Consider the following 57,671-nt stretch of genomic DNA (forward strand, 5'->3'; position numbering starts at 1 on the left):
GGTTAATCGATGGCAATTAGGGCGTCAAAACAGCTTGCATCACGCCAACTTGACTGGACATTAAGCACCGCAGCACTCTTCGAACACTTTGCCAATGACCCATGGGCAATCCTATTAGATTCGGCGAACGCGTCGCATCAGGACGCCAGATTCGACATCATTTGCGCCAATCCCATCGCAACATTAGTGACTCAGGGTGAGCGTAGCGATATAAACCTCATCGGTACGAGCTTGAGCTTACCCGAGGCGATGGACCCAAACCGTGATCCCTTCGAGTTACTCAACACTTTATTAACCCATTGGTATTCAAAATCTTTTGATTGTGATTTGCCCTTTAGTGGTGGCGCAATGGGCAGTTTTAGCTACGATTTAGGCCGTCGTATCGAATCTCTGCCAACAAGCGCTCAGCAAGATATTCAACTGCCAGAGATGAACATCGGCTTTTACGACTGGGCGTTAGTTTATGATTACCAAGCCCAGTGTTGGCATTTATTACACTATTTAGGTGAAGCAGCACTCGACATTGAATTGAATAAAATTCAAGCGAAAATGGCGCATAAGCCAAATACCGCCAGATTCATGCTCACAAGCCCATGGGCAGCACAAATCGATAAAGCCCAATACACGGCCAAATTTGAGGTAGTACAAGCCTATTTGCACAGCGGCGATTGCTATCAAATAAATTTAACCCAAAGATTTGAAGCTGGCTATCAAGGCGACGAATGGTCGGCTTACTGCCAACTGCGCAATGCCAATAAAGCCCCCTTCTCGGCCTTTATGCGGTTACCGCAAAACGCGATTTTATCGATTTCACCTGAGCGCTTTATTCAGCTTCGCGGTGATGATATTCAGACTAAACCCATCAAAGGCACGCTGCCGCGTCACGCAGATCCCGCGCTCGACGCCAAAGCTGCGAGCACCCTTGCCAGCTCGCCAAAGGATCGCGCCGAAAACGTCATGATTGTCGATTTGCTGCGTAATGATATCGGCAAAGTAGCGGCGGCAGGCTCGGTACGTGTACCTCATCTGTTTGAGATTGAAAGCTTTCCTGCGGTGCATCACCTTGTCAGTACAGTGACGGCTAAGCTTGATGCTAAGTACAGCGCCAGCGATTTGCTGCGCGCGGCGTTCCCCGGGGGCTCAATTACCGGCGCACCGAAAATTCGCGCCATGGAAATTATTGAAGAGCTCGAACCTTCACGGCGCAGTCTGTACTGTGGCTCTATGGGCTATATCAGCCAAGATGGCCAAATGGATACCAGTATCACCATTCGCACTATTGTGGCCGAACAGGGCAAACTCTATTGCTGGGCGGGCGGCGGCATAGTGGCGGATTCAGAAGTGGATGCCGAGTACCAAGAAACCTTTGATAAGATCAGCCGTATTTTACCTTTGCTTGGCGCAGAGCCGCAAAAGCCGTAAGCTTTAATACTAAACAGTAACGAGAACGTCGATGGATCAAGCGGAATTTAGACTCAGATTTAATCTGCACCCTTTAGCGCTGCAAGATCCGGCGGCCTTCCCACACCTTGGACTGCGCAAAGCTGCGGTGTTGATCCCACTGCAGGATATCAACGGTGAACTGAATCTGATTTTAACCCAAAGACCCATGCACCTTCGCGCCCATCCGGGCCAGATCAGTTTCCCCGGCGGTAAAATTGAGCCCTACGATGTCGATGCAATTGCGGCTGCGTTAAGGGAAGCTGAAGAAGAAATTGGATTATCGCGGTATAACGTCGATGTGGTGGGCACATTTCCGGCCCACAATACTTTTACGGGATTTGAAATCACGCCCGTGGTCGGCATTATCAAGCAGGCATTTGATTGGAAACTCGATCCCGGTGAGGTAGCCGATTGCTTTACTGTGCCATTAAGCTTTTTTATTGAGCCGAGCAATCGCCACCAAAAACGCTTTTTACGCCAAGGGCGCTACTACAGCGTGCATTTTATTCCCTACCAACAACGCTTTATCTGGGGCGCGACCGCCGCCATTATCGACCATTTATGCCGCCAGTTAAGCATTCCTGCGGATATCCTCTGACTTAATTTGCCATCGCTAAACCGTTAAAAAGCCAAACGGTGAAATTAGCCAAACTGTTGAATTAGCCAAAGAATGGATAGCTTAAACCACTAAGTGGATATACAAACCGGCGACAATCGAGGTTAACAGCAACATCGGAATGTTAAACCAATATCCCATACGACTGTGGTGGGCGACATAATAGTTAAACGCTAAACTGACCAAACTAATGCCGCCACAGGCCCAAATCAAATACTGCAATAACTGGGTTTCATGTGGATCCCAATGAACTCTGAATGTCGCGCCACGGCTTAAATAATCGCCGACTTCGCGATCGGGTCTCGCGTCACCGAACACTAATAGCGCATAGACGGCGATTGCCCAGCCTAAAATGGATAAGGCCGCAAGGATAATTTGAAATATTCTAGTCTTGCTCATACCGCCTCCCGCCATTTAACTCACTATATCGCCCAATATCGATATTATTAACCTCAGGATACCTTTTTCAGCTTGAGAAAAGCCACCAGCAAGGTAATATAAACCTCCAAAATTTTCATATAAAACGTTTCGTTGGAGAATTAAGCAACAATGAGCATCGCATCTGTCGCATCTGTATTTAAAGGTGAGCACGCCGTCGGTTCTAAAGTCACAGTTCGTGGCTGGGTCAGAACCCGTCGTGACTCTAAAGCCGGCATCTCTTTTTTAGCTGTTTATGACGGCTCTTGCTTTAATCCTATCCAAGGTGTCGTGCCCAATAGCTTAAATAATTACGACAACGAAGTGTTAAAGCTGACTGCGGGTTGTTCTGTTGTGATGACAGGCGACGTGGTGGAATCTCCAGGCGCAGGTCAAGCATTTGAGCTGCAAGTGACTGAACTTGAAGTTGCTGGCTGGGTTGATGATCCAGACACTTACCCAATGGCCGCTAAACGTCACTCAATTGAACATTTACGTGAATTAGCGCACTTACGCCCACGCACTAACATTATTGGTGCCGTTGCCCGCGTGCGTAACTGTTTATCCCAAGCGATTCACCGCTTCTACCACGAAGAAGGCTTTATTTGGGTATCGACCCCACTTATCACCGCATCAGATTGCGAAGGCGCCGGTGAAATGTTCCGCGTATCTACCTTAGATATGGAAAACCTGCCACGTACTGATGCAGGAAAAGTCGATTACGATAAAGATTTCTTCGGTAAAGAAGCTTTCCTAACCGTATCTGGCCAGTTGAACGCTGAAACCTACGCCTGTGCACTATCAAAAGTGTATACCTTTGGCCCGACTTTCCGTGCTGAAAACTCAAACACTAGCCGCCACTTAGCGGAATTCTGGATGGTTGAGCCTGAAGTGGCCTTCGCTAACTTAAACGACATCGCTGGCCTTGCCGAAGCTATGTTGAAATACGCATTCAATGCCGTATTGACTGAGCGTATGGACGATTTAACCTTCTTCGCCCAGCACGTTGATAAGACAGTGATCGACCGTCTGCAATCTTTCGTTTCAAGCGATTTTGCACAAGTGGATTACACAGATGCGGTTGAAATTCTGCAAAACTGTGGCAGAACCTTCGAGTTCCCAGTGTCTTGGGGTATCGACTTATCTTCTGAGCATGAGCGTTACTTAGCCGAAGAACACTTCAAAGCCCCTGTGGTAGTGAAGAACTATCCGAAAGATATCAAAGCCTTCTACATGCGCTTAAACGATGACGGTAAAACCGTTGCCGCGATGGACGTGTTAGCCCCAGGTATCGGTGAAATCATCGGTGGTTCTCAACGTGAAGAGCGTTTAGACGTGCTGGATATGCGTTTAGCTGAAATGGATCTAAACCAAGAAGATTACTGGTGGTACCGTGATATGCGCCGTTATGGCACAGTGCCACACGCAGGTTTTGGTCTAGGGTTTGAGCGTTTAGTGTCTTACGTGACGGGCGTTAACAACATTCGTGATGTTATCCCGTTCCCACGTGCACCGCGCACTGCGAACTTCTAATATCCTTTTGATTGGGCTTGTGACTCTTTGGGGAGTAACAAGCTCAACATTAGAATATAAGCTAAGGCGTCGCTACTGCGCCTTAGCAAAACGAAAAGGAGCTGAATATTCAGCTCCTTTTTTGTTTCTGCGCTTTTGCTAGCATGCTGAGCTAATACACTGGACTAATACTCTGAGCTAATACCATGAGTTAGCACCATAAATTATCATCACGACCCAACACTAATGCCTAACACTATTACCTAATATCATAAGGCGAAACAGCCACTCATTCGCTTGATACTAATCCACTTGTTACTTATCCGCTTGATGCAGCGCCTGCCTGATATATTCCGCCACGTGTTTAGCAGCAATATCATCAGTTGAGGTTAACTTAATATGGCGGCGAAATTTGCCACTGCCTTCGAGTACCTTGTGTGGATCGCTAAAGTTTGCGCCCAGACTTAACTCCAATGACACATGCTGTTTATAGGCAAACACCCCACCAAAAGCGCTCTTCGCGCTAAAGAGTATTCCGCCGTATTTCACAGTTTCAGAGATGTCGAGCGAGGATACGGCGGCAGTGGCGTTAACGGTTTGGCGCACGCCCTGCACGATTTCAAGCAAGCTCGGGCTCATAAAACCAATGTCTTCTAAGAGTTTTTCAAGTTGTCCATTCATCATCGCCTCCTGCGTAATAGCATTTTCCATAGCGGCCTTTTCATAATGACCTCTATCATACAATAACGATTCTCTGTCGATTGTATCCTGTGCAGTGAACTGAATAAAACCCCGTCAGGCACTCATAAACAAAATCAATCGCTTAAACGTTAGCTCAGCATGCCAACTACCAAGTGAAGTCGCAAGGCCGTGCTGCCATTACAATCAATAAAAAGGCCAAGCATCAATATGCTTGGCCTTTGGCTGGAGATATCTAACTAACCTTAAATAACACTAAGCAACACTGAGCATAAGCAACATCAAGTAACACGAGCCTGAGTCACGCTAAGCCACACGAGGTCTCACTCTGTTTAAGATTAGAAGCCTTTCACACCTGCCATATCGGGGAGATGGTGAGCAATCCCCTTGTGGCAATCGATACAGGTCTTTTCGCCGCTCGCCAGTGACGTTGAGTGCATCTGCGCCGCTCTGGGTGATTGGCGGGTAAAGTCCATATACGTAAAGTTATGGCAGTTACGGCACTCGAGCGAGTCATTGGCCTTTAATCGCGCCCACTCATGCTCAGCCAGTTCGCGCCGTTTACTTTCAAACTTGTCACGGGTGTTAATCGTACCGAAAACCTTACCCCACACTTCCTTAGATGCCTGCATTTTACGGGCGATTTTATCGGTCCAGTTATGCGGCACATGGCAGTCAGGGCACGTTGCCCGCACACCGCTGCGGTTAGTGAAGTGGATTGTCGTCTGTAACTCTTGATAGACGTTGTTTTCCATTTCATGGCAACTGATACAGAAGGCTTCCTTGTTGGTCGCTTCAAGGGCCGTGTTAAAGCCGCCCCAGAAAATCACTCCAGCCACAAAGCCACCTAAGGTCAAAAAACCTAAACTGTAATGCACACTCGGACGATTGAGTACCTGCCAGATTTTTTTCAGTTTATCTAACATGCTAACTCCTAGTGTTTTTTCTGCTCAGTGTTGGCTTTGATCAGATGTTCCATGTCCACAAAGTCATTTTCGACCAGTAGCTTGGCATCTAACTGCGGCACATGACACTGAGTGCAAAAATAGCGGCGCGGCGATAATGTGGCTAAGAAGTTATTATCCCTGTCCATAAAATGTGTGACGCTGACCATAGGTGCTTGGGATTCCCCAATGCGGTTGCGGGCATGACAGGCCATACATTTGTTCACTTTAAGATCGAGCTGATAACCGTCGATCTTGTGCGGTATCACAGGCGGCTGCATGGGGTAGCTGCGCACTTCCTTAACATCGGTATTACGCACGTTTTGCATCGCCGGAGGCGTCGGTTCCACATCAATTGGCGCTTGTCTCAGGGTCGCTATTTTTTCGTCGGGAATACTGGCGGCAGAGACTGCCGTCATCATCAATGAACCGAATGCCAGTAAACCGATCGCTGAAACTAATTGTAGAGTTTTCATCGTGTTCTCCTTAAACCTTAACGATCTTCACCGCACATTTTTTAAAGTCAGTTTGTTTTGACAAGGGATCTGTCGCATCTAAGGTGACTTTATTAATGAGCTGGCTAGCATCGAACCAAGGCACAAACACTAAGCCCACTGGCGGTTTGTTGCGGCCACGGGTTTCAACTCGGGTCTTAATTTCACCACGGCGTGACACCACACGAATTTCATCGCCACGGCGCAGACCGCGCTTCTTGGCATCTTCTGGATGCATAAAGCACACGGCATCAGGGAAAGCGCGATAAAGCTCAGGTACACGTTGGGTCATAGAACCTGAGTGCCAATGTTCCAGCACTCGGCCCGTCGATAACCAGATATCGTATTCTTCGTCTGGCGACTCAGCGGCAGGCTCATAGGGCAGCGCAAAGATCACCGCACGGCCATCGGGATGACCGTAGAACTCAAAGCCTGTGCCCGTTGTCACATAAGGATCGCTCCCCTCACGGAAGCGCCACTTGGTTTCCTTGCCATCGACCACAGGCCAACGCAGACCATGGGCCTCGTGATAGGCATCAAACGGCGCTAAATCATGACCATGACCACGGCCAAAGGAGGCGTACTCTTCAAACAGACCTTTTTGCACATAGAAGCCAAAATGTTTCGCTTCATCGTTCAGATACTTAGGATCGGCATCCGCCAACGGAAACTTATCGACATGGCCATTTTGATACAGGACTTCGAAAAGCGTTTTACCTTTGAACTCAGGGTTCGCCGCTAATACATCCTTGGGCCACACTTCATCTGTGGTGAAACGTTTCGCAAATTCCATCAACTGCCACAGATCCGAATGCGATTCACCGGGCGCTTGCACCATTTGATGCCAGAACTGAGTACGGCGCTCGGCGTTACCGTAAGCGCCCTCTTTTTCAACCCACATCGCAGTGGGCAAAATCAGATCGGCAGCTTGGGTGGTGACTGTAGGATAAGCATCGGACACCACGATAAAGTTTTCAGGATTACGATAACCCGGCAACCCTTCTTCGTTGATGTTCGGACCCGCCTGCATATTGTTATTCACTTGTACCCAATAGCAGTTCAAGTCACCGTCTTTAAGGCGGCGGTTTTGCTCAACGGCGTGATAACCTGGTTTGGGCGGAATGATACCGCTTGGAATTTTCCACGTTTCTTCGGCACGTTTTCTGTGCTCGGGATTGGTCACCACCATGTCGGCGGGTAGACGATGGGAGAAAGTCCCGACTTCACGTGCCGTGCCACAGGCCGATGGCTGACCGGTCAGTGAAAATGGGCTGTTACCTGGGGTTGAAATCTTACCTGTTAACAAATGGATGTTGTAAATCAGGTTATTACACCAGACACCACGGGTATGTTGGTTAAATCCCATGGTCCAGAACGACGTCACTTTGACATTCGGATCGGCATATAGCTTAGCCAATTCGATGAGTTTATCTTCTGGCACCCCAGACAGTTTACTGACTTTCTCGACTGTGTATTCGGCGACAAAGGCTTTGAAGGCTTCAAAATCAATTGCCGTTGAATCCCCTGCGGTTTTCACATTTTTAGCTTTTTGCTCAAGGGGATGAGTCGGACGTAAACCGTAACCGATATCAGTCGTGCCTTGGCGGAAATTCACGTGTTTTTTAACGAAATCCCAGTTCACTTTATCGTTTTGAATAATGTAGTTGGCAATAAAGTTCAACATGGCCAAATCCGTTTGCGGCGTGAACACTATCGGAATATCCGCCAGATCGAAGGAGCGATTCTGGAAAGTCGATAACACGGCCACTTTGACATGGGGTTCACTCAAGCGTCTGTCTGTCACTCGACTCCACAGGATCGGGTGCATCTCGGCCATGTTCGAGCCCCAAAGCACGAATGCATCGGCGGCTTCCATATCGTCATAGCAGCCCATTGGCTCGTCGATACCGAAGGTGCGCATAAATCCGACCACGGCAGACGCCATACAATGGCGCGCATTGGGATCGATATTGTTTGAACCAAAGCCCGCCTTCATCAACTTAACGGCAGCGTAACCTTCCCACACAGTCCATTGGCCCGAGCCAAACATGCCCACGGCCGTTGGCCCTTTGGCTTTAATGGTTTCTTTCCACTTTTGTGCCATGATGTCGAAGGCGCTGTCCCAGCTAATTGGCGAAAACTCACCGTGCTTGTCGTACTTGCCATCCGTCATCCGCAGCATGGGCGTGGTTAAGCGATCGCTGCCATACATAATCTTCGACAGAAAATAGCCTTTGATACAGTTAAGACCACGGTTCACTTCACTGTTGGCATCACCATGGGTGGCGACCACTTTGCCGTCGCGGGTAGCGACAATCACAGAGCAGCCAGTACCACAGAAGCGGCACGGCGCCTTGTTCCACTCTAATTTGGTTTGTTCTGAGCTGGTAATAAGGTTGCTTGCGCCTGCGGGCAAAGCTAAACCTGCGGCCCCTGCGGCAGCAATCACCGCATTAGCCTTAATAAAGTCACGTCTGTTCATATTCATTCTTCACCCTCTTCAAGCACTTCACTCTGGTGGTAAACCATAGTGGCGGATAACACGCCCGGAATGGCATTGATCGCTTCTATACTGTCCATCAAGGCGCGCTGAGTCTCACCTTCAATGACCACGACCAACTTCACTTCGTTGTTGACGGAAAGTTCGGCATTTTCAATGGTCATGATCTCTTGTCTAACGTCTGCCATTTTCTGCGGTAAGACCTGCACCACTAAACTGGTGATATGGAGTTCTTTGCTCATCCGACATTCCACTCTTTATTTAATATTCTGATAATAAAGCGATTAACCCACTCCCGGTGGTCCAGTCAAAATCTGACTAAACCAGATCGCAAAGCCCAAGCCACTGACCAGCAGCACAGACAATAACGGCGCGAGAAACACGGTTAAAAAGATAAAGATTTTCAGTTCTAGGGATTTTTCTTTTGCGGTGCTAGCACTCATGCATCCTCCAAGAGGTGTGTTCCTGCCACGTTGCGCGTTGGGACAAGCGTCCGCGGCAAGTTTTATGTATATCTATTGCATCTTTGGATCACGAAGCGATCATACCTTTTAGTTGTTAACAAAATGTATACCTCCAAATTGGTAAAGCGGATGATGCTTGATCCAGATCATCAATTTTCTGCGAGTATTAGTCAGATCTCTGTTTTCAAATGCTTTTGAAGATTACAACTTTGCCTTTTGAATAGATTTAATGATTAGGAAGTGGCTTAAACAGAAAAATTACCGCGAGAACATCCCGAAAAAGTCGCCAAAAAACACTGGGTATTCATAAAGGAGTAGATGGTAGGAAGGTTTGAAAGTACGAGAGTTAACTACTTGATCTCAAAAGTAAGAAAATCGCTATAAAAGCATGACTGACATCAAGCCAAGATAGCCACTAAGACCTTAAATAAGCGCCGCACAGCAGTTTTATCGATGAATAACTGAGTATTGTCGGAGGTGGGTGTTTTACCGCAGAAGATAACGAGATAACGTGGGCATGGGTGGAGATGAGGCTAAAGCTAAAGCATGGTGCTTAGTGCATGGCGCAATTCGCGGCGCATCACTGACGTGTATATCGTTCAAATAGTAGGAATTTAGGGAAATAAAAAACCGAGTAAAGGGTTAGTTTTACTCAGTTTTTCGCGAAGGTATTTTTACGCGCTCGTCTGCTCGATTATGGCTCGTTTTAGAGTAACTCAGCCCTTTGAACCAACCTAGGTACTCAACCGAACACTTAAATCAAACCATTAGACCTGTTGGATATGATTCAAAATGCGTTTTTCCGATATCGGATAAGCCGTGCCTAACACCTGCGCAAAACAGGAGACGCGATATTCTTCAATCATCCAGCGCGCTTCAATTAACGCGGGCGGTGTCGGCATAGAACGTGGCACTTTCGCCAGTTGGGCGTTCAATGCTTCCTGCACCTTGTTAATACTCTGCATATGCAAACGGTCGCGAGTTGGATCGACGGGCAACTTCTCGACACGGATTTCAATCGCTTTTAAATAACGCGCCACATCGGCTAAACGATTCCAACCGCAGGATTCAACAAACCCTTTAAACACTAGTTTGTCTAATTGGCTTTGAATATCACTCATAGCAAAAGCGATATCTAAGCTAATTTTGCCCTTGAGACGCTTTTTAATGCTCTGATATAAGGTCAAAATCTGCTCAACCTTCAGGGCAATTTGCTCTGCGGTCGGGTTGAGTTCTTGGCGAACCCAATCCTTTGCCTGCTCAAATTGGGCTTGATTACGCACATCGAGGGCTTTTTCATCCAACAATTGCTGTACAGCGGCGGCAATTATGTCATCAATTAAGATCTGAACTTGACCAAAAGGATTGAAATACATCGCCAATTTCGCCTTATTCGGCAAAGCTTGCTGTAAATGTTTTACCGGTGATGGAATGTTTAACAGCAACAAGCGTCGCAGACCTTGGCGATGAGCATCTAAGGCTTCAAATTCATCATCAAATAATTTGATCGCAACACTGTCTTTTTTATCGATCAGCGCCGGAAACGCCCGTACTTGGTAATTGCCTTTTTGCTGCTGATATTGCTGCGGCAAATCACCAAAGGACCACTCAGTTAACGCTTCTTGCTCTATACCTTTATCCGCCACCTGACGAATGGCCTTCGCCACCACGCCCTGCAACTCGGCTTTTAAGGTATCGAGCACCCGACCTTCGGCGACTAAGTTGTTTTTATCGTCTTCGATTTTAAAGTTCATCTGCAAATGCGCGGGGATCTGCGTTAAATCAAAATCTTCCGGTGATATACGCGTGCCACTCATGCGCAGCAATTGCTTGCACATGGCTTCAAGCAAACTGGCACTAAAAGGCACCATGGCCTGCACACAAGCACGGGCATAGTCAGGCGCGGGCACAAAGTTACGTCGTAAACTCTTAGGCAAAGATTTGATCAGCGCGATGCACTTTTCTTCCCTCAGCCCAGCCACTAACCAATCAAAATCGCTATCGTCGATTTGATTGAGCAGCGCCACCGGAATGTGCACCGACACGCCGTCATCCGCCGCAGCGGGTTCAAAGTGATAACTCAGCTGCAGGCGCAAATTGCCCTTGTGCCACGTATCGGGGAAATCCAAGGTCGAAATATGGTCGGCATTGCGCTGCATTAACAACGCTTTGCTGAAATCCAATAAATCCGGTTGCTCGCGCTTGGCTTTTTTCCACCAGCCAAAAAACAGCTGGGCGTTGTAAATCCCTTCAGGGATCCGCGGTTCGTAAAAATCCACCAACACTTGCTCGTCCACCAAAATATCGCGGCGACGGGATTTATGCTCAAGTGATTCAATGTCTTCGAGCAGCTTTTGGTTAGCGACAAAAAACGCTTCTTGGGTTTGCAACTGCCCTTCTGCCAAGGCGCTGCGGATAAAAATCTCACGCGCTTCAACGGGATCGATGGGGCCATATTGCACTTTGCGGCGGTGTACAACCGTCAAACCATAAAGCACTTGATTCTCAAGGGCGATAACGCTGCCAGGTTTTGCCTCAAAATGGGGCTCTACATAGCTTTTCTTGATCAAATGCGCCGCTAAGGGCTCTAGCCATTCGGGTTCGATTTTAGCGCAGCAGCGAGCGAATAAGCGCGAAGTTTCGGTAAGCTCAGCGGCCATGATCCACTTAGGGCCTTTTTTGGCCAATGGCGAACCGGGAAACACAAAGAATTTACGATTACGCGCACCTAAATACTCGTTATTGTTATCTTTAAAACCAACATGGCTCAACAAACCCGACAACAGCGCACGGTGCAAGGTATCGTAACTTGGCGGCGTATCGTTTAAGCGCCACTTTAAATCGTGCACGGCTTGTTTAAGCTGGGCGTATAAATCCTGCCACTCGCGAACGCGCAAGTAGGCCAAATACTCATCGCGGCACTTTTTACGGAACTGACTCGCTGATAACTCTTTTTGCTGATCTTTTAAGTGCTGCCACAGATTTATCCAACTAACGAAATCGGAACTGGGATCGGCAAAACGGCGATGGGCTTCATCACTGGCTTGCTTCTTCTCCATCGGACGCTCGCGGGGATCTTGAATCGATAAGCCCGCAGCAATCACCAGCACTTCGTTCAAACAACCTAACTGCTGACTCTCGACCACCATACGCGCCAAACGCGGATCCACAGGAATTTGCGCCAAATTACGCCCAAGTGGCGTCAATACTAGCTTGCCGTGTTTGCTCTCAACCGCTTGTAATTCTTCTAGCAGCAAGAAACCGTCGCGGATATGGCGTGGATCGGGTGGCTCGATAAACGGGAAGCCGCCGATATCACCCAAACCGATGGCGAGCATCTGCAAAATGACCGAGGCCAAGTTAGTGCGCAAAATTTCAGGATCGGTAAACGCCGGACGATTATTAAAATCCGCCTCATCGTACAAACGAATACAAATACCCGGTCCCACACGACCACAACGGCCTTGGCGCTGATTAGCGCTCGCCTGCGAGATAGGTTCAATCGGTAAACGTTGCACCTTAGTGCGATAACTATAACGGCTGATACGCGCTGTACCTGGGTCGATAACGTAGCGAATACCCGGCACAGTCAGCGAAGTTTCCGCTACGTTCGTCGCTAGTACAATCCGCCGACCTCTGTGACTACTGAAAACTTTGGATTGCTCGCCATAGGACAAACGCGCGTACAGCGGCAAAATTTCGGTATCGCGGTAATTACGCCGACTCAATTGCTCGGCCGTATCGCGAATTTCTCGCTCGCCATTCATAAAGATCAGAATGTCGCCCAGCCCTTCGGCCACCAGCTCATCGACGGCGGCAAAAATGCCTTCGATTTGATCTAAATCTGCATCTCTATCTTGCACTAAGGGTCGATAACGGGTTTCAACCGGAAAGGTACGGCCCGACACTTCGATAATAGGCGCATTGTTGAAATGCTTAGAAAAACGCTCAACGTCTATGGTCGCCGACGTGATGATGACTTTGAGATCGGGGCGTCTTTTAAGGATCTGTTTAAGGTAGCCCAGAATAAAATCGATATTCAGGCTGCGCTCGTGGGCCTCATCTATGATGATAGTATCGTATTGGTCGAGATTGCGATCTGAGGTCAATTCCGCCAGTAAAATACCGTCGGTCATCAACTTGATATACGAGTCACTCTTAAGCGCATCGGCAAACCGTACTTTAAAGCCGACCACTTCACCGAGCGGGCTTTGTAATTCTTCGGCGACTCGGCTCGCCACGCTGCGGGCAGCCAAACGTCTTGGCTGGGTGTGGCCTATCATGCCACGGCAACCTAAGCCGAGTTCTAAACAAATTTTGGGAAGCTGTGTGGTTTTACCCGAGCCCGTTTCGCCGGCAATGATCACCACTTGATTGCCCGCAATCGCGCGTGCAATGTCATCGCGCATCAAGGAAACGGGAAGGTTTTCAGGATATTGGATTTTAGGGCGAGCGTTACGGCGCTGCTCAACCTTCTCAAACGCCGCCTGCGCTTGCTCACTCAGCTGGGCTAAGACTTGGGTCTTTTTATCTGAGTCGGCTTCTTTATTGAGTTTAAATAAACGACGACGGATCCTAGACGCATCAGCCTGATAACAAAGATTAAGAAAGGCGTTCGATAGCGGATGTTTGTCTGAGTTCAAATCCAAATTCCATTGCTAGCATCAAAAACGGCGATCCTAGCAAGGAAAGTGGCGCAATGGTATTGCTAATTTACTCTGCACTCAGGATAAAGGGTGTCAGATTATGTCCAGAGCGGCTCAGATTAAACCGGTGACAGATAACATTGTTGCATATAGATATTCATCGCTTTTAGCACATTAGTACGATTTATCGTGCCTATCACTTTACCGTGTTCAACCACAGGATAAACCTTAGGTTTAGGCCCGAGCATTTGTTCGGCAAGTTGCAAAATACTGTCATCAGGCCCGACAAACAGCACTTCAGTGCGCATACAGTCCTTCACCACTGATGTCATATCGCAGTGATAGCTACTCTTGATCATCACAGCCAAACAATCCTGCTGGGATAAAAAGCCCACCAAATCGCCCGCATCATCAACCACTGCAGCACCCATTTTATTATTATCTAACAGCTTTTCGACCGCGGTCGCCAGCGACATATTCGCGCGCAGTAACACGGGCTGACGATCCATATGGTCACGAATCTTAATTAAGTCCATAGTCTTCCCCTCGAATTAACCCTACGTTTGAAGTCTAGTCAAAATATCGGCAAGGATGTGCGATTTATATCGATTGCGCTTATCTAGTGTGTAAACCGAATGTCAAAAAGTGCTGACAGAATAGAAAGAAACAACAAACGGATACACAGCACGATGAGATAATAAATGTCTCGTTAAGTGTTAGACGAAGCTGCTGACTCGGCAAACTTGGCGGCGTCTTGTACGGCTTGCAAGTCCTCTTCGATATCAAGCACCTTTTGTGAACGCTTCAGTGCCAGCCGCCCGTGGTACTCGGCCGCCGCGCGTATTTCCCCGTCACCACTGGATGCTAACGATTCAAGCGCTTTTTGTAGCCGTACAGCGACTTCCACCACTCCCGCGCCGTCTCTGGCTATGGCGGTAAACGCATCATCAAACATGTCCTGTACACAAACGTGAGGGACTTCAATGCGATCGCACTCTGGCGCGGGTTTGCCATCAACTGCTGCGGGTTCACCCCATAGCGTAAACAGCCGTACCAGTGTGCCTACGATGCAAATGGCCGTACCTGGGTCATTGACCGCGGGTGATAAGGCGCGGCCAGCGATTTCCGACAGTACCACCAAACCAAATCGCGGATCGTCGTCAAAAAGACGGGTATCACCAATCTGGAATGACTCGGCAACACAGGTGCAATCAATCTCAGTCTGCTCCGCACCATCGGCGCTAATGTATGCCAATGGTCGATTGGGCGTGGCGAACGTGCCCGGCAAGGCTGCAATCACGACTCGCACCTCGTTTTTCTCTGCCCAGCGCTGCATCGCGGCAATATTAATGTACTGAACATAACCGACGTTAGCCGCGTACACGGCTCGTCCACGCGCTTGGGGACGTACTGAAACGCCGCCAAGATGTGGGGTATTGCGTCGCCGTGTCAGGGCATCGGCCGCCGCCTTTTCAACTTTCTCAATTGTGGTTGCCATGCGGCCAAGACGGGCAATGCGATCCACCCAGCGTACAAAGGTAAAGATCACCATGCCAAAAATAAACGTGGTCAGCAGGAAGAGAATAAACAGACCTGCCGTTTGAAAGTAATCATTTTTAACCGCAGTGAGTGCCACAATACTGAAGATAAATGCCCCAACAAAGGTCGATAGCGCATTCTGAGAGGCATCATCGGCGACAACTAAAATAAATGAACGTGGTGTTGCCGTGTTAGCCGCAGAAGCATAGGCCGAGACCATAGAACCCACGGAAAAAGTGGCGATAACCAGCATGCTGGAAGCCATAACGGATAACAGCGCCTCGATGGAGGCCGATGACACCTTAGGTGCAATCTCAACAAGCTCAGTGCCATCAGCCAATTTCGCGACGAAGGCGACTGCAATCGATAATAGGCAAACAAGCAGTGGTTTAACCCAAAGTCGATGGCGAAACCGATTGAGGAAAACCCTGACGCGGTCGGTTAACACGGTAGAAATCATGTAAATATCCTTTACGCTGAGTGCAATCTCATGCAGACGCGATGAGTTCGCTGGACACAAACGACAGCTTTGACGGTGAGTTAAGTGCGGCTTTGTGTGTGACTATTGTACCCCTAATGAAATCAAACAACGGGCGACACCCCACATACCATTAACTATTCGTAATAGCCCAAACTTATCAGCTTCTTATTCACTCTTAAAGCAAAAAACCGCTAGCAAAAAGCGAGTGCCACTTTCGCAGCACTCGCTTTTTAAGGTTTATAAGTGATGTTTCTAGACAATCTTGTAAGCAATGTCCGTCTCGAACCAACTGCTTTTACAATTCAAGTTATTGGTCTTGCCAAATCAGCACTTGGGCGGGTTCACCATTGCTACGGGTAGCGCGGTACATGCCTTCAGTGTTAAATGGCGTGGCGATATTACCGCGCTGATCGACGGCAATCACACCGCCCGAACCGCCTGCGGTGATAAGGCGTTGATTGATCACTTCATCGGCGGCTTGAATAATGGATTTCTGCTGGTATTTCACTTTGGCACAAATGTCCCCCGCCACTTGGTAACGGATAAAGAACTCACCATGGCCGGTTGCCGATACGGCGCACACCCCGTTTTCAGCATAGGTGCCCGCACCTATCACCGGGGAATCTCCAATGCGGCCAAAGCGTTTTGCCGTCATGCCGCCAGTTGAGGTACCAGCAGCTAAGTTGCCATTTTTGTCTAAGGCGACGGCGCCTACGGTACCAAATTTGTAATCGAGATCTTTCATCTCAACACTCGCGACTTGCTCTGATTTAGCCGCAGCTTGCAGTTTTTGTCGTGCATCGAGTAATTGCTGATAACGCTCGTCAGTATCAAAATAACTGTTTGGCACTAAGCTAAAGCCTTGAGTCAGGGCAAATTCTTCTGCACCCGCGCCCGAGAGCATCACATGCTCAGACTTATTCATCACAGCTAAAGCGAGATCAATGGGATTAGCGATATGGCGCACTCCAGCAACTGCGCCGGCATTCATGGTTTTGCCATCCATAATGGACGCATCTAACTCATGTCCGCCGTCGTAGGTGTACACCGCACCTATGCCAGCATTGAACAGTGGGCTATTTTCGAGAATATTAATGGCAGTTTGCACCGCGACTAAACTGTCACCGCCCTCTTCTAACACTTTTGAGCCTTTATCAACCGCTTCCTTTAACTTATCTTTGTAGGCTTGGCGTTGTTCAGGGGTGAGATTAGCCTTAGAAATCGTGCCAGCGCCGCCGTGGATCGCAATGGCGAACGGTTTGTCATTGGCAAAGGTGTTGTGTGACATAAAAAGTAAACCCGAGATAATTAAACTAAAGGTGGCTAATTTTGTTTTCATTCTTTACATCCCCTTAAAAAGTAGCGTCCTTTGTACCCATTTCATCGTGTAATTTCAATCATCTCCTTGCCTGTTGGTTTTATTCTGGCGACAATGATGCCACATCACAGGGACTATAAAGTGCAGCCATTTTTGCAAATCACCTCACATTACTTTCGTTTTTGCTTATTTCTGAGTCTGATTTCAGTCACATCCGTCGCTGCGGCGGCAGATGAATTTATTAAGTTATCTGTCACAGGCGTGAATGAAGCTCTGCAACGTAACATAGTTGCGCACTTAGGCACCTTACCCGAATCCGAGGTGCAGCGCCGTGCCTTTCTGTTTAATGTCGATGACAATGTCAGCACAGCCTTAGAATCCATGGGTTACTATCATGGCGAAGTGGAAGAAAAACTGACGGAACATGACAAGGGACCGTGGGAACTAAAACTGGTGATCACTGCCGGCGAGCCAACCATAGTGCAGTGGGTCGATATTAACTTCAGTGGCGAAATGCTCGATGATCGCGCTTTCGATCAATGGCTGGCAAAGGTCAACCTTAAGCCTGGCGATGCGCTCAACCACGGTGTGTATAGCGACGTAAAATCGCAACTGGTCACCTTAGCTCTGGCCCGAGGTTACTTCGATGGCGAATTTACGGAATCACAGATTAAAGTTAACCGCGACATCAATACCGCACAGGTAAGTTTGCATTTTGACTCTGGCAAACGTTATAAATTTGGCCAAGTCAGCTTCGAAGGCCATACTTTAGAACCTGAAATTTTAGAAAAACTTATTCCCTTTAAAGAAGGCGCTTCCTACTCGACTCGCCGTGTGGGTGCGCTGAATCGCCAGTTATTAGACACGGGCTATTTCGCCAATATCAAAGTGATCCCGCAAATCGACGGTGTCGAAGAAAGTCATATTCCGGTGCTGGTGGAATTAACTCCTAAGGCAAGCCACGCCATTGAGCTCGGTTTTGGTGGTGATATTGGCAAGACGGATCAAGCTTTCGACCCAAGAGTGCGCGTGACTTGGCGGACGCCACAAATCAATAAATACGGTCACTCACAGGAGACCAGCCTCGAATGGTCACCGGATAGACCAAAATTATTAACCACTTATACTATCCCCTTGACGCATCCCTTAGATGATCAATTAAAAATCCGCGTCGGTTTGCTACGGGACAAATACGGTGTGACCCAAGTGTATGACGCCGAGAATCGCGATTTTAGTAACACAGGTCAGCTTGAGTCGACTAAATATCTTCTTGGGCTATTACGCCAACAAAGACTAGAAAATCAATGGTTAATGAGTTATTCACTTGAGGCTATTCGCGAAGAATATACCCAGTCTGACGTCGATTATATGCCGTCGTTTTATTTGGCTGGGCTTAACTTTTCGCGGACAACGCGCGGTGATAATTCACTCGATCCTAAGTCCGGTTTTAGGCAGATTTACAGCATAGATTATGCCGATCCCTATTTAGGCTCAGAAACCCGTTTGGCGCGCCTACAGGCAAAATTTAAATGGATTGATACCTTCTTCGACAACCACAGAATTGTCGCGCGTATCGATTTAGCCGCCAACTTAGCCAACGAAAATGATCTGGCCTCTATTCCGCCTTCACTGCGCTATTTTGCCGGTGGCGATCAGAGTGTGCGGGGTTATGGTTATCAAGAATTGGGCCCCTATTTAGATTATGTCGCAGATGATGGCAAGACCAATCGCGAGGTCATAGGTGGCCGCTATTTAATGGTCGGCAGTTTAGAATATCAATATTATGTGACCCCCACTTGGCGGGTCGGTACCTTTATCGATGCGGGTAACGCCTTCGATAATAATCAATTTGAACCTGTTGTCTCAGTCGGTGGCGGTATCCATTGGATCTCCCCCATTGGCCCAATCAAACTGGATTTAGGGGTTGGATTGAAAGAAACCGATACCATTGAAAGATCATGGCGAATTCACCTGACCATGGGGACAGATCTATGAGCCAGCCCCCAGAGAATAATAAGCCACCCGAACAAGACACCGTAGACAGCCCCATTACGGAAGTCACTGAAGCCATTGCGAGTTCTGTCACCCAATCGGTGTCATTCATTCAAAAACTGTGGCGACAGTTCAAACTCTGGACTCGGATTATCATCTATGTGCCATTAGGGCTTTTAGTGTTAATCGCCCTATTACTCGGCACTGAGTTTGGCTCGCGCATCACAGTAGGCTTAGCCGATCAGTTTGTGCCCGATCTTGATCTCACTTATACCTCAGGCTCCATTAATAAAGACTTAGCCCTGTCCCATGCGTCTTGGTCTATGGCTGGCATCAAGGTACAACTTGAGGATCTGCATTTACTGTGGCAACCCGCCTGTTTACTACAAAAACGTTTATGTGTTAATGGCTTATCTGCGGCCAAAGTCGATGTGACTATTGATACCTTAGCCCTGTCTGCCGACACAAACGAAACCCCGATAGTGCCGCTCGATGAAGAGCCCAGCGAGCTGCAATTACCCTTTGATATTGAGTTAGATTCCGCGGAACTCAACGCTGTGAATATCCAAGTTGATGAGATGCAATTTACAGCCAATCGCCTTAACGCAGAGGCAAAGTGGTTTGCCGAAGGCTTGTCGATTAAGCAGCTTTCCAGTGAAGGATTGTTCGTGCTGATCCCCACATCAACCGATGCCGCACAAACGAACCAAGCAGCGACAACGACGGCTTCTAACGCAGACATAGCCGCGAGTACTACACCCGACACAGCGGCCAGCACAACAGCCAATGTAACGCCTGAACCATCGGCCAACTCGCCGGCAAAAGACAAGCCAGCAAAAGACAGTAGTGCTGAATGGGCTCTAGCGCACTTACCACAAGTGTTTATGCCTTTTCCTGTGACGGTTAATGCCCTCACGCTTGATAACACCACGCTGCAAATCGGCGATCGTAAAGATGTCTTTAGCCATGCCGAGCTGCAAGGTCGTTTCCGCGAATATCAATTGACCTTAGATCATCTCGCCATCAGCCATACAGATGGCAGCGCGGATATCACAGGCAGTTTAACGCTCGATAACGATTATCCACTCGATTTAGAAGCCAACCTCACCCTTAACCAATTAGCCGAATTACCTGAGCTGACTCACCAAGTATTAGATGTAAAGCTGAGCCAAAGCTTAGGACAATTGCAGGTGAACGCTGTCGCCAAGGGCGATGCCGACTTCACGCTAGATGGGCAGATAACACTTCGCGATCCAAGCCTGCCCTACAAGGTAAAACTTGAACAGACACGGCTGCAGTGGCCGCTAAAAAGCCCTGAATATTCGGTCAGTGATGTGGCACTGGAAAGTTATGGCGATCTCAATCGTCAAGAGGCGAGCCTTAAAGGTGAACTGACGACGCCGTTCCATAAAGTACTCACCATAGACACTAGCCTTCAGCATCAAGATGCGAAGTTAACCATTAATAATCTTGATGCAACGGGCGCGATTGGTCAGGTCAAGCTCACTGGCGAACTCGATTATCAAAAAGCCATTCGCTGGAACGCCAATCTCTGGCTCAATGACGTAAAACTGCAGGAAGTACAACTGCCACAAACGGATACGACGCAAAAAGCAACCGGTCTACCGGACAGTTTGATTTCAGGAAAATTACGCACTCAAGGCTCATTTGCTGATCCTCGCTGGCAAGTCTCCCTGAACGACACTGAGCTCACGGGCACCCTGCAAGGTTATCCCTTCGATATCACAGGGGATATCAGTGTGAATGATTCCCTGTATGTCAGTTCTAAGGGGCTGAACGCCAAAGTACTGGGCTCGACTCTGGCACTCAAAGGCGAAGCCAACGCCAACTGGGATCTACAAGGTGAGCTGCAAGTGCCCGACTTCGGTCTGTGGTTGCCTAAGGCCAGCGGCCAATTGCAGGCGCAAATTAATGTCACAGGGGATGAGAAGCACCCTCAAGTTGAACTCACCGCCCAACTCGCTGAACTGTTTTATCAAAACATTAAACTGCGGGAATCCAACTTAAAGGCCTATTACAAGCCGCTAGATCAACATGAATTTGCTATCTCGCTGAAATCGAGAGCCTTACAGATTGCGGATCAGAATGTAGATACAGTGACACTCGGGGCGAAAGGCACGATTGACGCTCAAAAGCTGACCCTGAATGCCACGGGCGATCTTGGCCTCGATACCACAGTGAGTAGCCAATACGATGTGAAAAAATCGCGACTACGGCTCGATGTCGAACGTCTAAATCTCAATACCCCCGTTGGCCTATGGCAGCTCGATAACGCCATTAATCTCGCTTGGGATCAAAACAAAAATCAGGGCAGCATCACGCCGTTTTGCCTCATGAACCCGAACAGCCGCATCTGCCTAAACAGCGAGACGACAATCGGCAAAAAAGGCAGCGCGCAGGTGAGCTATTCGGGTAATCCGGGGCAATTACTCGTACCGATATTGCCAACGAATATGCGATGGGATGGCCCCGCCTCGCTGTTAGCTAATTTTGCTTGGGCTGCGGGTCGTAAACCCACAGCCGATGTGGACTTTGATTTTGCCCCCGGCAGTATCATGCTCAAGCGGGATAAGAATCGTGAAGTCACCATTAATTACCAACATCTGTCATTGCTGGCGACCTTAGATGCTAAACGGCTTGCAACAGTATTAAATTTTGAATCTGAAGGCGTGGCCAGTTGGCAGAGTGAGATCAACGTTAATGTCACCCCAGACCGCACGCTCTCAGGTTTTGCCAATATCAAGCAAATCAACTTACAACCACTGGGAGAATTTTTCCCGCAGCTAAATACGGTACAAGGCTTGCTGACCAGTCAGCTTAACTTTGCGGGCAGTCTAGAGGCGCCAGAAGTATCGGGAAGCATGGCCTTAACGGAGGGCTCCTTAGCCCTGACGGCAAACCCGACGCTAATCGACAAAATTGATATGTCAATGTCGTTCGCGGGTCAACAAGCCGAGCTCAAGGGTCGTTGGATGATGGGCAATGGCTTGGGTCGAGTGACTGGCCAGCTGCAATGGCCACAAGGTCAATTTAGCGGTGAATTAGCCCTTGAAGGTGACAAACTCGCCGTGATCCAACCGCCACTGGCTATCCTTGATGTTTCACCCGACATCAATTTAACCTTCAACAGTAAACAATTAACGGTGAAGGGCAAAATAGCCGTTCCTTCTGGCAACATTAAAATTGTGCCATTAGCGGAAGGTGGTATCGCCACATCTGATGACGTGGTATTTGACGACTCCATTGCCGCCACGCAACCTAAAACCAGCCCCTATGCAATCGTGGCCGATCTGAATATCAGTGTGGGCAACGAACTCAGGATTGATGGTATGGGCCTCACTGGTAGGCTCCAAGGAACCTTAAAACTGCAACAGCAAGCGTTCCGTCCGCCTTTGCTCTTCGGTAATATTAGAGTTAATCAGGGTAGTTACCGGTTTATGGGTCAAACCCTGAGGATCCGTACTGGTGAAGTGCAGTTTGTGGGGCCAACGTCAGTGCCTAACCTGAATATTGAGGCAATACGCGAGATTAAGAGTGAAGACTTAGTCGCGGGTGTACGCGTCACTGGCACTCCCGCCCGCCCTGTGGTGACCCTGTTCTCTAATCCCGCCAAAGAGCAGGCCGAGATCTTGTCTTACATTATCAAAGGCAGTGGTTTTAACAGTGCCAACAATGAGCAAAATAACTCATTGATGATGGGCGCAGCCTTAGGTTTAAGCTCGCAGGTGGGCGGCGGCGCCATTAACAACATAGGGAATACCGCGACCGGATTGATTGAAGAGTTTGGTTTCTCTAACGTACAACTCGACACCAACGATGAGGGCCGTGTGGCGATCAGTGGCTTTATCGGCGAGAACTTGATGGTGAAATACGGGGTGGGCGTGTTTAACCCTGGCTATGAGATGACAGTCAGATATTACCTGCTCTCGCAGCTTTATCTTGAAACAGTCTCAGGTACCTTAGGCCAATCCCTTGATATCTATTACAACTTCAATATCAAGTAGCAAAGTCAGACTCAGACTCAAATTCAGGTGGAGTGTCGATACACTCTGCCTGTCTATGATAAGTATTACGCCGCAATAAAATGAGTCACGCCGATCCATCAGATGAAAATCTGTCGCGTGAAAATCAGCCACAAAAAAAGCGCCCTTAGGCGCTTTTTTGCTTCAGCTACGACAATTAAGCGTAAACGAAGTCAACATGTTCAATAAGTGGTTTGAACACGTGGCGTTGCATAGCTTGTGCACGTACACCCACTTCTTTGCCATCAACAACGATAGTCAAAGTTGAAGTGTAGAAATCAGCGTTAGCTTGAATGTTGATGATATCTTTGTGATCAAAAACAATAGAAACTGGCTCTTTGCCTTGGCCATAAATAACAGCAGGTACTTTACCAGCATGGCGTAGGCGGCGGCTCGAACCTTTCCCTATTTCAGTGCGGGTTTGTGCTTGGATAGTGTAAGACATGTGTTTCTCACTTAAATTTAGAGTAAAAAGTTGCCGGCATTTTCGACCAATGACGGCTCATATAAAGCGCGCGAATACTAACATAGATACCCAAGGCGCACAAGAATCCCGCAACCCATCAATTTGTCCGCCGCTGCGTTAGTAAAACAGGTAGCAATTTATCAAATTGAAGAACTTGTATCTTGGCTGTTACCGCTGGGAAAAGGCTTTGATCTCAAACAAAAAACACGCGATCTAGATCACACTGGGAAATTGAGAAGCCTGATAAGCTCGGGCAAATTTCGATAACTGCTGTGTCAAAAAATGCGTCATGCGCTATACCAGTTACAACAAGAAAACAGACTTTCATGCCAACTGGCCCGTGAACTCGTCTCACTTATCGAAACCGTTCCTTACCAGCAAAATACCCTCGAATTAAAATTTTTAGAATTGCTTGCCTGTACCCAACAGAAAAACCGCAGCTTGATTTTACTCATGCAAGTCATTGAGTCGGTCGACATTGAGTTACAAAGGCAAAGGCAGTATCAATTCTCACAACATTTGAGTTTATTGATCTGTGATTGGCAACAGCATAGAGAAATGAACAAGCTCAACCAGCAATTTATCCCGCTGCTGAGGCATTACCTGACAGAATCTCAAGCCCTAGAGCAAGGATTCTATCAGCGAGTTCAGCAACAAATTATTCACGCTACCAGTGTCGTACCGGCCCACAATCGACATGCACAAAGCCAGAGTTAGGATAATAGCCCACTCCACCCAGTTTTAGAGATAAAGCCGCTTCTCTGAGGGTTTTAAGCTTAATGCTTGGGATCGCGATATCCATTGCCATGCCGCGCATGTGATAACTCTTTTTTGCGACGCCGCCACTGTTGCTCGCAAGCATGGCATTGGTTTTGGGTGAACGGTAACCAGAAATCACATGGATTTCATCGTCGACATTCAAAGTCGTTTTAAGGGAATAGAGCAAATCGAATAAACGTTTATCCATGGGCGCCGCCACATTCTGACGATGGTCCCGCAGTAAATGATTAAAATCGTTTAATACCTTGCTTTGATAATGACCATCAACCCAGTAACTGCCGTCATCGCGCTCACCGGTATGGCGATTAAACAGACTTAACTCGCGGATCCCTTTGGTTGAACGACTGGCTGCTGCTTTTGAGGGAATAAGAGAACATAATGCCACACCACTCAGGCCTAACAATAACTGCCTACGGGCAGGACATATCAAAGTCACATGATCACCTTTTGTATGCTTTTTGGTCACTAATCAAGCAAATTATACTGAATAAGCCCTAAGATCAAGTTTTGCCCACCCCATTCTGCCCACGATTTTAAAATGCCCTACGAGTTCAATTTGTTATCTTACTCAGCTTTATGGTGCCAAAATCTTAATTGAGATCTAAAACCGTGGCAGGCACGGCATTCGTCAACTCAGCTTCTAAATGGTAAATGTCGCTACGGTATTGCTCTTGCCCACTGTCATCCAGCCATGCAGTCCAATACACCAGATGCACAGGCAGCTTTTGAGAAAGTGAAAACCACTGTGGCTCCGTTACATCTGGGGCTAATTTGTCCCATAAACGCTTATCTTTAACTAAATGTTCTTTAAACCACTGGGCTAATTCAGTGACTTTTTCAATCCGAATACAGCCTGATGATAATGCCCTATCGTCCTTATTAAAGAGACTTGGCTCAGAAGTGCCATGTAAATAGATACTGAAACTGTTATCAAAGTGAAACTTATATTTGCCTAATGCATTCTTCGCCCCTGGGCGTTGCACTAGCTGATAGGGAAACGAAGTGCTGGCTAAGTCCTGCCATTCTTCTGGCATGTGTTGCACCCGTTGGCCGTTATAGTCGTACACATCAAATTGGCGTTCATTAAGATAATGACCATTTCGCCGAATCTGCGGCAGGATATCTCGGCGTAGAATGCTGCTCGGCACTCGCCAACTGGGATTGAGGACCACGCTGGAAATCTGGCTATCCAGCAGCGGGGTTTGCCGAGAAGATTTGCCCACAATCACTTTGGAATTGAGCACTGTGGTGCCATTATCGACTAAGAACATCTCAAAGGCGGGCACGTTAATCAGCAAGTAGCTTGGCTCCAACTTACGTTCAAACACTCGTTGCCGAATAGTATTTTTAGCCAATAAGACTGCCCTCGCCTTTGGCGATTGATTCAGCCAATACAAGGTCTGCTTACCAATCACCCCGTCCTGTTTTAACCCATGCCTTTGTTGGAAACGCTTAACACCAACCACCAATTCTTCGCTATAGACAAAGTTAGTCATTGGCTCAATGGCTAAGTCACCCAAGCGCCACAAACGTTTAGCTATGGTATCAAGGAGTGGATGACTCATTCCGACCGTTAACTTTTCATCCAGCACTAAGGTTTCCCAAGGTTCAGTGGCATCCAATTGCACTAAATGGGTGACTTGTTTTAGCACCCTTTGATATTGGGCATCCGTTGGAATAACGGTTGATACTGTGTCTACAGGTGCGCCGTTATTACACTGCGCAAAGGTCTTGATATAACGCCAGTAGCCCGCCACATCAGCTTGAACCCGCGCCACATCGGCCGCCGATAAGGTATTTTGTGATAGTGTTAATTCGCGATAATACAGACCAAAAATAGGATTAACGCCCGCAAGATCCATCAGCAACACCTGCGGCACTAATGCCGTAAGTGGCAAGACTGCATCGGGCTCATCGACTTTACTCTCAGTGCTTGGTTGCACACTGTTTAGCTGCAGCATGTCTTGCTGTGCCCCAATGCTGGGATTCGATGAAATGGCTTGAGTATCATCGGTAGCCATTGCCACTGACGTGATAGGAAAACAGACAATAACGCTCAGCACTAACAGTCCCAAACAGCGACTCATGGGCATACGTTTAATTTGCGATGCGCGTACAAACGGTGAGAAATACTGGATGATCTTGTGCAATACCATAAATACTCCCTTCGCTATTTAAGGTCACTTGAAAGCCAGCGATCATGTCAGTCAATAATACTGTAATACCAATCGTATTAAATATCTGTTCATTCAGCGGGAGTTCAACGCGCTTTAGACAAGGCGAAGGCTTAAAGGCATAGTGGTGCTCTGTCGAAAGCCTTAAACGCAGTATAAAGCGCGTTGCGATACCGTTAACATCAGCCGCCCTTCGGGAGTCTCACAGGCATCCCACTCCGGTGTTGCATTGACTTAAAAGGGAATAACCATTTCTGCATCAATGCGCCTTGGATTGAGATGCCTGTGAGGCTCTGAACTGATTAGATATTTAATGTGATTGGTATCATACGACTATTTCATGGGGTTCAGTTAATTACTAGGGGCAAACTGCAGATTATGAAAAGAAAAATGCCACTGAGGTCGTCAGTGGCATTTTCATTACTACCAAACCCATTTACGAGCAAACGCTGCGCTAGTGTTGGTTCGCTGTGCGTTAGATATTCGTTAGCAAAAAGACACCAGATCTTCTTCAACAAACTGCTCTGGTAATTTCTGCAGGCTACGTAACATCAAAGGATTCGCTAACACCATCGCCATTTCTTGGCGATTCAGTACTGCTAATGCACTCTGTTGGCAGCGAGCTTCATGCACTTTCACATGCACTATGGCTTCCATCGCTTCAATCGGAGTCCCCGCAGCGCGCAATGGCTGTTTATCCACCATAGCCAAATGCAGTTCCATCAACGCAGGATCTTTAAGTACCTGTGCCAATGTCCAAGGCTCAGCGATGTGTTTTTGGTAAGCGGCACGGGCTTCATGTGCTTGCAGGCAAATCTGCGCAGGATTTCGCTCTTCAGGCGTAGCAAGAATACCCGCACGTTTAAACACTTCGCCGATTTTGACAGAACCCGTCCATGCTGAAATAGGCACTGCAATCCACAGGCCAATCAAGGCAGGACTCATCCAAGCTAACAAGGTCAGAGAATCCAAAATAGCTGCATAACCTAACATCACACCTGCCAGCATATGCCAACGGTGACGATAGATTAACGTCATCCAAGGCATACTGCCGTCATCACGACGTTGCGGCGACCAACCACTGTCGCGGCCCATCAGAATTGACATCACCGCACCGCAATGGATGAACATCATGATAGGTGCGATCAGCGCTGAGAGTATGACCTCAAAGATCACACTGAATGTCGCTTTAATCCGGCCGCCAACACTGCGAGCAAACTCGCCGTCTTTAAGCAGCAACAAGACACCAAATACTTTAGGGCCAAATAAAACACCCATAGTAATGTAGAACAATCTCAATGCCCTATCCGAGTCCATGATGGGCCAAGTGGGGAACAGTGAAAATTGATCGGTGAAATATTCAGGTCGAATAAAGTGTGCCTGCAGGGCCAACATCAAACCGGTCAAAATCAACATCAACCAGAAAGGTGATGATAAGTAGGCCATGATACCCGTCAGTAAATGCAAACGGCTCACCCAGTGCAGACCTTTGGTCGGCAAAATACGTGAATGCTGCAAGTTACCTTGGCACCAGCGGCGATCACGCACGGCTAAGTCGATAATTGACGGTGGACATTCTTCGTATGAACCGGGTAAGTCATAGGCAATAACCACACTCCAGCCGGCACGGCGAATCAACGCCGCTTCAACAAAGTCATGGCTCATTATATGGCCACCAAAAGGCGGCTTACCCTTAAGGTTGGGTAATCCGGCCGCGGTCATAAAGGCTTCGGTACGGATAATGGCGTTATGGCCCCAGAAGTTACCTTCTTTTTGTACCCACCAGCCTAAACCGGTACCTATTACGGGGCCATAAATGCGCGCCGCAAATTGCTGTAAACGCGCCATTAAAGTGGTGCCGTTGATCAGCGACGGAATCGTTTGGATTAAGCCCGCATCAGGGTCGGCCTGCATACGCTGGGCCAAACCTGTGATGGTTGATGACTCCATTAAGCTGTCGGCATCAAGCACTAACAAGTGATCATAACGCGAACCCCAACGGCGGCAGAAATCCGCCACGTTACCCGCTTTACGGGCGACGTTTTTACGACGACGACGGTAATACACCCGCGAATGCTTATGGGTTTCTTGACGTAACACCAAAAACGCCTGCTCTTCGAGCAAGGCGATATCGGGATCGGTGGTATCACTTAAGATAAACCAATCAAAAGCATGACCATGACCCGTTTGCGACAAGGTTTCTGCCATCACTGAGACCGCCGAGAATACCCTGTCTGGGGATTCGTTATAGGTCGGCATTAAGATCGCAGTGCGCGTATGCAGCTCAGTCACTTGCAGATCTTTTGCCCGCGGTTTGCGCAGCAAAATTAAAAAACCCGCAATACCACTACAGAACGCTAAGGCGATCCAACAAAAGTTAACCGCAAATAACGCCAACACGAGATATTCCAGTGGCGTAATTCCGCCAATACTAAATACCGCGCCCATTTCATAAATAGCGAATAAAGACAGTAATAAAGCACCGCCAACCACTAAGAAGCGGCGCGAAGCACGCGAACGAACTCCATTCGCCACTGTGCTACGGCGAGGGAATCCCTCTGGCATCTTACTTAAATTTTGGGGTTCCATAGCGCCAGGCCGTTCATTTGGCATAGCACTACCACCCACGAGGACTTCCGTCTCGAGTACCGAGTTTTCGGATACAGTCATATCATGTTGCTCCGTCATGAACCTTACAGCGTCCAGCGATAGAGCCAGGTTTCAACCTGACGAGGAGTTGGGAACTTGAGTTCAGCGCGCAGTTCGATAAGTTCTTTATCTTCTGGCTCTAATTCAAAAGCTAAGCGATAGCCATTTTTGGCTGCATTACGGGCAATCACCACATTGGTGACCACACCACCAGACGCTTCTACTTTAGCAACTGGCATTTCATCTGTCATCGGACCTTCAATTTGATAGTCGACCACAAATAAACGTCTTGGTGTTGCTTTAGCAATATCGGCACGGCCACTGGCAGAGCGAGACACATGTACAGCACCGACTTTAGCCGCGGGTTCATCACCCCAGCTCATGCGATAGGCAAAATGGAACTCACTGCCCGCAGGAATAGGCTGACGAGGTTTCCAGTAGCTAACGATGTTGTCATGAATTTCAGACTCAGTCGGAATCTCAGTCAACACCACAGAACCTTGGCCCCAGTTGCCCACAGGCTCAATCCAGAGACTTGGGCGACGTTCATAATGTGCTTCTAAATCTTGGTAAGACGCATAATCACGCTCACGTTGGATCAAACCAAAACCCTGTGGCGAGTTGTCAGAAAACGCACTGACTTGTAATTGACGTGGGTTAGCCAATGGGCGCCATAAATGCTCACCACGGCCGTTTAACATCAATAAACCGTCAGAATCATGCACTTCAGGTCTAAAGTCATCGGTATCATGACGACCATTGAGTGAATGCAGGAACATGCTCGTGCTGGGTGCTAAACCGACTTTGCTCAGCTCAACCCTTGGAAACAGCGTCGCTTCAACATCAATTAAAGTGTTATCACCAGGACGGACAGAGAAAGTATAAGCACCCGCCACACTTGGGCTATCTAGCAAGGCATGCACAACAATCAAGTTGCTGTCATTGTATGGACGTTCAACCCAGAAGGCGCGAAATATTGGGAATTCTTCCCCTTCGGCATCGGCGGTTTTTAACGCTAAACCACGTGAAGATAAACCATAGGCGTTACCTTTACCTAAAGCGCGGAAATAACTCGCACCTTGGAACACCATAAGTTCGTCAAACACACCGTTAGTATTCAGTTGGTTATGGATGCGAAAACCTGAGTATCCAATGTCGTCATTGGGTAACGCTTGGGTAATCACTTCACCCGCGGTGAAATACTTAGGCTCGTAGGCTAAGTGCGTTGCGTTCTGGCCTTCCACAATCGCAATCTCGATCAGATCTTGGAAATAGAAGCCACGGTGGAACATTTGCATTTGAAAAGGCACGCCCTGATCACGCCAAATAGACGCAGTCGGGTTAAAACGAATGTCACGGTATTCATCGTATGACAATTTAGCCAGGCCGGCCGGTAACGGGTCTTTAAGGGCCACATACGGTTTCGCTGCCAAACGTTTTGCAATCTTCACCACAGTATCGCTATCGAAAGCGCCTGTTTTAGTGAATCTCACTTGATTTTTTGTAGCGGGCTGAGAAATCACTTTCGGCGGAGTTACCACAGGAACTGTCTCGGCGGGTTTTGTCTCTTCAGCGTACGCGACACCAGACAGGGCGACAACAGCGCCTAGCGTCAGTGAACAAATGAGTGACGAATAAGGTTTGGACGATGGGCAACGCAACAAGCTAACCATAGATAGGTAACCTAAAAAATAAACTAAGAAATCAATGTTTTTTATGTATACAGTGAATTTTTTTCACCCTCGCTTTGGGACGAAAAAAAACAGTTGCTTACATATCGCGAAAGATATCAGAAGGAGAAAAAAACTCATAAATAAAGATGCAGTTAACCCCTTCTACACAATACTATTTGAGAATAAGTTTATACCTAAAAGGAATATAAAAATAACATTATCATGCATATTTCTGCTTTCACAGTTACAAAAGCAGGTTAAGTGATCCAAATGCTACATTTTTGAAAGTAAAATGAGACTTTTTAAAGTCTCAACTTAGTGTGGATGATCTTAGATGAAAAAACACAATTAGCGAACCAATCTGTTGGTAAACTTAGGGATTTTTTTTAAAATAGCAGACAAACGCACAATTACACTCACCCAAATGTATCAAAACCACTGAGGTGATGTCACTTAAACTGCGGATCTATTTTAAGATGTTAACTTCTGAACTATTGCGGCAAAAAAAGAGTCACAGATAATCCGCCCTGCTCCCTAGGCGCTATCACTAAACGGCCTTGGTGCAATTCAATGATGTGATGGCAGATAGACAAACCTAAACCCGCACCTATGCCTTCATTTTCATTCACACGATAAAAACGCTCTGTGGCATTAGCAATCTGCTCTTCTGTCATGCCTTGGCCACGATCCGCAATACAGATACTAATCTCATCACCCAGTGAATGGGCCGACACTGAGATTTCTGATTCCTGCGGGCTGTATTTGCAGGCATTTTCGATAATATTTTTTAGCACCAGCAGCAGATAGAACCGATCGCAAGTCACGGTCAGCTGGGGCGCGATATCGATATTCCATTCATAATCGGTGATTTGTGGCATCAGTTGATTAAGCGCATCTTCAACCATGGGCAAGATAGCGTGGGATGACACATTGAGCTCATTTATCGAATCCACCCTCGCTAACACGAGTAACTGTTCAACGGTATGACTCATGTGAACCACGCCGGCATCAATCGCAGCTAGATGAAATTTCTGCTGTGGATCATCGTCAATCAGGCTCTCTAAACCGTGTTGATGTAATTTAATCACAGATAATGGTGTTTTCAGTTCATGGGCGGCATCGGCGCTAAAACGGCGCTCACGGGCAATGAATCTAGCTATGCTATTGATATATAAGTTTAATGCGCGTCGAACGGGTACGAGTTCTTTCGGTAGTGACATAGTCAGCGGCGTGAGATCGTTCGGCGCCCGCCCAATCAGCTCCCTTTCGAAGGTTTTTAACGGCCGGAACAATAGATAAAACAATAGGCTAACGATAAGTAGTGTCAAAGGCACCACAATCAAGGGCACGATAACCGCGTTGTGCATGATTTGTGATACGAGCTCTTGGCGCACTTCATCCTGCTGAGCGGTGACAATCCAAACATGATTTTTAACCGAGAAAAAACTGAACACATGCCAGAGTTCACCTTCAAACACTTTCTTGTGATAACCCTGCACGAATCGGGTGATAGGCTGATGGCCAATATTGTCCGACAGCACTAAGGCTTCGCCCGCCTCACTCCAAATTTGAAACGCCAATTTATGCTCATAGGCGAGTTTCAGGGCATCGGCTTTTTCGGCAAAGGAACTGATCTGGCTATCGGGAACGTGGAGCACTTGCGGTCTCGCGGTACTCTGGGGCGTCGCACCTGGCTCAGTGTGATAAAACAGCTCCAGCATTTTCGCGGTTTGCAGCATTTGCGCATCGAAGAGTTCTTCAATTTGATGCTTAGAATCCCGAGTACTCAACCAGCTAGAGACAGCAACGGACACTGAAATACCTGACAAAATCAATAATGTCAGTACCAAACGCAGTGAATACACATCCAACCCCTTTAATCGAATCACTTCAGTTTCCTAACGTTTACCCTCAGCGAATGACTGAGGTATCAATACCCACAAACGTGAGTATTGTCACTTAATTCAGTGAATTAGTTTATTTCAATCAAGGTATAGCCAATTCCACGCACGGTTTTAATCAGCTCATTGGCGAGCTTTTTACGCAAATGATGAATGTGTACTTCAATCGAGTTGCTGCCGACTTCATCCCAGCCATAGGTTAACTGTTCCAGTTGGCTGCGCGTCAATACGCGCCCTGCTGATTGTGCGAGTTCAAGCAATAATTGGAATTCACGCCGCGAAAGCAGCACATTTTGATCGCGAAAGGTCACTTCGCGGGTATTTAAATCAATACACAAAGCACCAATAATCAAACTGTTGTGATCGAGTCCGTACTGGCGTCTGACAATGGCGCGAATACGCGCGGCGAGCTCTCGCACATCGAAGGGTTTACCGAGATAATCATCGGCGCCCATGTCTAAGCATTCGAGCTTAGTGTCAAAATCAGTATTGGCGGTCAGGACTATTGTAGGAATTGACACTCCCTGCTGACGCCAAGCTTTAAGTAACTCTTTACCGTTACCGTCGGGTAAACCCAGATCGAGCACTATGGCACTGAAGCTTTCATTTTTAACACCCTGTAATGCTTGCTGATAACTATTAAGGTGATCAACCTGCATGCCCAGCTTTGCCAAACTTAAGCAAATCCCTTGGGCTAATAACTCATTGTCTTCAACTAACATAATACGCATTCAATGTCCTTAACAGAGCCTTTTAAAAGAACCCTTAACGGAAAATACTAAACTTAACATCTTGTTGCTGTAAAAATGCTTCCGCATCCTGGCCCTGTAGCATGGCCATAGTCGCCAGCATTCCCGCGGTCACGCAATTTGGCCCTAACACAGTCACGGAGCGCGGCGCTTGGACGACGGGATAGCCAGTACGCGGATCGACAATATGGCCGTAACGCTTTCCATCGACTTCAAAAAATCGCCGTGTATCGCCGCTGGTCGCTAATGCGCCCTGGCTAATAGCCAGTACACTGGCCGCGTGATCGAGATGGCGAGGATCTTCAATGCCCACCTGCCATGGGTTCACTTTGGACACAGGACAGGCGATATCGCCGCCAAAATTCACTAACACTGGAATATCTGGATAACATTCAGCCAACTCATAGGCGACTCTATCGACTGCATATTCCTTAGCAATGCCGCCAAAATCCAATTTCATTCCCGATGGCATCTCAATATGGCGCGAATCAAACTCGATACGCTCAAAACCCACTAAGGCTTTCGCGGCAAGTATGTGGGCATGTTCGGGCAATTGGGCTTTGGGATCAAAGCGCCACAGCTCCATTAACGGCCCTGCAGAGATATCAAATAATCCATCACTAAGCTGAAAACATTGTTTGGCAAAAGCCAATAACTGCCAGGTTTCTTCATCAATAAGCTGCTTATGACCATAGGCATGGTTTAATTGCCACAGACAATTCTGCGCAATAAAGCGACTGTACTTATGTTCAATACGCAGCGCCTCAGTGACGGCCATATCCAACATATCGTCGGCAATATCGAGTTGATCGCATGCGATGAGTATTTCACAAGGACTCGCCATGGCCCTAAATTCGCCCACATAACCCCAATCACGGCGTTGCAGCGAATAAAGTGCGGTTTTTAGGGATGATGTCGACATCATAAATCACCTCTTTACATGGCACCCCACTGGCATTCAGCTTAAATAAGCTCAGGGGTAAATTGAGTATGGGTAGCTAAGCTACCCATACAGTTTAACGCCTTGCTATCTGAGTCAGTAGCATTATTTCGTATTAAAAAGAATAACTAAACTGTGCTGTTATTGCCTTTTGCGTCGGGAACAGATCAAAGTTTTGCAGCTCTCCTGGGATCGTAGTGCCGTTATTTTTCGGATCCTGTTGGTAATACTCTAAGCGATACGACATCTCATGACCGCCCGATAATCGATGACCAAATTTAATCCCTATCGTATAAGCCGACATATCACCGATACGATAATCGGCACTGGCAAACTCGGGCAGTGGCGCATCTGCCATCAAGAAAGGTTGATAGAAGTTAGCCGCCGTTTGTTGGTAATAACGTAGATGCAATTGACCGTAAAAATTGCCCGTAAAGTAATAACGGTAATGGGTTTCTAAGGTGTGCGATGTGAGATCCCAATCATCAGTATTATAACGATAGGAAAAATCCACTACGCCCGCATCCAACGCGCCTTTAGTCATCACGTAAAAGCTATGCTTCAAGCGAGCATCGGGGCGGCTTTCATACAAGAGATCCTGAGTGATGCCATTATTATCCACCACACTGAGCACTTTGTAGGGATCGGTTAAATAGCCATTGACACTCGATAAGCCGTAATTGGCCTGCAACAACCAGCGCTGACTGAGCACTTGGGTGATGCCTAACATCATATCGGCCGTTTGCTTATTATCACTGCCACTTTGACGAGTCGCATCAAATGCGGTGCGGTAGGCGGCTTCACTGGCGAAGTTATCGCGAACCGCCATGGAGGATAAATCCACCGGACGTCCACCGACAGGATCGACCACATCGAAGCTGTAAGCTGTGCCTAAAAACAGTGTGGTGTTGTCTTTGTTAAAACCGCGCTCAATACTGGCATTGAGCCCCATTGACATATAATCGAATTCTTTTGAACCATAGACACCAGCGTTGACTTTCCAGTCAGGATTGAGCGCTTGAGCCCAATTAACGCTGCCTTGAACGCGGGTATCGTGGAACGTGTCATCGAGCGGTGTATCGCCCGCTGCCACACTGTATTGGCCATTGCCCGAAGGACGAGTAAAGGTTTGGCTGGTACTTTGAGCCACAGCGCCCGAAGCCGAGGCACCGGTTAAGCTATCGACCACCAGTTTGAGATCCAGCATGCTATCATCGCCAAAGGCTTTTTGTGCTGTACCTATGGCTTCAACGGCCTGTACTCTATCCTGCTCACCGTAATACATTAAAGCGGCATCGACCTTCCAGTCGTCAGCTTTTTTAGATAATTCAGTCGCGTGGCCACTTGTGGCAAACAATCCACAACTGGCTAAGGCTAACGCACCCGCAATCTGTTTCGATTGTCTTGCATTTATTTGATTCTTTTTTTGGGTCATAGCTGACAACACCTGTAGGTCACTTTCATCTATTCAATACCGCGGGATTTCGCCCCAGATTTTATTACATCTGCTCATCACATCTATTCGTTACATCTAAGGGCAACTAACACCAACGGATAGTTTAGTTACAGCCACATCCACCACCGGCAAAGGCACGACCGCCGCTACTGCCTTCTTTACTAAAATAAATATGGTCATCGAGCGCCAGATCGAGCTTTTCACTGTCGAGCGCCATATCAGCACGTGCCAACTGGCCTTTCTCCCACGGCTGCACCCCTAAATTTGAACAACCACTCAAACCTATAATGAGTGTGACTGCGACTAATGCGGGTTTAAGCATAAATTACTCCTTCAGTAAACTAACGAGCTCTTGCTCGTATTCAGCGGTTTTATCGGCATAAAAACCAACATGATGCTGCACTAACTGACCTTGGCGATTGAACATGAAACTGCTCGGCATACCCAGTAAATCGAAGCTGCGCGCGACATCACCTTCTGGATTGAAACGCACTGAAAAATTGGCGGGGACTTGTTTTAAGAATTCTTGGGCTAACTTGTTATCTGTATCTAGGTTGATTGCCACGACGGCCAAACCTTGATCTTGATACTTTTTTTGGATCTCATTCATCCACGGAAAGGATTTACGGCAAGGCCCACACCAAGAGGCCCAAAAATCGACATAGACGACTTTACCTTTAAACTCACTCAGGGAAACAGCTTGGTTTTGCGCGTTAAACACTTGATGATCCAACGACGGCGCGGCTTGTACGCCAGCGGCCATTAAACTAAGTAACAACAATATTTTCTTCATAGAATATTCCGCGTTAACGATTACCTTTGAATCTATTAACTGAATCTTAAGGTTTTCTTAAACAAGCTGATATAAGTCCAATTAAGCCGTATGCGCAGACTCCCCCACTTAAGGTCGGCATTTTCAACAGCGCAACCTTCAATAACATGAGCGCCGATTAAGTGACCGATTTCATCCAAAATGGCAAATATGAGACATTTTGTCCCATTAGAAAAAGTGAAATTAGATCTGCGTCATGTTAATTAAATGTCAAATTCAGTTCTATCACATCTCTTGAAAATTCTTGATATACATCAAGAATCTTTACACTCCAACGGCCTAAACTGACCCTGTCAATTATGTAAACCCTTACCAATTTACATTTAAATAACAAAAAGGTTGACCCATGGACACACATGCAGCCCTATATGAACAGGGAAAGGCGCGCTTAGATGCGTTACGCCAATTCGCTCCCCGTCAACAACAATCGCTGATTGAGAAAATGCAACAGCACGGCATTAGCCGCCGTGATTTTATGAAGTGGAGTGCCATGGTGACGAGTATGCTCGCATTACCGCTCCCCTTTAGTAACTTAGTAGCCGAAGCTGCCGAATTAGCCGACCGTGTACCCTTAATCTGGTTACACATGGCCGAATGTACTGGCTGCTCAGAATCCTTAATTCGTACTGATACCCCCAATCTAGATTCGCTGATTTTTGATCATATCTCCTTGGAATATCACGAAACCTTAATGGCTGCTGCAGGTTGGCAAGCCGAAGAAAACCTCGAAAATGCACTCGAAACCTACAAGGGCCGCTATTTACTGGCCGTTGAAGGGGCGATTCCAACCGCCAATAACGGCAGTTTCCTCACTGTAGGCTGTAAAGGCCACACAGGGTTAGAAATCATCAAACATGCTGCAGAAGGCGCCGCCGCGATTATCTCTGTCGGCACTTGTGCGGCATTTGGTGGCGTGCAAGCCGCCTATCCAAACCCAACGGGGGCGAAAGGCGTGCACGAAGTGGTCAGTAAACCCGTCATTAACTTAGGCGGTTGCCCACCGAGCGAAAAGAACATAGTCGGCACTTTGATGTACTTCATCATGTTCGGCAAATTACCTGCACTGGATATGTTTAACAGACCTAAATGGGCTTACGGCGCACGGGTACACGATAACTGTGAACGTCGCGGCCGCTTTGATGCCGGTGAATTCGTTGAAGAATTTGGCGATCACGGCGCGAAAGAAGGCTACTGCCTGTATAAAGTCGGTTGTAAAGGTCCTTACACCTACAACAACTGCCCTACCGAGCGCTTTAACCATCACACCAGCTGGCCAGTACTTGCTGGACACGGTTGTATGGGCTGCTCAGAACCTAACTTCTGGGATGACATGGCCGACTTTGAAAAACCCCTTGGCCGTCAACTCCTCCATGGATTGGATGCGACCGCAGATACTATTGGTGCGGTGATTTTAGGCGCGACTGTGGTGGGCATTGGAGCCCATGCCGTTGCCAGTATTTTTGCCAAACCGCTGGAGGAATAACCCATGAGCAAGCGCGTTGTTATCGACCCTATCACACGTATCGAGGGTCACTTACGTATCGAAGTTGAAGTTGATGAAAATAACGTCATCAGCAAGGCTTGGTCATCCTCCACACTCTGGCGCGGTATTGAAGTCATTCTCAAGGGCCGTACACCTATGGATGTTGGCCTTATTGTGCAACGTATCTGCGGTGTCTGTACCTATTCCCACTACCGCTGCGGCACTGAAGCGGTTGAGAACGCTCTGGGAATTCAAATTCCGTTGAACGCGAGATACTTACGTTCATTGATGCAAACCTCTTTATACATGCATGACCATATTGTGCATTTCTATCATCTACACGGTCTTGATTGGGTGGATGTGGTGTCTGCACTGAACGCCGATCCGGCCAAAGCTGCACAAGTTGCGCTGCAATACACAGACAAACCCATAGCCGCGGGTGAAGGCGATTTAAGAGCCGTGCAAGAAAGAGTCAAAGGCTTTGTCGAAACCGGTAAATTAGGCCCCTTTGCCAACGCTTATTGGGGCAATGGCACCTATAAATTTACTCCAGAGCAGAACCTTATCGCGCTATCTCACTACCTTAAAGCGCTTGAAGTACAACGTGTTGCGGCGGAAATGCTGGCCATCTTTGGCGGTAAATCTCCACATCCACAATCCGTTGTTGTCGGTGGTGTGACGTCGGTGCGTGACATGTTAAGCCCTGCTCGCCTGCAGGAATGGAAGCAAAAACATGCGACCGTGACTGACTTTATCCTGCGTGCTTATCAAGCGGATATCGTGATGGCGGCCGAAGCCTTTGGTACTGAGCCAAGCGTCCTTAGCGGCGTGAATGTGAAAAACTTCATGGCGACCGATGACTTTGTGTTAGCCAATGGCGAATACATGTTCAATCAAGGCGTGATCATGAATGGCGACCTTGCCGGTGTCAGCGATGTAAACCCAGATCTGATTGCTGAAGACGTTAGCCATGCTTGGTATAGCGCCGATGCGCCGCAGCATCCCTATGACGGTACTACCATCCCCAATTATACCGGTTTTGTTGAACGCGATACCGTCTACGGCAAGCTGCCAACACTGGATGGCGATGGCAAATACTCTTGGGTGAAATCCCCCCGTTATCAAGGTGAACCCGTCGAAGTGGGCCCATTAGCCTGCCTATTGGTGAGCTATGCCCGTGGTAACAAAGTGGTTGTGGATTCAGTCAATGCCTTGCTCGCTCGCACTGGCTTACCCGTTGCCGCCCTATTTACCACTTTAGGTCGCACCGCAGCCCGTATGTTACAGACAGTTATCGTCGCCCAAGAAGGATTAAAAACCTTCGATGCGCTGCTGACGAATATCCAGTCTGATGAATCAACTTATGTGAAACCCAATATCGACCCGAGCAAAGAGTACATAGGTCACGCCATGATTGAGGCGCCACGCGGCATGTTAAGCCATTGGATCCGCATCAAAAATGGAGTGATAGAGAACTATCAAGCCGTAGTACCGACGACCTGGAACGCAGGACCTGTGGATGCCAACGGTAAAATGGGTCCCTATGAAGCCTCTTTAATTGGCTTGAAACTGGAAGATCCTACTAAACCCCTTGAGGTGATACGTATTATTCACTCATTTGACCCTTGCATGGCGTGTTCTGTACACGTGATGGATTTTAAAGGTCAGGCATTGAGCGAGTTCCGTGTCAGTCCCAATGGTCAATAATCGAGGGAGGGAACGCAAAATGAACCATTCTGCAACCCGCATTCGGACACTGGTTTTTAGTCCGGCAATACGGATTTTCCACTGGCTCAGGGCACTATCAATTTTAGTGCTAGTGATCACCGGATTCTATATTGCTTGGCCGTTTCTTGTGGCGCCTGAAAGTACGGATGTGCTCGTACAAGGCTGGATCCGCTTCGCGCATCTGATCTGCGGTTTTGTATTGACCGCGATCACCTTAGTCCGCTTCTACCTGTATTTTTTCAGTCGAAGCGACATTGAGCGGCGCTCATTTCGCGATGTGATGAGTGTAAAAAGCTGGATCACTCAGCTGAAATCTTACTTATGGATGGGTCACTTACATAAAGCGGGTGTATATGGACCGCTGCAATTTGTGACTTATGTAGCAATCTCACTGGTCGCTCTCGTGATATGTATAACGGGTCTGGTGTTGTACGCCAATGTGTATCACCAAGGTTTAGGTGGGATGCTTTGGGGCAGCGCCGCTTGGATTACGGCACAAATGGGTGGGCTGGCACAAGTTAGGATTTTCCATCACTACCTCACTTGGGCATTTGTTATCTTTGTGGTTATCCACATCTATATGGCGGTTTGGTCAGGGATACGCTTCAAACATAACTCAGTTGACTCGATTGTCTCTGGCTATGACTACCCAAAGCCAGACTCACACCACTAGGAGTCCAATGAAGATATTGCTACTCGGTATTGGCAATGTCCTGTACGCCGATGAAGGCATCGGCGTACATTTTGTCAATTATATAGCTGATAATTATCAGTTTACCCATGAGTCTCACCAGCTAACGCTGCTCGATGGCGGCACCTTGGCTCAGGGACTTATCCCTATTATTTGCCAATACGATTATTTAATCGTGGTCGATACTGTCAATGCCAATGGCGTAGAAGCAGGCGAAGTCTACTTCTTCGATTTTGATAAGGCTCCGAAGGAAATCGACTGGCAAGGCAGCGCCCATGAAGTCGAAATGCTGCAAACCCTCAATATGATGGAAATGGTTGGCGACAGACCTAAGACCTTTGTGCTGGGCGTCACCCCAACCGTACTTGAACCTATGGTGCTGGGCTTGACCCCTAAAGTCGCCGCCGCAGTGCCGTTGATGGAATCAAGCTTGTTATCCCACTTAGCCTCCCTTGGGTTCACTGCGACGCGTATTGCCGATCACAGTATCGACTCGCTGATCCCTGACTCTTATAAACGCGGCGTTACTACTGGTGAAAGTATATAGAAAATGAAAAACATCAGATTTGATTTTACCTGTTCACGTCAGGTGCCTTTGTACGCGCATTTATGTAATCAATACCTAAATTACGATGCGCTGAACATCAGCATAGGCTGTGATGGCCAACAGGACTTTGGTCAGCACAGTTACTTTATAGAAGCCCAGGGCGAGCAAACTCAACTCGAGCAACTGGCCGATGCCATTGCCGCGGACTTTTTGATTTCCGCTTGGTTGATTGACTCCGGCATTAAGGTCATCGACGAGCCCCAAGGCGGCAAAACCTTACTGCCCTACTCACAGTCTGGATCAAGTCCTGCCATCGCGCCTTTTTGCCAGCAATGTTATCCGCTGATTGGCGATAATCAGTCGGCGAAGTTTGGCGCGCTAGATTTAGCCTGCCCTTGCTGCAAGGGCGAAACACAATTAACACCAGCGCAAAAAGCCTTAACCTTGTCAGATATAAAAGCCATGGCACAGGGGCTGCTGACACAAGGCCCACTGACATTAGCGGCCGCCGATGAACTGCAACTTAGTCTGACACCGTTTGCTCAGCCCTTAGGCGAGCGGCCACAACTGTTAATTTGTAATCCCAATACGCTAAACGCCCATTTCTGCCTGAACGATTCACAGGTGCTCGCGCTTTCGAGTATTGAAAAGCCGCTTATCTGCGCCAGACCCACGCAAGAGCACGACAAACTCAGTGCGCCGCTGTACGACATTTGTTTTGCCTACAGCCGAGTGATTTTAGTACTCGCCGAAGTGTTGCGGCAAAAAGGGATCGATTGGGTTTATATCCAAGGTAAGCATAATAGGCCGAAACTCGCGTGGGTCGATGGTGCTTGGGCGCAAATTGCCAGCAAAGATTTAGGCTCAACGCAGACTCAAACCAAGCACTTTATCGCTCCAGAACCCTTAAGGGAAAAAGTCAGTCTTCACGGTTATCAAGCCCAATGGCAAGCGGCGAAACGGTCACGTTCCCATCAAGGCGAACTGAATGTAGCGGTATTAGCTCAATCGAGTGAAGCGACTCATGCTGCTAACACCTTTGCCGCTAACGCAGAAGCAGCTCACACTGAAGTTGAACATGCTGGCACGCCACACGCTAGCGATACCGAAAATCATACCATCGCGGACGCAGCGTTATTCTGTGCCTTACTTAACGGTAAATTTACCAGCCACAGACAAGCAAAAAATGCCGCGGTCATTTACTTAAGCCATACCCACGCCAGTCAAATTGTCACCTGCGATAATAAGGGCGACACCGAACTCTTCTTTGCACTGCCCGAGCTGCCCGATAACGGTTACGAAATCTTCCATCAACTGGACAGCAGTCCACAAAAAGCCGTGGCACAGAAGTTTAAAAGCCTGTTCCCCGACGATTACCTAAAACTCCTGAGCCTAAAGCTTCACGGCAGACGGGACAACTTGCAAAGTCTGTGGGCCATTGCCGCCATTTTAATTGGCCTCAATCCCCAAGAAGAAACGCAAAGCCAAGAAAAACTCAGCGATACACTGATGGCCGCCGCCATGCGTTACCACGGTGCCAATGCCCCGCGTATCGATTATCCCCTGACCAAAGGTGAAGCCCACCGCAGCCTAAATTGGTGTAAAACCTTAGGCACAGTCTTGAGTTTTCGTATCGCAGGTAATGACGACCCGAGTCAACTCGCCTTTGCGATGCAAGACTCGCTGGCGGACTATCTTTCTAACTGGTTAGAACATATCGATTTAAATATCGGCGTGCACAATGTTGCCTTAGCGGGCAATGAATTAACGAATGAAACCCTGTGTAAACGCATCAGTTTACGCTTAGGAAAGAACTTCCCCTTAGTGATCAATCGTAGTCTAGATTTAGACGGCGATAACTTAGCCGTTGGCGCACTTTACGTTAAGCAGCGCCAACTGAATGCCCATGATTAGGAGGCCAAAAGTTAAGTCACAACGCATGCAGCCACATAGACATAATAGTCGCCACAAAAAGCACAGTGATCTGCAGATAAAGCGCAGGCTGGCATTGGAATACCTTGTCCACAAGGGCGCCGCGCTAAAGCGTTGTCAGCTGCAGATCACTGGCATAGTGCAAGGGGTGGGATTTCGCCCCTTTGTCTATCGTTATGCCCTTGAATTTCAACTAACAGGTACTGTGCTCAACAATGCCAAGGGCGTGACCATTGAGCTGCAAGGCACGGAAGAAAACCTCACGCAATTTATCACAACGCTCAATACCACCCCGCCGCCACTGGCACGTATCGACAATATAACCCAAACACTGCTGCCGATTTTGCTGAGAGAAACCGCATTTGAAATTATAAAAAGCGACAGCCATGAGGACGATGACCCAAGTTCACCGATAGGTGCGCAGGTGGCGGTATCTGCGGATAAAAGTACCTGCCAAGATTGCTTGAACGACATGCATAATCCTGATGATCGCCACTTTGGCTATGCTTTTACCAACTGCACAAATTGCGGCCCAAGATACACCATAATCAATGCCTTACCCTATGATCGCCACAATACCGCCATGGCCGATTTTGACATGTGCCCCGAGTGCGCCAAAGCATATCAAAACCCACTCGACCGCCGCTATCATGCTCAGCCAGTCAGTTGCCCAGTCTGCGGCCCCAAACTCAGTTTAAAAACACCGCAAGGGGAATACATCATTCCCAATACCTCAAATTTCAGCACACCTGAATTGAGTACGGACCTTGCGGTACTGACAGCGGCGGCTGACAGATTACACCAAGGGCAGATTCTGGCAATTAAGGGACTGGGCGGATTTCACTTAATCTGTGATGCCCGTAACGACAATGCCGTCAACACTCTTAGGCTGCGAAAACAGCGCCAAGCCAAGCCGCTAGCGGTGATGATGGCGGATATCCAGGTGGCGCAGCACTATGTCACAGGTTCGGATGCCGAGTGGCAAGTACTGAGTTCGCAGGAGCGGCCCATAGTGCTGATGAGCAGCCGAGCCGAACATGATCTCAGCTTAGCTGTCGCCCCCAATCTGAATAAACTCGGGGTATTTTTGCCCTACACACCACTGCATCATTTACTGTTAGGTCTCTTCAAAGGACCATTAGTTGCAACCAGCGCCAATGTGTCAGGTGAGCCTATCATCAGTGATTGTGATGAGCTTATTAGCCACTTAAGCCATGTGGTGGATGCAATAGTTGATCATAATCGGCCGATTATTAATGGCTGCGATGACAGTGTGGTGCAGGTGATTCAGCCCCACATGGATTCGCCTGCAGAGGTGCAAGTACTGCGTCTCGCCCGTGGTTATGCGCCGTTAAGTTTTCCCTTAGAGATACCGCTGTCCCAATCAATTTTGGCCGTGGGTGCACAACAAAAAAATGCTATCGCCCTAGGCTTTGGCAACAATGTGTTTTTAAGTCCCCATATTGGCGATTTATTCAGTGTCAGCGCCGAGCACTATTTTGAGCGCACCTTAGCGACCTTCGCGCGGTTGTATCATTTTGCGCCCAATCTCATTGTTCGCGATAAACACCCAGATTATGCCCCCTCACGCTGGGCTGAAATGCACTCAAACTCAAATGTAGAACTCAGCGATACCAGCCAATGTTTAACTGTGCAACATCACCATGCCCATGTGCTCAGCGTAATGGCGGTTAACCAATATCGAGATCCCGTATTGGGCTTTAGTTTTGATGGCACTGGGCTTGGCGACGATGGCAGTTTATGGGGCGGTGAAGTGTTATTAACCACGCTGGATAAAGCGCAGCGACTGGCCCATTTTGAGCCCATAGCGCTGCTGGGCGGCGAGCAAGCCATTAAACAACCTGTGCGGTTATTACTGGCATTATTGTTCGAGCAAATGAGCCTTGATGCTGTACTCGCATTGCAATTACCTATATTAAACAACATGCGCCCAAACACTCTGACTAACTTACATAAGATCTGGCAGAACGGCAGCGCGATAAAAACCTCCTCTGTCGGGCGACTGTTCGATGCCCTCGCCTGCGCCTTAGGCTTAATCGAAACCACACAATTTGAAGGTCAAGCGGGAATGGCGATAGAAGCCGCGGCCAATCGCGCCGATGCAATAGCCCTTGAAGCCATTAAGCTTAACTTACCTCTTGACGTCGACCAGTGGCGCAGCAGTGAAATGTTCAAGCAGATTGTTGAATTAATGACTGAAAAAACGCTAATGGAAAACAGACGAGATGCCATCGCCCGCGCCTTTTTACACACATTAGGCGATGCTATCTGCGATTATGCTGCCCAGTACAAACATCTTCCAACCGTGCTCTGCGGCGGCGTATTCCAAAATAAATACCTATTGGAATACTGCCTCGGCAAACTCTGCGCCCAAGGCAATAAAGTGTTATCCAGTAAACAAATCCCCATCAATGACGGCGGCATAGCCCTAGGCCAACTCTGGTATGGAATTCATCAGAATCAATAACCTGACTTATTTGATAATCCCTGATGTTCGCTCGCCATTTTTATCCCCATAAACCTGACGAACATCAAAGATCTGCAGCGCAATTTGTATCACACTCAACATTAGCGTAACCAAATTAACGATCCGTACATCAGCATTCACAATTCGTCAGGCAAAGTCCACGCACTCTGCCGATTCAAGGAGAGGTAAAATGTGTAAAGACTGCGGCTGCTCCCTTACCCGCCAAGACCATGATCATTTAGGCGCGCACTCACATGTTGATAGTCATGACCATAGCCATGATCACGGGCACGGCCATTCGCATGAGCATGACGCATCGCATAACTCATTACATAGTCATAGTGAGTTACACACCAATCCTCAGTTAAACGATAAAAAAACCTTGTCAGTCATCCACAAGATTTTAGATAAAAATGATGTCGAAGCTGGTCATAACCGCGCCCACTTTGAGGCACATAAGATCACGGCCTTTAACATCATGAGTAGCCCAGGCAGCGGTAAAACGACCCTATTAGAAAATCTCAAAGAATACACCAAGCTCAACTATGCGGTGATTGAAGGCGACTTAGAAACCTCCCGCGATGCCGACCGCTTAATCGCGAAAGGCATTACAGCCTATCAAATTCAAACAGGCAGCGCCTGTCACCTTGACGCCTTTATGGTGCACGGCGCCCTACATCATCTGCCACTTGAAGGGCTGGATATTTGCTTTGTCGAAAACGTCGGTAATCTTGTCTGCCCAGCGAGTTATGACGTAGGTACCCACAAAAATATCGTGCTGCTGTCCGTGCCAGAAGGCGATGATAAGATTGAGAAATATCCCGTGATGTTCCGCCGCGCCGATGTGGTGTTTATCACTAAGTGCGATCTACTGCCCTATTTTGATTTCAAGCTGGACGAAGCCAGAGCACAGCTTAAAAAACTCAATCCAGCAACTCAAATCATTGAAGTCTCCATTAAAGATGGCGACTCCATGCAGGCTGTAGCGGCTTGGCTTAAAGACAATATTCGAGGTGCACAATAATGTGCTTGTCCATACCTTCCCAAGTGGTGGCGGTCGATATTGAGCGCCAGAGTGTCACGGTCGATACCTTAGGCGTGCGCCGCGATGTCAGCTGTCATTTAATGAATGAGCCGCTGGAGATTGGCGACTATGTGCTGATCCATATTGGCTTTGTGATGAACAAAATCGATAAGGAAGATGCGCAGCTAAGCATTGACCTATATCAAGAAATCGTCACTAAACTCGAAAACGAAGCCATACACTGACCATCAACAGTGCAAAATTGAGTAGCAAGGCGCGCAACCTATCGAGTGTACCGAGGAAAGAGCATGCTTGAACTAAAACACCTCTATCAAGGCTTTCGCGATCCCCAAACGATTGCCAATTTAGCGCGGGATATTCAGTTAACCGCTAAATTAGTTAAGCAACCAATCAATATCATGGAAGTCTGTGGCGGCCATACCCACACTATTATGAAATACGGCTTGCTGGATTTACTGCCTGATAACATTGAGTTTATCCACGGTCCAGGCTGTCCTGTGTGCATTATGCCGAAAGAGCGCATTGACCAAGCGGCGGCGCTGGCCTCCCAAGAGAATGTCATCTTAGTGACGCTGGGCGATATGATCCGTGTGCCCGGCTCTAAGGGTTCCTTAGCCAGTTTCAGGGCGAAGGGCTGCGATATTCGGCCGATTTATGATCCCTTAGATACGCTCAAAATTGCCCGTGATAATCCTGATAAAACCGTAGTGTTCTTTGCCATCGGCTTTGAAACCTCAACCCCAATGACAGCGATTTTATTGCAGCTGGCCGAACACGAGAAACTCGAAAATCTCTTATTCCATATTAATCATGTATTAGTGCCACCCGCTATTGATGCCGTGATGCACGACCCGAAAGCCAGAGTGAATGCCTTTATTGGCCCCGCCCATGTGAGCGTGATCAGCGGCGCCAAAATCTATCGTAGCACTGTCGAAAACTATGGTACGCCCGTGGTTGTCGCAGGATTTGAACCCGTTGATGTGATGGAGTCTATTTTACGGATTGTGCGCCAAAAAGCCGCGGGCAAAGCGGAGCTCGATATCCAATACAGCCGTGCGGTATCACAGGACGGTAACCTCACGGCGCAGGCCAAAGTGAATCAATTCTTCAATATCCGACCGCAATTTCGCTGGCGCGGCCTCGGTCCTATCCCCAATTCAGCCCTGCAGCTCAAACCCGAATATGCCCACAGGGACGCCGAACTGCGCTTTAAAGACCGCCTACCCGTGAAAGAAATTGACGATCATAAAGCCTGCCAGTGTGGCGACATTCTTCGTGGGCTTGCTAAACCAAAGGACTGTAAAGTTTTTGGCCGCGGCTGCAATCCCGAAACGCCCCTAGGCAGCTGCATGGTCAGCTCCGAAGGTGCATGTAACGCCTATTACCGCTATCAAGGTATCGATATCAAGGAGCCACATCATGGCTGATACGCTAAAAGATAAATCCATTCAACTCAGCCACGGCGGTGGCGGCAAAGAAATGAATAAACTGATCCGTGATCTGTTTTTTGCCGAGTTTGATAACCCAATCCTTCGTAGCGAAGAAGACGCTGCCAAACTCGATTTGCACGGCGCCAACGCCTTTACTACTGACTCTTTTACCGTCTCACCTTTGTTTTTTGCCGGCGGCGATATCGGCAAACTCGCCATCGCAGGCACAGTCAACGATCTCGCTATGATGGGCGCAGAGCCTCAATATCTGAGCTGTAGCGTGATCATCGAAGAAGGCTTTTCTATCAATGAGTTAACGACTATTGTCCGCAGCATGGCAAAAGAGCTCAAACAAAGTGGCGCTCGGATTGTCTGCGGCGACACTAAAGTCGTGCCCAAGGGCTGTGCCGATGGTTTATTTATTAATACCTCAGGCATTGGCCGCATCTTGCGTCCCAACATCTCAGCAGCAAACATTTCAGTGGGCGATGCCATTATTGTTTCCCGTGATATTGGTTGCCACGGCGCAGCGATTTTAATGGCGCGTGAAGGACTCACACTCGAATCGGCATTGCAAAGTGACTGCGCGACGCTCTGGCCGATAGTCGAGCAATTGATCGCCGCTAATATTCCTATCCATGCAATGCGCGATGCGACTCGTGGCGGCTTATCGGCTGTGCTCAACGAATGGGCTGTAGCCTCCAATGTCGGCATTACAGTCAATGAGGCCAGTATTCCCGTCAGCGATGAAGTCAAAGGTCTGTGTGAACTCTATGGTTTCGAAGCCATGGATCTTGCCAACGAAGGCACTTTCATTCTCGCCGTTCCCAACGACATAGCGCTAGGCGCCTTAGAAATCATGCAACGCTTTGGCCGCTGTGAGCACGCATCGATTATCGGTACTGTGAGTAATGAATTCGCGGGAAAAGTCGTGCTAAGAACGCCTTGGAATACCAAGCGTTATCTCGATCTTCCCCAAGGTGAACTGCTGCCAAGGATTTGCTGATGCACGAATATTCGATTGTGAGTGCCCTGATTGAGCAATGTGAACAGCATGCGCTGGTCAATCACGCCGCTAAAATCACCCGAGTGGATATCAAACTGGGGGTGATGAGCGGGGTTGAGCCTAGCCTGCTGCAAACCGCCTTCGATACCTTTAAGCTCGATAGCATTTGCAAAGCTGCCCAGCTCAATATCCAAATTCAGCCGCTAGTAATACTTTGCCAAGACTGCCAGAGCGAATCCGTGCTGAGTGAACGCACCATCGTTTGCCCAGCGTGTCAAAGCTTTCGTACTCGCGTACTCGATGGCGAAGATATGTTACTGATGCAACTTGAAATGGAGCAAGAAGAGGATTAAAGGATGTGAACGCCAATAGATTTAGCTATACAGAGCTTCGACTTGGCATGAGGCTGCCACACAGATTGTCAGATTCACATTCCACTTTAGGGCTGAATGGTGATGTCATCAGCCTCAAAGCAACGCTCTATCCTGTGTCATACTTTAATGCAGACTAACTGACGCATGATTTCTTACGCCATGCCCGCGCCAACTGTCGCCCGAACAGGGATATCTGATGGCTCAAATCCCTCCAGACAGAATACATTGATCCCGAAGAAATCAGGCGTAACACGTTTTCGATGAAAGGGATAAATACCACAAACATTGCAGAAATAATGCTGTGCAGTGCAAGTATGAAATTGATAGCACGTCAGCGAATCAGCGCCCTCAAGCAGCTTGAACTGACTCTGGTGAACTTTAACCATGAGTGCGTTTTTACGTCGACAAATAGAACAGTCGCAGGTTGTCAGTTCTGGAAAGTCCGACACAATCTCAAAACGCACCGCCCCACAATGACAAGAACCACTAAAGATTTTCAAATCAACACCTCACCTTCCAAATAGAAAACACAGGCGCCTTCCAGCTCGACACGCTCCCCAACCAGTCGGCACTGTATCTCTCCACCCCGCTTTGAGGCTTGATATGCCCTAAACGACTTTTTGTTCAGTCGCTTAGCCCAATATGGTGCCAACCCGCAGTGTGCACCACCGGTCACCGGATCTTCAGGAATACCTTTGGCTGGTGCAAAATAGCGGCTCACAAAGTCGTAGCCATTGTCACCTGGTGCAGTCACAATCAGCCCGCTGCGATCCATATGACCAATCGCGGCAATATCAGGACTGAGCTCACGAACTGCCTGTGCGCTATCTAACAAAACTAAATAGTTGAAAGCATCTGCGGCAACCTCTATGGGAATAGCACCCAGTACATCGGCCATCCCAATTGGCGTGTCCACCCGTTCAGGGTGCCGAGCAGGGAAATCCATAATGTAACCAGCTTCCGTTCGAGTGACCGAGAGTGGACCGCTGATGGAGTGGAACACCACTTTAGTACGACTTGGCTGCAACCGCTCCATGACAACTGCCGCACTCGCCAATGTGGCATGGCCGCATAGTGGAACCTCAGTCGTCGGCGTAAACCAACGCAACAAATAGTCGCCAGCGTCGAGAACCAAAAATGCGGTTTCAGCCAAATTGTTTTCAGCAGCCATTTGCTGTAACACTGCATCATCCAGAAAACGCTCCAGCAGCATAACCGCTGCAGGATTTCCAGCAAAACGCCGCTTGGTGAAAGCATCGACTTGAAATATGGGTATGCGCATAGGTTATCTCATCTAGCCTTGAATGCTCAGGTTGCCCAATTAAAGGGAATGACCTGCTAACAAGTCAAACTACGTTGAACCAAGCAACAAGTCCAAGGTGACTTTGCGCTTATTTAACGGTTTGTATTGTTAAGTGTTTTATTTCTAGACGATACCTTTCTGTGGCTTCCCAGTAAAGTTCATTTCGCTAGCGATAGATTGAAGAATGCTCATCACTGGTAAGCACAGCTTGCTAAAACAAAAATGGCTTTGAGCACCGAGCGCTCAAAGCCATTTTTAGCCATACTAAATTGACAGGCCCGTCATTGACCGTAGATAGAAGCTTCACCCTCTGGGCGAGTCTTGAGCACGCGTAGGAACCACATATATTGCTCTGGGTAAGCTAAGATAACTTGCTCGACCACTTTGTTCAGTGCCAACGCCTCGTTTTCCTTGCCGACCATATCTTCAGGCACAACGGCCGTCATCACAGTGAGATCAAACTGACGTGTCGCTTGGTTGTAACCAATCTTTACAGGTAGCACTTGGGCATTACCCGCCTGTGCTAAACGCCCAACGACAGGCAGCGTTGCTTTCACTGTGCCTAAAAATGGCGCAAACACGCTTTGTTCTGGGCCTAAATCTTCATCGGGTAGATAAAAGAAACTGTTACCGCGCTTAAGCTCAGCTAATAACGCCCGAATGCCCGCCTCGCGCATGTATACATGGCCACCACAACTGCTGCGCACACGATTACTAAACCAATTGAATAAGCCGTTTTTATGGGCTTTGGCCATCGTCACCATAGGCAACTCAAGGTTAAGGCGTAAACCAGCATAATCGATTGGCCACACATGGGGCATGATGAAAATGATCGGTTGCCCCGCCGCTTGTGCTTTCGTCACATGCTCAAAACCGATTAAATTCACTCGACGACGTAAATGCGCTTTTGAGCGCACCAGCAATTCACCTTGAGCTAACAAGACTAAAACGAAGTTTTGTACGTTCTCACGGATTAATGCTTCGATCTCGGCGGCAGATTGTTCAGGAAAGCACGCTCTTAAGTTGGCTCTTGCAACACTAATGGGCTTTTTGGCAATCGGCATCACTAATATTGCCAATAATCTTGCAATGGGATCACGCAGCCATGCGGGCATGAGTCCGAAAATCACTAATAGACCAATCGCCAACCAAGTGGCCCAGTATTTAGGGTGTAATAAGGCGAGTTTAAAGCGACGGTCGAAATGTTTGGGCTGTCTTGACAAAGAATTCACCTCAGACAGTGGATAGAAATAATGGAGATGTTGCACAAAAAAATAAACAGGAAAGCCACTCTCTAAGGAGTGGCTTTCCCATCAAACAAACGAAATTACTTACCCGTGTTTGCTGCTTCTACACGAGTTTTCAGCTTTTGGCCGGGACGGAAAGTCACGACACGACGAGCAGAAATTGGGATATCTTCGCCTGTTTTTGGGTTCCTTCCCGGTCTTTGATTCTTGTCCCTAAGGTCAAAGTTGCCAAAGCCAGATAACTTGACCTGCTCACCACTTTCAAGTGCGCCCCGAATCTCTTCAAAGAACGACTCAACCATCTCTTTGGCGACACGTTTGTTCATTCCGAGTGTTTCAAAAAGATGTTCTGCCATTTCGGCTTTGGTAAGTGCCATACTTTAATCCCTCAACGATGCGTTGAACTCGGACTTAAGGGCAGAAACGACTGAACCAACGGTCTCAGCTATCTCTTTTTCCTCAAGCGTACGAGTAGTGTCTTGTAATGTAAGTGCTATCGCCAGGCTCTTCTTGCCAGGTTCAACACCTTTACCTAAGTATACATCGAACAAGTTTATGCCAACCAACTGATTTTCGCCAACTTTTCTTATCAATTTCATTACATCACCTGCAGATACACTCTCATCTACTACGACTGCGATGTCACGACGATTAGCTGGAAACTTAGATACAGCTTGGGCTAGCGGCAAACTGGTATGCAATAAAGCATCCAATTCCAACTCAAAAACGATGGTTTTACCATTGAGTCCAAAAGGCTTCTCCAAACTAGGATGGATTGCACCTATATGACCGATCACTCGATCATTTCTCAATATTTCAGCACATTGCCCCGGATGGAGAGCAGAATGCGTCGCTCCTCTAAAGCTAAATTCTGATGCGGAAACTGTCAAGCCGATAATTGCTTCTAAATCACCTTTAAGGTCGAAAAAATCAACAGTTTTCGATTCCATAGCCCAATGTTCATCATTTTGGAGCCCAGTAATGACACAAGCGAGCATTGCTTGCTGTCTTACACCGGATTCTGCATTGATATCAGGAACAAAGCGCAGGCCAGTTTCAAAAAGTCTCACGCGACTCTGTTGACGACTTTGGTTGTAGCCAACGGCGGCCAATAAACCGGTGAACATTGACAGGCGCATGGCCGACATTTCACTGGAAATTGGGTTGGGTAACACCATTGCCTCTAAACCAGGGTGAACCAGATTTTGCAGTTTTGGATCGACAAAGCTGTAGGTTACCGCTTCTTGGAAACCACGAGCGACCAATAAGGCACGTACGCGTTTTAGGCTCAAGTCAGATTCTTTATGATCTGACATACGCAGCGCGGCAACGGGTGCCGTATTCGGGATATTGTTATAACCGTAAATACGCGCCACTTCTTCAATCAAATCTTCTTCAATCGCCATATCGAAACGATAAGTCGCAGTGGTGACCTGCCAGCTATCTTGGCCCACAACCACACTGAAGCCGAGACGTTGTAGAATTTCGACCACATCCGTGTCTGGCACGTGGTGACCTAAAATTCGATCTAACTTGCTACGACGTAAAACGATTTGTGCAGGTTTGGGTAAATCAGCCTCTGATTTAGCTTCCACCACAGGGCCCGCTTCACCGCCACAAATATCCAGCACTAAACGGGTCGCACGGTCGATAACCTTGTGCTGCATCTCAGGGTCAACGCCACGCTCAAAGCGGTGTGATGAGTCTGTGTGCAAACCTAAACGACGTGACTTACCCATAATGGCAAGAGGCGCGAAGAACGCACATTCAAGCAGTATGTCTTGGGTCGTGTCGCTCACGCCTGAATATTCGCCGCCAAACACGCCAGCTAGAGCTAATGGACGCGCATCATCGGCGATCACTAAGGTATCGCTTGGGATGGTCACTTCGCTGCCATCAAGCAGGGTGATTTTCTCTTCGCCAGTGCCTAAACGCACTTGGATATCGCCCGTTAACTTGGCAAGATCGAAAGCGTGCATAGGTTGACCGAATTCAATCAACACAAAGTTAGTGATATCAACGATTGGATCGATAGAGCGAATACCGCTACGGCGCAGTTTTTCCTGCATCCATAATGGCGTAGGCGCTTTAACATTAACGTTTTTAACCACACGGCCTAAGTAACGTGGACAAGCGGCTGGCGCCTTAACGTTAATCGTGACCTGTGCATCTGTCGTTGGCGTAACGGCTTGCCACTGTGGCTCAACCACAGCTTGGCGGTTTAACACGCCTACTTCACGGGCAAGACCTGCCATGCCTAAGCAATCGGCACGGTTAGCCGTTAAATCTACATCGATAACGGCATCATTAAGTTGCAGATAATCGCGGATGTCAGTGCCAAGTGGCGCGTCCAATGGCAATTCGATAATGCCATCGCTTTCGACGTTAATGCCAAGCTCACTGTACGAGCACAACATGCCTTCTGATGGCATGCCACGCAGCTTAGCTTTCTTGATTTTGAAATCGCCAGGTAATACGGCACCGACCATAGCCACGGCCACTTTAAGACCCTGACGGCAGTTTGGTGCACCGCAGACGATATCGATAAGTTCGCTACCACCAACGTTGATTTTGGTCACGCGCAGTTTATCAGCATCGGGATGCTGACCACACTCAACCACTTCACCAATCACCACACCGCTAAAGTCGGCAGCGACGGCTTCAACGTCATCGACTTCGAGACCGGCCATAGTGATCTGGTGGGATAATGCTTCACGGCTGACTGAAGGGTTTACCCATTCACGAAGCCAAGATTCGCTAAATTTCATGCTATTACAGCTCCGTTATTTAAATTGCTTCAGGAAACGTAGGTCGTTTTCGAAAAACGCACGTAAATCGTTTACGCCGTAACGCAACATAGTTAAGCGCTCGACACCCATACCAAAAGCAAAACCAGAGTATTTTTCTGGATCTATGCCAACGCTGCGCAGCACATTCGGATGTACCATACCGCAGCCAAGCACTTCTAGCCATTTACCATTTTTGCCCATCACGTCCACTTCCGCTGAAGGTTCAGTGAATGGGAAGTAAGATGGACGGAAACGCACTTGCAGATCTTCTTCGAAGAAGTTACGCAGGAAGTCATGCAAAATGCCTTTCAATTCGGCAAAGTTCACATGCTCATCAACCAACAGCCCTTCCACTTGGTGGAACATTGGTGTGTGCGTTTGGTCGTAATCGTTACGATAAACACGACCCGGCGAAATAATGCGTAATGGTGGCTTTTCAGTTTCCATAGTACGGATTTGCACGCCAGAAGTTTGGGTACGCAACATCAGTTTAGGATTGAAATAAAAGGTATCATGATCGGCACGGGCTGGGTGGTGCTCAGAGATATTCAGCGCATCGAAATTGTGGAAATCATCTTCAATTTCAGGACCCTGCTTTACCGAGAACCCTAATTCCCCGAAAAAGGTTTCGATACGTTCAATGGTGCGAGTCACTGGATGTAAGCCACCGATCTCTTGGGTGCGGCCTGGCAAAGTCACATCAATCTTTTCAGCGATTAATTTGGCTTCCAGTTCAGAACTCTTCAGACCATCGATGCGCTCAGTTAATTTTTGTTGAATCGCCTGTTTAGCATCATTGACCGCTTGGCCAAAGGCTGGCTTTTCTTCAGGGCTTAAGCTACCCATCATTTTCATCATGTCGGTGATCTTACCTTTCTTACCCAGGTAATCGACACGGATATCATCCAGTGCTTTTAGATCACTGGCCTGGTCAATAATGACTAAGGCTTGTTCTACGATCTCAGTTAACTGCTGCATTTTCTCTTCCACTGCATAGTCGCGCTTGATAAACAAGTGCTATGGGCGCCAAACTTTCAGGCTATTTGGGTGCTCAGGTTATCGGGCGTTAATGCCAGACGCTTTGCTAGCTATAACGAAATAAAAGGATAGAAATTTTACGCGAGCGAGCGGCATATTACTAGGGCTTATTGGGGGTTTTTATCATGCAAATTCATGTGTTACCCCAGTTCAGAGACTGAGTTTTGCTCAAGGTGAAATCCAAACCTCAATTCTGACCGAAACAAGTTCCCTATTCAGCCACTAGCAGCATTTGTAACTAAACTGTAAACTAATGCCTGTACCCTGCCAAAATTGCAGCAAACAACACAATAACGACTGCAATTAGACTACATTATCGATATAAATCATTACAAAACAGAAAACTATCAAGTCTATGGCAAACTGACCGATATACATTCGGTTCACAGCCCATTTTATCGAGGCACTCATGAAAGAAGTAAAGTTTCGCTGGATAGATCAATATCTTATCCATATGACCTTAAAAACTAAATTCGCTATTCTCTCTATCGTTCCCATGCTAATGATTGTTGGACTGGCGATTTTTCTTGATAACCAATCCCAGCAAACCTTAGTGCAAGGACAGCTCAACGGTCTACAAAATGCGTCACAACAAATAAACCAAGTCACGGGCACCTTATATAACAAACTACCAGAGCAAGAACGCCAAACGATCCTTAGCCAGCTAAGTCGCGAAATCAAAGGCAATGTCAGCATTATTTCCGTGAATGAAGCCGACAGCAAAGCGCAATCCTTAGCCCGCAGCGGTGGCGGCATTGATGATAGCGGTAAGCAACCTCGAGCTGTGAGTCGCGTTAACGATCAAAACCTGATCACGATTATTCCCTTAGACAGCACAGAAATTGATGCCTTGCTCGCCAAAGATAACCTGCTGGTTTACGGCCTGATGGCGGCGCTTCTGTTCGTGTTGTTTTTATTTAGTTACTACATTTCGACCTTCGTGGGCGGCGCACTTTATACCACAGTGATGGCATTAAAACGCGCCGCATCGGGTGACTTAACCGGACGTTTAAACTTCTTCGAGGTAAAGGACGAATTCAGTATCTTAGCCATCAGCATTGATGCCTTAGTGGAGCGTCAGCATCTGTTAGTGAAACAAATCGCTGAATCGACGACGAAAATCCGCGAGGTAGTGTCCTCGTTTCGTAGCACAGCGCAACAAGGTCAATCCTTGGCGGTGAACCAGAGACAACATTTGGACTCCCTAGCGACGGCGATGGAAGAAATGACCGCCGCAGTGAAGGAAGTCGCCCGCAATGCCGAGCAATCTTCTACCGAAACCCAAGAGGCTAATCAACAGGTTAGCGCGGGTGGTAAAGACATTGAAACCACAGTCAAAGCCATCGATGTGTTATCGGATGAGATCTCCTCAGCCTCGAATGCGGTGGGCGTACTCAATGACAACGCCAGTAAAATTGATGAAGTGGTATCAACCATTAATGCGATTTCCCAGCAAACCAACCTACTCGCCCTCAACGCGGCGATTGAAGCGGCGCGCGCCGGAGAACAAGGTCGTGGTTTTGCCGTGGTCGCCGATGAAGTGCGTACCTTAGCGGGCCGCACTCAAGCCGCGACGGTTGAGATCAAAACCATGATCGAATCGCTGCAATCGGGCACTCGCAATCTAACCCAAGTGATGTCACGTACTGTGAGTCAAGCGAATGAAGGCAAACAACACGTACTGCAAACGGGTAAAGACTTAGAGTTTATCGCCCATCACAGTAATAAAGTGTTTGAAATGAGTGTGCTAATCGCCACCTCGGCCGAAGAACAATCGGCTGTGGCCAACGAGATTGCGACTAACCTGATGGAAATCCGCAACCAGTCCCACGATGTGGAGCA

Annotated in this window: 46 protein-coding genes (1 of these 46 only partly in view); 18 read left to right on the top strand and 28 right to left on the bottom strand. The window is 47.9% G+C overall.

From position 1 onward, the window contains the following. Window positions 1–9 precede the first annotated feature (9 nt). Complete coding sequence (gene pabB / locus KV201_RS08435) at window positions 10–1,422, top strand: aminodeoxychorismate synthase component I (protein ID WP_226059053.1); 1,413 nt, start codon at window positions 10–12, stop codon at window positions 1,420–1,422. 31 nt (window positions 1,423–1,453) lie between these two features. Next, window positions 1,454–2,041, top strand: a complete 588-nt coding sequence (locus KV201_RS08440) for a CoA pyrophosphatase (protein ID WP_006081413.1) — start codon at window positions 1,454–1,456, stop codon at window positions 2,039–2,041. Between the two features lie 81 nt (window positions 2,042–2,122). Here KV201_RS08440 and KV201_RS08445 read toward each other — a convergent pair whose 3' ends face one another. Next, on the bottom strand, window positions 2,123–2,458 hold the full coding sequence (locus KV201_RS08445; protein WP_226059054.1) for a hypothetical protein: 336 nt from the start codon (window positions 2,456–2,458) through the stop codon (window positions 2,123–2,125). A gap of 150 nt (window positions 2,459–2,608) precedes the next feature. On the opposite strand from KV201_RS08445, the gene asnS reads away from it, so the two are divergent. Beyond that, window positions 2,609–4,009 (top strand): asparagine--tRNA ligase, encoded by a 1,401-nt coding sequence (asnS, locus tag KV201_RS08450; RefSeq protein ID WP_226059055.1) that lies wholly within the window; start codon window positions 2,609–2,611, stop codon window positions 4,007–4,009. 294 nt (window positions 4,010–4,303) lie between these two features. Here asnS and KV201_RS08455 read toward each other — a convergent pair whose 3' ends face one another. From KV201_RS08455 to KV201_RS08500, 10 genes are all read right to left on the bottom strand, one after another. Then, the gene (locus KV201_RS08455) at window positions 4,304–4,669 is read right to left on the bottom strand and encodes a DUF1801 domain-containing protein (RefSeq protein ID WP_319000213.1); all 366 of its coding nucleotides are present in this window, start codon (window positions 4,667–4,669) and stop codon (window positions 4,304–4,306) included. Between the two features lie 356 nt (window positions 4,670–5,025). Then, window positions 5,026–5,613, bottom strand: coding sequence for a cytochrome c3 family protein (locus tag KV201_RS08460; RefSeq protein WP_006081409.1), 588 nt, complete (start codon window positions 5,611–5,613; stop codon window positions 5,026–5,028). Window positions 5,614–5,621: 8 nt separating this feature from the next. Beyond that, entirely contained in the window at window positions 5,622–6,107 is a 486-nt protein-coding gene (locus tag KV201_RS08465) for a nitrate reductase cytochrome c-type subunit (protein WP_006086431.1), read from the bottom strand. Between the two features lie 10 nt (window positions 6,108–6,117). Further along, on the bottom strand, window positions 6,118–8,607 hold the full coding sequence (gene napA / locus KV201_RS08470) for a nitrate reductase catalytic subunit NapA (protein WP_226059139.1): 2,490 nt from the start codon (window positions 8,605–8,607) through the stop codon (window positions 6,118–6,120). 2 nt (window positions 8,608–8,609) lie between these two features. After that, window positions 8,610–8,867 (bottom strand): chaperone NapD, encoded by a 258-nt coding sequence (locus KV201_RS08475; protein WP_012089026.1) that lies wholly within the window; start codon window positions 8,865–8,867, stop codon window positions 8,610–8,612. A gap of 42 nt (window positions 8,868–8,909) precedes the next feature. Then, a complete protein-coding gene (locus KV201_RS08480; RefSeq protein WP_012089025.1) occupies window positions 8,910–9,068 on the bottom strand; it encodes a nitrate reductase in 159 nt (52 codons plus the stop codon). Between the two features lie 788 nt (window positions 9,069–9,856). After that, complete coding sequence (hrpA, locus tag KV201_RS08485) at window positions 9,857–13,738, bottom strand: ATP-dependent RNA helicase HrpA (protein ID WP_226059057.1); 3,882 nt, start codon at window positions 13,736–13,738, stop codon at window positions 9,857–9,859. Between the two features lie 116 nt (window positions 13,739–13,854). After that, entirely contained in the window at window positions 13,855–14,271 is a 417-nt protein-coding gene (locus KV201_RS08490; protein WP_006081403.1) for a CBS domain-containing protein, read from the bottom strand. Window positions 14,272–14,444: 173 nt separating this feature from the next. After that, entirely contained in the window at window positions 14,445–15,734 is a 1,290-nt protein-coding gene (locus tag KV201_RS08495; protein ID WP_226059058.1) for a DUF2254 domain-containing protein, read from the bottom strand. 328 nt (window positions 15,735–16,062) lie between these two features. After that, window positions 16,063–17,094, bottom strand: coding sequence for an isoaspartyl peptidase/L-asparaginase family protein (locus KV201_RS08500; RefSeq protein ID WP_226059059.1), 1,032 nt, complete (start codon window positions 17,092–17,094; stop codon window positions 16,063–16,065). Between the two features lie 120 nt (window positions 17,095–17,214). Between KV201_RS08500 and KV201_RS08505 the strand changes: the two genes are divergently transcribed. Next, window positions 17,215–19,068: an autotransporter assembly complex family protein gene (locus tag KV201_RS08505; RefSeq protein ID WP_226059060.1), complete on the top strand. Its 1,854-nt coding sequence runs from the start codon at window positions 17,215–17,217 to the stop codon at window positions 19,066–19,068. Further along, window positions 19,065–23,090 (top strand): translocation/assembly module TamB domain-containing protein, encoded by a 4,026-nt coding sequence (locus tag KV201_RS08510; protein WP_226059061.1) that lies wholly within the window; start codon window positions 19,065–19,067, stop codon window positions 23,088–23,090. Before KV201_RS08505 ends, KV201_RS08510 begins: the two co-directional genes overlap by 4 nt. A gap of 175 nt (window positions 23,091–23,265) precedes the next feature. On the opposite strand, the gene rplY is transcribed toward KV201_RS08510, so the two are convergent. Then, window positions 23,266–23,553: a 50S ribosomal protein L25 gene (rplY, locus tag KV201_RS08515; RefSeq protein WP_006081398.1), complete on the bottom strand. Its 288-nt coding sequence runs from the start codon at window positions 23,551–23,553 to the stop codon at window positions 23,266–23,268. A 303-nt stretch (window positions 23,554–23,856) separates the two neighbouring features. On the opposite strand from rplY, the gene KV201_RS08520 reads away from it, so the two are divergent. Further along, window positions 23,857–24,291 carry a hypothetical protein gene (locus KV201_RS08520; RefSeq protein ID WP_006081396.1) on the top strand — a complete coding sequence of 145 codons (435 nt, stop codon included), beginning with the start codon at window positions 23,857–23,859 and terminating at the stop codon, window positions 24,289–24,291. On the opposite strand, the gene KV201_RS08525 is transcribed toward KV201_RS08520, so the two are convergent. From KV201_RS08525 to KV201_RS08570, 10 genes are all read right to left on the bottom strand, one after another. Further along, a complete protein-coding gene (locus tag KV201_RS08525; RefSeq protein ID WP_226059062.1) occupies window positions 24,242–24,790 on the bottom strand; it encodes a DUF882 domain-containing protein in 549 nt (182 codons plus the stop codon). The two genes, KV201_RS08520 and KV201_RS08525, sit on opposite strands and share 50 nt — an antisense overlap. 154 nt (window positions 24,791–24,944) lie before the next feature. Beyond that, a complete protein-coding gene (locus KV201_RS08530) occupies window positions 24,945–26,510 on the bottom strand; it encodes a murein L,D-transpeptidase (protein ID WP_226059063.1) in 1,566 nt (521 codons plus the stop codon). 504 nt (window positions 26,511–27,014) lie between these two features. Next, window positions 27,015–29,198 carry a glucans biosynthesis glucosyltransferase MdoH gene (mdoH, locus tag KV201_RS08535; protein WP_226059064.1) on the bottom strand — a complete coding sequence of 728 codons (2,184 nt, stop codon included), beginning with the start codon at window positions 29,196–29,198 and terminating at the stop codon, window positions 27,015–27,017. 23 nt (window positions 29,199–29,221) lie between these two features. Next, a complete protein-coding gene (locus tag KV201_RS08540) occupies window positions 29,222–30,850 on the bottom strand; it encodes a glucan biosynthesis protein G (RefSeq protein WP_011846652.1) in 1,629 nt (542 codons plus the stop codon). Between the two features lie 491 nt (window positions 30,851–31,341). Then, window positions 31,342–32,739, bottom strand: a complete 1,398-nt coding sequence (locus KV201_RS08545; protein WP_006081390.1) for an ATP-binding protein — start codon at window positions 32,737–32,739, stop codon at window positions 31,342–31,344. Between the two features lie 83 nt (window positions 32,740–32,822). After that, window positions 32,823–33,482 carry a response regulator transcription factor gene (locus tag KV201_RS08550; protein WP_006081389.1) on the bottom strand — a complete coding sequence of 220 codons (660 nt, stop codon included), beginning with the start codon at window positions 33,480–33,482 and terminating at the stop codon, window positions 32,823–32,825. Window positions 33,483–33,516: 34 nt separating this feature from the next. Then, window positions 33,517–34,425, bottom strand: coding sequence for an FAD:protein FMN transferase (locus KV201_RS08555; protein ID WP_226059065.1), 909 nt, complete (start codon window positions 34,423–34,425; stop codon window positions 33,517–33,519). A 130-nt stretch (window positions 34,426–34,555) separates the two neighbouring features. Next, window positions 34,556–35,875, bottom strand: coding sequence for a DUF3570 domain-containing protein (locus KV201_RS08560; protein WP_226059066.1), 1,320 nt, complete (start codon window positions 35,873–35,875; stop codon window positions 34,556–34,558). 124 nt (window positions 35,876–35,999) lie between these two features. After that, a complete protein-coding gene (locus KV201_RS08565) occupies window positions 36,000–36,218 on the bottom strand; it encodes a DUF4266 domain-containing protein (protein WP_006081386.1) in 219 nt (72 codons plus the stop codon). A gap of 3 nt (window positions 36,219–36,221) precedes the next feature. Continuing rightward, window positions 36,222–36,689 carry a TlpA disulfide reductase family protein gene (locus tag KV201_RS08570; protein ID WP_226059067.1) on the bottom strand — a complete coding sequence of 156 codons (468 nt, stop codon included), beginning with the start codon at window positions 36,687–36,689 and terminating at the stop codon, window positions 36,222–36,224. A gap of 385 nt (window positions 36,690–37,074) precedes the next feature. Between KV201_RS08570 and hyaA the strand changes: the two genes are divergently transcribed. The 11 genes from hyaA (at window position 37,075) to hypA (ending at window position 49,431) form a co-directional block, all read left to right on the top strand. Next, window positions 37,075–38,211, top strand: a complete 1,137-nt coding sequence (gene hyaA / locus KV201_RS08575; protein WP_006081384.1) for a nickel-dependent hydrogenase small subunit — start codon at window positions 37,075–37,077, stop codon at window positions 38,209–38,211. 3 nt (window positions 38,212–38,214) lie between these two features. Then, window positions 38,215–39,918, top strand: a complete 1,704-nt coding sequence (gene hyaB / locus KV201_RS08580) for a nickel-dependent hydrogenase large subunit (RefSeq protein ID WP_226059068.1) — start codon at window positions 38,215–38,217, stop codon at window positions 39,916–39,918. A 19-nt stretch (window positions 39,919–39,937) separates the two neighbouring features. Further along, window positions 39,938–40,612: a Ni/Fe-hydrogenase, b-type cytochrome subunit gene (cybH, locus tag KV201_RS08585; RefSeq protein ID WP_226059069.1), complete on the top strand. Its 675-nt coding sequence runs from the start codon at window positions 39,938–39,940 to the stop codon at window positions 40,610–40,612. Between the two features lie 7 nt (window positions 40,613–40,619). Beyond that, window positions 40,620–41,177, top strand: coding sequence for a HyaD/HybD family hydrogenase maturation endopeptidase (locus KV201_RS08590; RefSeq protein ID WP_012587810.1), 558 nt, complete (start codon window positions 40,620–40,622; stop codon window positions 41,175–41,177). 3 nt (window positions 41,178–41,180) lie between these two features. Then, entirely contained in the window at window positions 41,181–43,091 is a 1,911-nt protein-coding gene (locus tag KV201_RS08595) for a NiFe hydrogenase (protein WP_226059070.1), read from the top strand. A gap of 94 nt (window positions 43,092–43,185) precedes the next feature. Further along, window positions 43,186–45,597: a carbamoyltransferase HypF gene (gene hypF / locus KV201_RS08600; protein WP_226059140.1), complete on the top strand. Its 2,412-nt coding sequence runs from the start codon at window positions 43,186–43,188 to the stop codon at window positions 45,595–45,597. Window positions 45,598–45,787: 190 nt separating this feature from the next. Continuing rightward, the gene (hypB, locus tag KV201_RS08605; RefSeq protein WP_226059071.1) at window positions 45,788–46,621 is read left to right on the top strand and encodes a hydrogenase nickel incorporation protein HypB; all 834 of its coding nucleotides are present in this window, start codon (window positions 45,788–45,790) and stop codon (window positions 46,619–46,621) included. Next, entirely contained in the window at window positions 46,621–46,866 is a 246-nt protein-coding gene (locus KV201_RS08610) for a HypC/HybG/HupF family hydrogenase formation chaperone (RefSeq protein WP_226059072.1), read from the top strand. The genes hypB and KV201_RS08610 overlap by 1 nt, the downstream gene beginning before the upstream one ends. Window positions 46,867–46,929: 63 nt before the next feature. Beyond that, complete coding sequence (hypD, locus tag KV201_RS08615) at window positions 46,930–48,069, top strand: hydrogenase formation protein HypD (protein ID WP_226059073.1); 1,140 nt, start codon at window positions 46,930–46,932, stop codon at window positions 48,067–48,069. Further along, window positions 48,062–49,078, top strand: coding sequence for a hydrogenase expression/formation protein HypE (gene hypE, locus KV201_RS08620; RefSeq protein ID WP_226059074.1), 1,017 nt, complete (start codon window positions 48,062–48,064; stop codon window positions 49,076–49,078). The genes hypD and hypE overlap by 8 nt, the downstream gene beginning before the upstream one ends. Further along, a complete protein-coding gene (gene hypA / locus KV201_RS08625) occupies window positions 49,078–49,431 on the top strand; it encodes a hydrogenase maturation nickel metallochaperone HypA (protein ID WP_226059075.1) in 354 nt (117 codons plus the stop codon). The genes hypE and hypA overlap by 1 nt, the downstream gene beginning before the upstream one ends. Before the next feature lie 173 nt (window positions 49,432–49,604). Here hypA and KV201_RS08630 read toward each other — a convergent pair whose 3' ends face one another. The 6 genes from KV201_RS08630 to pheS form a co-directional block, all read right to left on the bottom strand. Further along, complete coding sequence (locus tag KV201_RS08630; RefSeq protein ID WP_226059076.1) at window positions 49,605–49,952, bottom strand: GFA family protein; 348 nt, start codon at window positions 49,950–49,952, stop codon at window positions 49,605–49,607. Continuing rightward, complete coding sequence (locus tag KV201_RS08635; protein ID WP_226059077.1) at window positions 49,949–50,734, bottom strand: PhzF family phenazine biosynthesis protein; 786 nt, start codon at window positions 50,732–50,734, stop codon at window positions 49,949–49,951. Before KV201_RS08635 ends, KV201_RS08630 begins: the two co-directional genes overlap by 4 nt. A 302-nt stretch (window positions 50,735–51,036) precedes the next feature. Continuing rightward, a complete protein-coding gene (gene lpxM / locus KV201_RS08640) occupies window positions 51,037–51,978 on the bottom strand; it encodes a lauroyl-Kdo(2)-lipid IV(A) myristoyltransferase (RefSeq protein WP_226059078.1) in 942 nt (313 codons plus the stop codon). Window positions 51,979–52,082: 104 nt separating this feature from the next. After that, the gene (gene ihfA, locus KV201_RS08645) at window positions 52,083–52,379 is read right to left on the bottom strand and encodes an integration host factor subunit alpha (protein ID WP_006081370.1); all 297 of its coding nucleotides are present in this window, start codon (window positions 52,377–52,379) and stop codon (window positions 52,083–52,085) included. Window positions 52,380–52,382: 3 nt separating this feature from the next. Further along, on the bottom strand, window positions 52,383–54,770 hold the full coding sequence (gene pheT / locus KV201_RS08650; RefSeq protein ID WP_226059079.1) for a phenylalanine--tRNA ligase subunit beta: 2,388 nt from the start codon (window positions 54,768–54,770) through the stop codon (window positions 52,383–52,385). Between the two features lie 15 nt (window positions 54,771–54,785). Further along, complete coding sequence (gene pheS / locus KV201_RS08655) at window positions 54,786–55,769, bottom strand: phenylalanine--tRNA ligase subunit alpha (protein ID WP_006081368.1); 984 nt, start codon at window positions 55,767–55,769, stop codon at window positions 54,786–54,788. Between the two features lie 469 nt (window positions 55,770–56,238). Here pheS and KV201_RS08660 point away from each other — a divergent pair, with 469 nt between their 5' ends. After that, window positions 56,239–57,671 carry the 5' portion of a methyl-accepting chemotaxis protein gene (locus KV201_RS08660; protein ID WP_226059080.1) on the top strand. 88 nt of this gene lie beyond the right edge of the window, so only the first 1,433 of its 1,521 coding nucleotides appear in the window; its start codon is at window positions 56,239–56,241; the stop codon falls past the right edge of the window.

The organism is Shewanella sp. SR1 (assembly GCF_020447145.1).
Lineage (GTDB): Bacteria > Pseudomonadota > Gammaproteobacteria > Enterobacterales > Shewanellaceae > Shewanella > Shewanella baltica.

Coding starts and splice junctions, on each gene's coding strand:
- hypD (WP_226059073.1), top strand. CDS start 46,930: ATGCTTGAACTAAAACACCTCTATCAAGGCTTTCGCGATCCCCAAACG.
- KV201_RS08530 (WP_226059063.1), bottom strand. CDS start 26,510: ATGGTATTGCACAAGATCATCCAGTATTTCTCACCGTTTGTACGCGCA.
- KV201_RS08550 (WP_006081389.1), bottom strand. CDS start 33,482: ATGCGTATTATGTTAGTTGAAGACAATGAGTTATTAGCCCAAGGGATT.
- pheT (WP_226059079.1), bottom strand. CDS start 54,770: ATGAAATTTAGCGAATCTTGGCTTCGTGAATGGGTAAACCCTTCAGTC.
- KV201_RS08460 (WP_006081409.1), bottom strand. CDS start 5,613: ATGTTAGATAAACTGAAAAAAATCTGGCAGGTACTCAATCGTCCGAGT.
- KV201_RS08540 (WP_011846652.1), bottom strand. CDS start 30,850: ATGGTTAGCTTGTTGCGTTGCCCATCGTCCAAACCTTATTCGTCACTC.
- hypE (WP_226059074.1), top strand. CDS start 48,062: ATGGCTGATACGCTAAAAGATAAATCCATTCAACTCAGCCACGGCGGT.
- pabB (WP_226059053.1), top strand. CDS start 10: ATGGCAATTAGGGCGTCAAAACAGCTTGCATCACGCCAACTTGACTGG.
- KV201_RS08455 (WP_319000213.1), bottom strand. CDS start 4,669: ATGAATGGACAACTTGAAAAACTCTTAGAAGACATTGGTTTTATGAGC.
- KV201_RS08475 (WP_012089026.1), bottom strand. CDS start 8,867: ATGAGCAAAGAACTCCATATCACCAGTTTAGTGGTGCAGGTCTTACCG.
- KV201_RS08490 (WP_006081403.1), bottom strand. CDS start 14,271: ATGGACTTAATTAAGATTCGTGACCATATGGATCGTCAGCCCGTGTTA.
- napA (WP_226059139.1), bottom strand. CDS start 8,607: ATGAACAGACGTGACTTTATTAAGGCTAATGCGGTGATTGCTGCCGCA.
- hypA (WP_226059075.1), top strand. CDS start 49,078: ATGCACGAATATTCGATTGTGAGTGCCCTGATTGAGCAATGTGAACAG.
- KV201_RS08465 (WP_006086431.1), bottom strand. CDS start 6,107: ATGAAAACTCTACAATTAGTTTCAGCGATCGGTTTACTGGCATTCGGT.
- hyaB (WP_226059068.1), top strand. CDS start 38,215: ATGAGCAAGCGCGTTGTTATCGACCCTATCACACGTATCGAGGGTCAC.
- pheS (WP_006081368.1), bottom strand. CDS start 55,769: ATGCAGCAGTTAACTGAGATCGTAGAACAAGCCTTAGTCATTATTGAC.
- KV201_RS08555 (WP_226059065.1), bottom strand. CDS start 34,425: ATGATGTCGACATCATCCCTAAAAACCGCACTTTATTCGCTGCAACGC.
- cybH (WP_226059069.1), top strand. CDS start 39,938: ATGAACCATTCTGCAACCCGCATTCGGACACTGGTTTTTAGTCCGGCA.
- hyaA (WP_006081384.1), top strand. CDS start 37,075: ATGGACACACATGCAGCCCTATATGAACAGGGAAAGGCGCGCTTAGAT.
- KV201_RS08610 (WP_226059072.1), top strand. CDS start 46,621: ATGTGCTTGTCCATACCTTCCCAAGTGGTGGCGGTCGATATTGAGCGC.
- hypB (WP_226059071.1), top strand. CDS start 45,788: ATGTGTAAAGACTGCGGCTGCTCCCTTACCCGCCAAGACCATGATCAT.
- KV201_RS08445 (WP_226059054.1), bottom strand. CDS start 2,458: ATGAGCAAGACTAGAATATTTCAAATTATCCTTGCGGCCTTATCCATT.
- ihfA (WP_006081370.1), bottom strand. CDS start 52,379: ATGGCACTTACCAAAGCCGAAATGGCAGAACATCTTTTTGAAACACTC.
- KV201_RS08480 (WP_012089025.1), bottom strand. CDS start 9,068: ATGAGTGCTAGCACCGCAAAAGAAAAATCCCTAGAACTGAAAATCTTT.
- KV201_RS08440 (WP_006081413.1), top strand. CDS start 1,454: ATGGATCAAGCGGAATTTAGACTCAGATTTAATCTGCACCCTTTAGCG.
- KV201_RS08500 (WP_226059059.1), bottom strand. CDS start 17,094: ATGAAAACAAAATTAGCCACCTTTAGTTTAATTATCTCGGGTTTACTT.
- KV201_RS08565 (WP_006081386.1), bottom strand. CDS start 36,218: ATGCTTAAACCCGCATTAGTCGCAGTCACACTCATTATAGGTTTGAGT.
- KV201_RS08495 (WP_226059058.1), bottom strand. CDS start 15,734: ATGATTTCTACCGTGTTAACCGACCGCGTCAGGGTTTTCCTCAATCGG.
- rplY (WP_006081398.1), bottom strand. CDS start 23,553: ATGTCTTACACTATCCAAGCACAAACCCGCACTGAAATAGGGAAAGGT.
- mdoH (WP_226059064.1), bottom strand. CDS start 29,198: ATGACTGTATCCGAAAACTCGGTACTCGAGACGGAAGTCCTCGTGGGT.
- asnS (WP_226059055.1), top strand. CDS start 2,609: ATGAGCATCGCATCTGTCGCATCTGTATTTAAAGGTGAGCACGCCGTC.
- KV201_RS08635 (WP_226059077.1), bottom strand. CDS start 50,734: ATGCGCATACCCATATTTCAAGTCGATGCTTTCACCAAGCGGCGTTTT.
- KV201_RS08595 (WP_226059070.1), top strand. CDS start 41,181: ATGAAAAACATCAGATTTGATTTTACCTGTTCACGTCAGGTGCCTTTG.
- KV201_RS08570 (WP_226059067.1), bottom strand. CDS start 36,689: ATGAAGAAAATATTGTTGTTACTTAGTTTAATGGCCGCTGGCGTACAA.
- KV201_RS08510 (WP_226059061.1), top strand. CDS start 19,065: ATGAGCCAGCCCCCAGAGAATAATAAGCCACCCGAACAAGACACCGTA.
- KV201_RS08520 (WP_006081396.1), top strand. CDS start 23,857: ATGCGTCATGCGCTATACCAGTTACAACAAGAAAACAGACTTTCATGC.
- KV201_RS08560 (WP_226059066.1), bottom strand. CDS start 35,875: ATGACCCAAAAAAAGAATCAAATAAATGCAAGACAATCGAAACAGATT.
- KV201_RS08590 (WP_012587810.1), top strand. CDS start 40,620: ATGAAGATATTGCTACTCGGTATTGGCAATGTCCTGTACGCCGATGAA.